This is a genomic window from Microlunatus sagamiharensis, assembly GCF_900105785.1.
GTDB lineage: Bacteria > Actinomycetota > Actinomycetes > Propionibacteriales > Propionibacteriaceae > Microlunatus > Microlunatus sagamiharensis.
In genome coordinates, this window is record NZ_LT629799.1 from 971,449 (window position 1) to 1,028,187 (window position 56,739).

53 protein-coding genes, 1 tRNA gene and 1 riboswitch (1 of these 55 only partly in view) are annotated in these 56,739 nt (G+C 74.1%); of the genes, 37 read left to right on the forward strand and 17 right to left on the reverse strand.

The genetic code is table 11. From position 1 onward, the window contains the following. Positions 1-108 precede the first annotated feature (108 nt). The 9 genes from BLU42_RS04420 (at position 109) to dprA (ending at position 8,757) form a co-directional block, all read left to right on the forward strand. A complete protein-coding gene (locus BLU42_RS04420) occupies positions 109-2,076 on the forward strand; it encodes a fumarate reductase/succinate dehydrogenase flavoprotein subunit (protein ID WP_456238008.1) in 1,968 nt (655 codons plus the stop codon). 93 nt (positions 2,077-2,169) lie between these two features. Next, positions 2,170-2,916: a succinate dehydrogenase/fumarate reductase iron-sulfur subunit gene (locus tag BLU42_RS04425; protein WP_091073428.1), complete on the forward strand. Its 747-nt coding sequence runs from the start codon at positions 2,170-2,172 to the stop codon at positions 2,914-2,916. Between the two features lie 363 nt (positions 2,917-3,279). Beyond that, positions 3,280-3,630 carry a 50S ribosomal protein L19 gene (rplS, locus tag BLU42_RS04430; RefSeq protein WP_091073429.1) on the forward strand — a complete coding sequence of 117 codons (351 nt, stop codon included), beginning with the start codon at positions 3,280-3,282 and terminating at the stop codon, positions 3,628-3,630. Positions 3,631-3,678: 48 nt separating this feature from the next. Next, a complete protein-coding gene (gene lepB, locus BLU42_RS04435; protein WP_091073430.1) occupies positions 3,679-4,455 on the forward strand; it encodes a signal peptidase I in 777 nt (258 codons plus the stop codon). Then, positions 4,452-5,195 carry a ribonuclease HII gene (locus BLU42_RS04440; RefSeq protein WP_231918434.1) on the forward strand — a complete coding sequence of 248 codons (744 nt, stop codon included), beginning with the start codon at positions 4,452-4,454 and terminating at the stop codon, positions 5,193-5,195. The genes lepB and BLU42_RS04440 overlap by 4 nt, the downstream gene beginning before the upstream one ends. Continuing rightward, on the forward strand, positions 5,192-5,512 hold the full coding sequence (locus BLU42_RS04445) for a DUF2469 domain-containing protein (RefSeq protein ID WP_091073432.1): 321 nt from the start codon (positions 5,192-5,194) through the stop codon (positions 5,510-5,512). Before BLU42_RS04440 ends, BLU42_RS04445 begins: the two co-directional genes overlap by 4 nt. Positions 5,513-5,702: 190 nt before the next feature. Then, entirely contained in the window at positions 5,703-6,077 is a 375-nt protein-coding gene (locus tag BLU42_RS04450; RefSeq protein ID WP_091073433.1) for a YraN family protein, read from the forward strand. Continuing rightward, the gene (locus BLU42_RS04455) at positions 6,074-7,624 is read left to right on the forward strand and encodes a YifB family Mg chelatase-like AAA ATPase (RefSeq protein WP_091073434.1); all 1,551 of its coding nucleotides are present in this window, start codon (positions 6,074-6,076) and stop codon (positions 7,622-7,624) included. The genes BLU42_RS04450 and BLU42_RS04455 overlap by 4 nt, the downstream gene beginning before the upstream one ends. Continuing rightward, positions 7,621-8,757 carry a DNA-processing protein DprA gene (gene dprA / locus BLU42_RS04460; RefSeq protein ID WP_231918435.1) on the forward strand — a complete coding sequence of 379 codons (1,137 nt, stop codon included), beginning with the start codon at positions 7,621-7,623 and terminating at the stop codon, positions 8,755-8,757. Before BLU42_RS04455 ends, dprA begins: the two co-directional genes overlap by 4 nt. Before the next feature lie 14 nt (positions 8,758-8,771). Here the strand turns inward: dprA and BLU42_RS04465 are convergent, their stop codons facing one another. Continuing rightward, on the reverse strand, positions 8,772-10,727 hold the full coding sequence (locus BLU42_RS04465; protein WP_197680613.1) for a penicillin-binding transpeptidase domain-containing protein: 1,956 nt from the start codon (positions 10,725-10,727) through the stop codon (positions 8,772-8,774). Between the two features lie 31 nt (positions 10,728-10,758). Here BLU42_RS04465 and BLU42_RS04470 point away from each other — a divergent pair, with 31 nt between their 5' ends. Next, positions 10,759-11,373 carry a hypothetical protein gene (locus BLU42_RS04470; protein ID WP_091073435.1) on the forward strand — a complete coding sequence of 205 codons (615 nt, stop codon included), beginning with the start codon at positions 10,759-10,761 and terminating at the stop codon, positions 11,371-11,373. Positions 11,374-11,430: 57 nt separating this feature from the next. Here BLU42_RS04470 and BLU42_RS04475 read toward each other — a convergent pair whose 3' ends face one another. From BLU42_RS04475 to BLU42_RS04485, 3 genes are read right to left on the reverse strand one after another with little or no spacing between them, the layout of a single operon-like run. Continuing rightward, on the reverse strand, positions 11,431-11,715 hold the full coding sequence (locus BLU42_RS04475) for a GNAT family N-acetyltransferase (RefSeq protein ID WP_091073436.1): 285 nt from the start codon (positions 11,713-11,715) through the stop codon (positions 11,431-11,433). Further along, entirely contained in the window at positions 11,712-12,344 is a 633-nt protein-coding gene (locus BLU42_RS04480) for a GNAT family N-acetyltransferase (protein ID WP_091073437.1), read from the reverse strand. Before BLU42_RS04480 ends, BLU42_RS04475 begins: the two co-directional genes overlap by 4 nt. Continuing rightward, positions 12,341-13,141, reverse strand: coding sequence for a methyltransferase domain-containing protein (locus tag BLU42_RS04485; RefSeq protein WP_091073438.1), 801 nt, complete (start codon positions 13,139-13,141; stop codon positions 12,341-12,343). Before BLU42_RS04485 ends, BLU42_RS04480 begins: the two co-directional genes overlap by 4 nt. 501 nt (positions 13,142-13,642) lie before the next feature. Here BLU42_RS04485 and BLU42_RS04490 point away from each other — a divergent pair. Then, entirely contained in the window at positions 13,643-14,536 is an 894-nt protein-coding gene (locus BLU42_RS04490) for a MurR/RpiR family transcriptional regulator (RefSeq protein WP_269458029.1), read from the forward strand. A 51-nt stretch (positions 14,537-14,587) separates the two neighbouring features. On the opposite strand, the gene BLU42_RS04495 is transcribed toward BLU42_RS04490, so the two are convergent. Continuing rightward, positions 14,588-15,037 (reverse strand): HNH endonuclease, encoded by a 450-nt coding sequence (locus BLU42_RS04495; RefSeq protein WP_091073440.1) that lies wholly within the window; start codon positions 15,035-15,037, stop codon positions 14,588-14,590. Between the two features lie 228 nt (positions 15,038-15,265). On the opposite strand from BLU42_RS04495, the gene BLU42_RS04500 reads away from it, so the two are divergent. Genes BLU42_RS04500 through BLU42_RS04510 form a run of 3 tightly spaced genes read left to right on the forward strand, consistent with a single transcriptional unit; the run spans position 15,266 to position 21,429 of the window. Then, positions 15,266-15,976: a hypothetical protein gene (locus BLU42_RS04500; protein ID WP_091073441.1), complete on the forward strand. Its 711-nt coding sequence runs from the start codon at positions 15,266-15,268 to the stop codon at positions 15,974-15,976. Further along, the gene (locus tag BLU42_RS04505; RefSeq protein WP_231918437.1) at positions 15,973-17,691 is read left to right on the forward strand and encodes a Y-family DNA polymerase; all 1,719 of its coding nucleotides are present in this window, start codon (positions 15,973-15,975) and stop codon (positions 17,689-17,691) included. Before BLU42_RS04500 ends, BLU42_RS04505 begins: the two co-directional genes overlap by 4 nt. A 54-nt stretch (positions 17,692-17,745) precedes the next feature. After that, complete coding sequence (locus BLU42_RS04510; RefSeq protein WP_091073442.1) at positions 17,746-21,429, forward strand: error-prone DNA polymerase; 3,684 nt, start codon at positions 17,746-17,748, stop codon at positions 21,427-21,429. 66 nt (positions 21,430-21,495) lie between these two features. Here the strand turns inward: BLU42_RS04510 and BLU42_RS04515 are convergent, their stop codons facing one another. Then, positions 21,496-22,560 carry a CPBP family intramembrane glutamic endopeptidase gene (locus BLU42_RS04515; protein WP_091073443.1) on the reverse strand — a complete coding sequence of 355 codons (1,065 nt, stop codon included), beginning with the start codon at positions 22,558-22,560 and terminating at the stop codon, positions 21,496-21,498. 381 nt (positions 22,561-22,941) lie between these two features. On the opposite strand from BLU42_RS04515, the gene BLU42_RS04520 reads away from it, so the two are divergent. Beyond that, entirely contained in the window at positions 22,942-24,024 is a 1,083-nt protein-coding gene (locus BLU42_RS04520) for an endonuclease/exonuclease/phosphatase family protein (RefSeq protein WP_157719765.1), read from the forward strand. A 35-nt stretch (positions 24,025-24,059) separates the two neighbouring features. Here BLU42_RS04520 and BLU42_RS04525 read toward each other — a convergent pair whose 3' ends face one another. Beyond that, positions 24,060-25,334: an MFS transporter gene (locus BLU42_RS04525; RefSeq protein ID WP_172825750.1), complete on the reverse strand. Its 1,275-nt coding sequence runs from the start codon at positions 25,332-25,334 to the stop codon at positions 24,060-24,062. A 212-nt stretch (positions 25,335-25,546) separates the two neighbouring features. On the opposite strand from BLU42_RS04525, the gene BLU42_RS04530 reads away from it, so the two are divergent. Further along, complete coding sequence (locus tag BLU42_RS04530; RefSeq protein ID WP_091073446.1) at positions 25,547-26,647, forward strand: LacI family DNA-binding transcriptional regulator; 1,101 nt, start codon at positions 25,547-25,549, stop codon at positions 26,645-26,647. Here the strand turns inward: BLU42_RS04530 and BLU42_RS04535 are convergent. The 4 genes from BLU42_RS04535 to BLU42_RS04550 all read right to left on the reverse strand — a co-directional run bounded on the left by BLU42_RS04535 (position 26,644) and on the right by BLU42_RS04550 (position 32,351). Beyond that, positions 26,644-27,633, reverse strand: a complete 990-nt coding sequence (locus BLU42_RS04535) for an ABC transporter ATP-binding protein (RefSeq protein WP_231918438.1) — start codon at positions 27,631-27,633, stop codon at positions 26,644-26,646. The genes BLU42_RS04530 and BLU42_RS04535 overlap by 4 nt on opposite strands. Then, positions 27,630-29,639, reverse strand: a complete 2,010-nt coding sequence (locus BLU42_RS04540; protein WP_091073447.1) for a dipeptide/oligopeptide/nickel ABC transporter permease/ATP-binding protein — start codon at positions 29,637-29,639, stop codon at positions 27,630-27,632. The genes BLU42_RS04535 and BLU42_RS04540 overlap by 4 nt, the downstream gene beginning before the upstream one ends. Continuing rightward, positions 29,636-30,658, reverse strand: a complete 1,023-nt coding sequence (locus BLU42_RS04545) for an ABC transporter permease (RefSeq protein WP_091073448.1) — start codon at positions 30,656-30,658, stop codon at positions 29,636-29,638. The genes BLU42_RS04540 and BLU42_RS04545 overlap by 4 nt, the downstream gene beginning before the upstream one ends. A gap of 94 nt (positions 30,659-30,752) precedes the next feature. Continuing rightward, positions 30,753-32,351, reverse strand: a complete 1,599-nt coding sequence (locus BLU42_RS04550) for an ABC transporter substrate-binding protein (protein ID WP_091073449.1) — start codon at positions 32,349-32,351, stop codon at positions 30,753-30,755. Between the two features lie 426 nt (positions 32,352-32,777). Between BLU42_RS04550 and BLU42_RS04555 the strand changes: the two genes are divergently transcribed. Together BLU42_RS04555 and BLU42_RS04560 are read left to right on the forward strand one after the other, a co-directional pair. Continuing rightward, complete coding sequence (locus BLU42_RS04555) at positions 32,778-33,557, forward strand: RraA family protein (protein ID WP_091073450.1); 780 nt, start codon at positions 32,778-32,780, stop codon at positions 33,555-33,557. Beyond that, positions 33,554-34,717: a mandelate racemase/muconate lactonizing enzyme family protein gene (locus tag BLU42_RS04560; RefSeq protein ID WP_091079368.1), complete on the forward strand. Its 1,164-nt coding sequence runs from the start codon at positions 33,554-33,556 to the stop codon at positions 34,715-34,717. The genes BLU42_RS04555 and BLU42_RS04560 overlap by 4 nt, the downstream gene beginning before the upstream one ends. Before the next feature lie 95 nt (positions 34,718-34,812). Here the strand turns inward: BLU42_RS04560 and BLU42_RS04565 are convergent. Next, positions 34,813-34,898 (reverse strand) — tRNA-Leu (locus tag BLU42_RS04565). 139 nt (positions 34,899-35,037) lie between these two features. Beyond that, positions 35,038-36,342, reverse strand: coding sequence for an MFS transporter (locus BLU42_RS04570; protein ID WP_197680614.1), 1,305 nt, complete (start codon positions 36,340-36,342; stop codon positions 35,038-35,040). A gap of 117 nt (positions 36,343-36,459) precedes the next feature. Between BLU42_RS04570 and BLU42_RS04575 the strand changes: the two genes are divergently transcribed. Further along, positions 36,460-37,818, forward strand: a complete 1,359-nt coding sequence (locus BLU42_RS04575; RefSeq protein ID WP_091073452.1) for a M20/M25/M40 family metallo-hydrolase — start codon at positions 36,460-36,462, stop codon at positions 37,816-37,818. Positions 37,819-37,874: 56 nt separating this feature from the next. Continuing rightward, positions 37,875-38,087 carry a DUF5703 family protein gene (locus tag BLU42_RS04580; protein ID WP_091073453.1) on the forward strand — a complete coding sequence of 71 codons (213 nt, stop codon included), beginning with the start codon at positions 37,875-37,877 and terminating at the stop codon, positions 38,085-38,087. 253 nt (positions 38,088-38,340) lie between these two features. On the opposite strand, the gene BLU42_RS04585 is transcribed toward BLU42_RS04580, so the two are convergent. Beyond that, positions 38,341-39,309: an aldo/keto reductase gene (locus tag BLU42_RS04585; RefSeq protein ID WP_091073454.1), complete on the reverse strand. Its 969-nt coding sequence runs from the start codon at positions 39,307-39,309 to the stop codon at positions 38,341-38,343. Positions 39,310-39,368: 59 nt separating this feature from the next. Here BLU42_RS04585 and BLU42_RS04590 point away from each other — a divergent pair, with 59 nt between their 5' ends. The 10 genes from BLU42_RS04590 (at position 39,369) to BLU42_RS04635 (ending at position 47,594) form a co-directional block, all read left to right on the forward strand. After that, a complete protein-coding gene (locus BLU42_RS04590) occupies positions 39,369-40,430 on the forward strand; it encodes an LLM class F420-dependent oxidoreductase (protein ID WP_091079371.1) in 1,062 nt (353 codons plus the stop codon). Further along, positions 40,427-40,972, forward strand: coding sequence for a flavin reductase (locus BLU42_RS04595; RefSeq protein WP_231918439.1), 546 nt, complete (start codon positions 40,427-40,429; stop codon positions 40,970-40,972). The genes BLU42_RS04590 and BLU42_RS04595 overlap by 4 nt, the downstream gene beginning before the upstream one ends. A gap of 9 nt (positions 40,973-40,981) precedes the next feature. After that, a complete protein-coding gene (locus BLU42_RS04600) occupies positions 40,982-41,752 on the forward strand; it encodes a histidine phosphatase family protein (RefSeq protein WP_091073455.1) in 771 nt (256 codons plus the stop codon). Between the two features lie 42 nt (positions 41,753-41,794). Beyond that, positions 41,795-42,400, forward strand: a complete 606-nt coding sequence (locus BLU42_RS04605) for a DUF3090 domain-containing protein (protein ID WP_091073456.1) — start codon at positions 41,795-41,797, stop codon at positions 42,398-42,400. Between the two features lie 34 nt (positions 42,401-42,434). Then, entirely contained in the window at positions 42,435-43,262 is an 828-nt protein-coding gene (locus BLU42_RS04610) for an SCO1664 family protein (protein WP_231918440.1), read from the forward strand. A 217-nt stretch (positions 43,263-43,479) separates the two neighbouring features. Further along, the gene (gene mshC, locus BLU42_RS04615) at positions 43,480-44,733 is read left to right on the forward strand and encodes a cysteine--1-D-myo-inosityl 2-amino-2-deoxy-alpha-D-glucopyranoside ligase (RefSeq protein WP_091073457.1); all 1,254 of its coding nucleotides are present in this window, start codon (positions 43,480-43,482) and stop codon (positions 44,731-44,733) included. 91 nt (positions 44,734-44,824) lie between these two features. Continuing rightward, a riboswitch (FMN riboswitch) is annotated at positions 44,825-44,965 on the forward strand. A gap of 92 nt (positions 44,966-45,057) precedes the next feature. Further along, on the forward strand, positions 45,058-45,765 hold the full coding sequence (gene pnuC, locus BLU42_RS04620) for a nicotinamide riboside transporter PnuC (protein WP_091073458.1): 708 nt from the start codon (positions 45,058-45,060) through the stop codon (positions 45,763-45,765). 40 nt (positions 45,766-45,805) lie between these two features. After that, positions 45,806-46,081, forward strand: coding sequence for a phosphoribosyl-ATP diphosphatase (locus BLU42_RS04625; protein WP_091073459.1), 276 nt, complete (start codon positions 45,806-45,808; stop codon positions 46,079-46,081). 107 nt (positions 46,082-46,188) lie between these two features. Beyond that, positions 46,189-47,034, forward strand: coding sequence for an ATP phosphoribosyltransferase (gene hisG, locus BLU42_RS04630; protein ID WP_091079378.1), 846 nt, complete (start codon positions 46,189-46,191; stop codon positions 47,032-47,034). A 44-nt stretch (positions 47,035-47,078) separates the two neighbouring features. Next, complete coding sequence (locus BLU42_RS04635; RefSeq protein ID WP_091073460.1) at positions 47,079-47,594, forward strand: PH domain-containing protein; 516 nt, start codon at positions 47,079-47,081, stop codon at positions 47,592-47,594. A gap of 19 nt (positions 47,595-47,613) precedes the next feature. On the opposite strand, the gene BLU42_RS04640 is transcribed toward BLU42_RS04635, so the two are convergent. After that, positions 47,614-48,114 (reverse strand): hypothetical protein, encoded by a 501-nt coding sequence (locus BLU42_RS04640; protein ID WP_091073461.1) that lies wholly within the window; start codon positions 48,112-48,114, stop codon positions 47,614-47,616. 104 nt (positions 48,115-48,218) lie between these two features. On the opposite strand from BLU42_RS04640, the gene BLU42_RS04645 reads away from it, so the two are divergent. The 5 genes from BLU42_RS04645 (at position 48,219) to BLU42_RS04665 (ending at position 51,451) form a co-directional block, all read left to right on the forward strand. Further along, positions 48,219-48,758 (forward strand): SseB family protein, encoded by a 540-nt coding sequence (locus BLU42_RS04645; RefSeq protein ID WP_091073462.1) that lies wholly within the window; start codon positions 48,219-48,221, stop codon positions 48,756-48,758. Between the two features lie 275 nt (positions 48,759-49,033). Next, positions 49,034-49,849: a translation initiation factor IF-3 gene (infC, locus tag BLU42_RS04650; RefSeq protein ID WP_331715256.1), complete on the forward strand. Its 816-nt coding sequence runs from the start codon at positions 49,034-49,036 to the stop codon at positions 49,847-49,849. Between the two features lie 131 nt (positions 49,850-49,980). Then, positions 49,981-50,181 carry a 50S ribosomal protein L35 gene (gene rpmI / locus BLU42_RS04655; protein WP_172825751.1) on the forward strand — a complete coding sequence of 67 codons (201 nt, stop codon included), beginning with the start codon at positions 49,981-49,983 and terminating at the stop codon, positions 50,179-50,181. 75 nt (positions 50,182-50,256) lie between these two features. Further along, on the forward strand, positions 50,257-50,646 hold the full coding sequence (gene rplT / locus BLU42_RS04660; RefSeq protein WP_091073464.1) for a 50S ribosomal protein L20: 390 nt from the start codon (positions 50,257-50,259) through the stop codon (positions 50,644-50,646). A gap of 7 nt (positions 50,647-50,653) precedes the next feature. Continuing rightward, a complete protein-coding gene (locus BLU42_RS04665) occupies positions 50,654-51,451 on the forward strand; it encodes a TrmH family RNA methyltransferase (protein WP_091073465.1) in 798 nt (265 codons plus the stop codon). 10 nt (positions 51,452-51,461) lie between these two features. Here BLU42_RS04665 and BLU42_RS04670 read toward each other — a convergent pair whose 3' ends face one another. After that, a complete protein-coding gene (locus BLU42_RS04670) occupies positions 51,462-54,188 on the reverse strand; it encodes a helix-turn-helix transcriptional regulator (RefSeq protein WP_091073466.1) in 2,727 nt (908 codons plus the stop codon). Positions 54,189-54,482: 294 nt separating this feature from the next. On the opposite strand from BLU42_RS04670, the gene aqpZ reads away from it, so the two are divergent. Continuing rightward, complete coding sequence (gene aqpZ, locus BLU42_RS04675; RefSeq protein ID WP_091073467.1) at positions 54,483-55,262, forward strand: aquaporin Z; 780 nt, start codon at positions 54,483-54,485, stop codon at positions 55,260-55,262. A 37-nt stretch (positions 55,263-55,299) separates the two neighbouring features. On the opposite strand, the gene BLU42_RS04680 is transcribed toward aqpZ, so the two are convergent. Next, positions 55,300-55,908, reverse strand: coding sequence for a dihydrofolate reductase family protein (locus tag BLU42_RS04680; protein WP_091073468.1), 609 nt, complete (start codon positions 55,906-55,908; stop codon positions 55,300-55,302). A 184-nt stretch (positions 55,909-56,092) separates the two neighbouring features. On the opposite strand from BLU42_RS04680, the gene pheS reads away from it, so the two are divergent. Next, positions 56,093-56,739, forward strand: partial view of a phenylalanine--tRNA ligase subunit alpha gene (gene pheS / locus BLU42_RS04685; RefSeq protein ID WP_091073469.1) — the 5' portion only. The gene runs 463 nt beyond the window's last position; the window shows 647 of its 1,110 coding nt (coding positions 1-647); the start codon lies at positions 56,093-56,095; its stop codon lies off the right edge, out of view.

Here is a 56,739-nt window from a genome sequence, read left to right on the forward strand (position 1 = left end):
CCCCGAAAGGACCCGGGTGACCCGATGACCGACGACAAGCAGCACGAGAGCCTGGGCGACAGGGTGCTCGACACCGTGCGCCACGCGGCCGACTCGGTGAAGGACTCGGTGGGCGACCTGGTCAACTCGGTCGACGCCGACTCCCTCTTCGACCAGGGCGAGGACATCGCCGACACCAAGGCACCGAAGGTCGACATCGCGGCCCGCTGGGACGAGCGCAAGTTCAGCGCCAAGCTGGTCAACCCGGCCAACCGGCGCAAGCTCAGCGTGATCATCGTCGGTACCGGTCTCGCGGGGGCCTCCGCCGCCGCGACGCTCGGCGAGGCCGGCTACAAGGTCACGAGCTTCTGCTACCAGGACAGCCCGCGCCGGGCGCACTCGATCGCCGCCCAGGGCGGCATCAACGCGGCCAAGAACTACCGCAACGACGGCGACTCGGTCTACCGGCTCTTCTACGACACCGTGAAGGGCGGCGACTTCCGGGCGCGGGAGTCGAACGTCTACCGCCTCGCCCAGGTCAGCACCAACATCATCGACCAGTGCGTCGCCCAGGGCGTGCCCTTCGCCCGCGAGTACGGCGGCCTGCTCGACAACCGCTCCTTCGGCGGCGTCCAGGTCTCGCGCACCTTCTACGCCCGCGGCCAGACGGGCCAGCAGCTGCTGCTCGGCGCCTACCAGGCCCTCGAGCGCCAGATCGCGGCCGGCACCGTCACCATGCACACCCGCCACGAGATGCTCGAGCTGGTCGTCGTCGACGGCAAGGCCCGCGGCGTGGTCGTGCGCGACATGGTCACCGGCGAGATCGAGAGCCACACCGCCGACGTGGTCGTGCTGGCCAGCGGCGGCTACGGCAACGTCTTCTACCTCTCGACCAACGCGATGGGCTGCAACGTCACGGCCACGTGGCGAGCGCACCGCAAGGGCGCCTACTTCGGCAACCCCTGCTACACCCAGATCCACCCGACCTGCATCCCCGTGAGCGGCGACTACCAGTCCAAGCTCACGCTGATGAGCGAGTCGCTCCGCAACGACGGCCGCATCTGGGTGCCCAAGTCGGGCGAGGACAAGCGCGACCCGCGCGAGATCCCCGAGGACGAGCGCGACTACTACCTGGAGCGCATCTACCCGGCGTTCGGCAACCTGGTGCCGCGCGACATCGCCTCGCGCGCGGCCAAGAACGTCTGCGACGAGGGTCGCGGCGTCGGTCCTGGCGGGCTCGGGGTCTACCTCGACTTCGCCGACGCGATCGAGCGGCTGGGCAAGAAGAGCGTCGAGGCCAAGTACGGCAACCTCTTCGACATGTACGCCCAGATCACGGGTGAGAACCCGTACGAGACGCCGATGCGGATCTACCCCGCGGTGCACTACACGATGGGCGGCCTCTGGGTCGACTACGACCTGCAGAGCTCGATCCCGGGCCTGTTCGTGACCGGCGAGGCGAACTTCTCCGACCACGGCGCCAACCGCCTGGGTGCGAGCGCACTCATGCAGGGCCTGGCCGACGGCTACTTCGTGCTGCCGAACACGATCAACGACTACCTGGCCGCGGGTCCCTTCGCCAAGGTCGAGGAGACCCACCCGGCGGTGGTCGAGGCGGTCGACGCGGTCAAGGGCCGCATCGAGAAGCTGCTGTCGATCAAGGGCAGCCGCACCGTCGACTCCTTCCACAAGGAGCTCGGCCACATCATGTGGGACTACTGCGGCATGGAGCGCAGCGAGGAGGGCCTGCGGAAGGCCATCTCGCGGATCCGTGAGCTCAAGGCGGAGTTCTGGTCCGACGTGCGCGTGCTCGGCAACGGCGAGGGCGTCAACCAGGCGCTCGAGCGGGCCGGTCGTGTGGCCGACTTCATCGAGCTCGGCGAGCTCATGTGCATCGACGCGCTGCACCGGCGCGAATCCTGTGGTGGGCACTTCCGTGCGGAGTCGCAGACCGAGGACGGCGAGGCCCTGCGCCACGACGACGAGTACGCCTACGTCGCGGCCTGGGAGTTCGGCGGCGACGACGGCAAGCCGGTCCTGCACAAGGAGCAGCTGGTCTACGAGTACGTCGAGATGAAGCAGCGGTCCTACAAGTAGGACTCCCGTGCCCCGCGGCAGCGCGAGGCATCACGCCCGGGGCGACCACCTCGGGCACGTTCGACGCGCACCAGGCGCGAAGGAGATGTGTCAGTGAAGATCACGGTTCGTGTGTGGCGTCAGGACGGCCCCGAGGCCGAGGGCAGGATGGTGCCCTACGAGGTCGACGAGGTCAGCGAGCACATGAGCTTCCTCGAGATGCTCGACGTGCTCAACGAGCGGCTCACCATGCAGGGCGAGGAGCCGATCACCTTCGACCACGACTGCCGCGAGGGCATCTGCGGCAGCTGCGACCTGGTGATCGACGGCGTGCCCCACGGCCCGCAGCAGACCACCACCTGCCAGCTGCACATGCGCAGCTTCTCCGACGGCGACACGATCGACGTCGAGCCCTTCCGGGCCGGCCCGTTCCCGGTCATCAAGGACCTCATGGTCGACCGGAGCGCCTTCGACCGGATCATCCAGGCCGGCGGCTTCATCTCCGCGCCGACCGGGACGGCTCCCGACGCCCACGCCGCACCGATCCCCAAGAACGACGCCGACCACGCCTTCGACGCCGCCACCTGCATCGGCTGCGGCGCGTGCGTGGCGATCTGCCCGAACGGCTCCTCGATGCTCTTCACGGCGGCCAAGGTCACCCACCTGGGCCTCCTGCCGCAGGGCCAGCCGGAGCGCCGCTCGCGGGTCGTCGACATGATCAACCAGCAGGACGCCGAGGGCTTCGGCGGCTGCACCAACATCGGCGACTGCACGGCCGTCTGCCCCAAGGGCATCCCGTTCGAGACCATCAGCCGCCTGAACCGCGACCTGCTCGGCTCGCTGGCCCGCGGGCGCGACTGAGTTGTCTGCCTCCGCTTCGCTGCGGCGCTCATGACGCTCTGATCCGCCGTCTTCCTCCCTCCCGACGAGGCCGCTCGTCCGCTTGCCCGTACAGGTCTTGCGGCGGGCGGCGTCGTCGTCCGGTCGTCCAGACGGCGGCGCGTCACTCGGCGAGGGCCGAGTTCGCGTCGATCTACGCTCGGCGGCGATCCGCCAGTACCGACACCTGCGAGGATTTCGGTCCGCCTCCCGCGCTGTGGCAGACTTGCTCGCTGTTGCCCACGTCCCGCCACCTGCCACAGGGGGAGAGCCGCGTGACGCCGGGCGGCCTGAATCCGAGCACGACACGAGCATGGTGACCTGTGGCACCGGCGAAGGAATGACATGAGCAAGCTGATCGACGAGCTCGACCGCGCCTCGCTGCGCACCGACGTCCCGGTCTTCCGCCCCGGCGACTCCGTCAAGGTGCACGTGAAGGTCGTCGAGGGCAACCGCTCCCGCGTGCAGGTCTTCGCCGGCGTCGTCATCTCCCGCTCCGGCGACGGGCTCCGCGAGTCCTTCACGGTCCGCAAGGTGAGCTTCGGCGTGGGTGTCGAGCGCACCTTCCCGGTGCACTCCCCGATCATCGACAAGGTCGAGATCGACCGCCGCGGCGACGTGCGACGCGCCAAGCTCTACTACCTCCGTGGTCTGCGCGGCAAGGCTGCCAAGATCAAGGAGAAGCGCGACGCCTGAGGCCCACCCGGGCTCGGGCAGGACCCACGGCGTGGCGGGACGGGATCGATGACGAGCACGGAGCCGAAGACCGGACGCGAGGTCCGGGCCCACCACGTCGCGGGCCTGGTGTTCCTCAAGGAGCTCGTGTTCGTCGTCGTCGGCGCGATCATCGTCAGCTCGCTGCTGCGGGCGTTCGTCGGGCAGATGTTCATCATCCCGTCGGACTCGATGCAGAACACCCTGCTGCAGGGTGACCGCGTCGTCGTGCAGAAGATCACCGACTTCCACCGCGGCAACGTGGTGGTGTTCAAGGACCCGGCGGACTGGCTGGGCGACGAGCCGACCGAGGACCCGACGGTCAAGGACCGCATCCTCGAGTTCATCGGCGTCCCGACGGCCAGCTCGCCCGGTCACCTGATCAAGCGGGTGATCGGCATGCCCGGCGACACCGTGGTGTGCTGCGACGACTCGGGCCGGGTGACGGTCAACGGTCAGGCGCTGGACGAGACGTCGTACCTCTACACGGCGCCGGACGGGGTGCAGGTCGCCCCGTCGGACGTGAAGTTCACGGTGGTGGTCCCGCGCGACCGCATCTTCGTCATGGGCGACCACCGCGACCTGAGCGCCGACTCGCGCTGCCACCTCTCCGACGTCTCGACCCAGGGACGCGGGCAGACGGCCTTCGTCCCGGTCTCCGACGTCGTCGGGCCGGCGTTCGCCATCGTGTCGCCGTTCGACCGGGCCACCCGGCTCCGCATCCCGGCGACGTTCGCCGACGTGCCCGCCCCCTCGGAGCCCGCACCCGAGCGGGGCGAGATCGAGCCTGCGGGCGTCAGCTGTTGAGCACGTCCACGGTGGGTCAGCTCGCCGGGGTCCCCGAGCCGGGCAGCATCAGGCTCCGGCGCGACAGCGGCCTGTACGGCTACGAGCGCGCGCTGCACCGGGCCGGGCTCGACCCGGTGGCCGGGGCCGACGAGGCCGGGCGCGGCGCCTGCGCCGGCCCACTCGTCGCCGGAGCGGTGATCCTCGGCGAGACCAAGGCCCGGCGCATCGAGGGGCTGCGGGACTCCAAGCTCCTCACCGTGGCCGCCCGGGAGCGGCTCTACGACGAGATCATCCGTAAGGCCGTCTCCTGGTCGGTCGTCGCCGTGCCCCCCGAGGAGTGCGACCGCCTCGGCATGCACGTCGCCAACCTCGCAGCCCTGCGGCGGGCGCTCGTCCGCCTCGACGTGGCGCCCACGTACGTCCTGACCGACGGCTTCAGCGTCGACGGTCTGGGCGTGCCCGGGCTCGCGGTGTGGAAGGGCGACCGCGTCGCGGCCTGCGTCGCCGCCGCCTCGATCGTCGCCAAGGTCACGCGCGACCGGATCATGGCCGAGCTGCACGGCACCTACCCCGACTACGCCTTCGACGTCCACAAGGGCTACTGCACGCCGCTGCACCAGGAGCGCCTCGACGCGTACGGGCCCTCGCCCACGCACCGGCGCCGGTTCGTCAACGTGCGGCGGGCGGCTAGGGTCGGTGAGGTCCTCGAGCAGGACGACGGGCAGGAGCAGGACGAGCAGGGAGCCAGGGCCTCATGAGCGCGGAAGACCTCGAGCAGTACGAGAGCGACCTGGAGCTCCAGCTCTACCGCGAGTACAAGGACGTCGTCGGCATCTTCACCTACGCCGTCGAGACCGAGCGCCGCTTCTACCTCTGCAACGCCGTCGACCTCAAGGTGCGCACCGAGGGCGGCGACGTCTACTACGAGGTCTCCATGGGCGACGCCTGGGTCTGGGACATGTACCGCCCCGCCCGGTTCGTCAAGAGCGCCAAGGTGCTCACCTTCCGCGACGTCTCCATCGAGGAGATCGCGCACTCCGACCTCCAGGTCCCCAAGAGCGTCACCGGCGGCTGACCCTGGCGCTGCGCCCGTCCCTGCTCCGCCTGACTCGCGCGCCTGAGCGCACCTGCTCGGGGGACTTGCGCCTGCAGCGCAGTGCCGCTCGTCCACAGGTTCTCCTGCCCGACGGCCCGGCCGTCCACAGCACCTCCTCGACACGACCCGTCACGGGCTCTGCCGACCATGCTCCCGCCGGAGGTGAGCCATGGAGCAGGGACGACAGGCGGTCGGGCGGCGCGGGGAGGACCTCGCGGTCGCCGAGCTGCAGCGGCAGGGCATGGAGGTGCTGGCGCGCAACTGGCGCTGCGGCCGGATCGGCGAGGTCGACGTGGTCGCGCTCGACCGCACGGGCGCGGTGCCCACGGTCGTGGTGTGCGAGGTCAAGTGCCGTACGGGGCTGGGGTTCGGGCACCCGCTGGAGGCGATCACGTGGGCCAAGCTGCGCACGCTGCGCCAGCTGGCGGCGGAGTGGGTGCGTGACCACCCGACCGGACCCGTCCGGGTGCGCATCGACGCCATCGGCGTGGTGCTGCGGCCCGGGCACGACGCGCAGCTGACGCACGCGCGCGGGGTGGGCTGATGCTCGCGAGCACGTGGTCGGTCGCCCTCGTCGGCGTGGAGGGCCGGATGGTCCAGGTCGAGGCCGACATCGGCGGCGGGCTGCCGCGCACGGTGCTGGTCGGTCTGCCCGACACCGCGCTGTACCAGTCGCGGGACCGGTGCAAGGCGGCCGTGACCAACTCCGGCCACACCTGGCCGGTCGCGCTGCTGACCATCAACCTGTCGCCGGCGACGCTGCCGAAGGCAGGCAGCCACTACGACCTGGCCATCGCGGCCGCGGTGCTCGCCGCCTCGGGCGTGATCCCCCTGGAGGCGCTCAGCCGGACGGCGCTGCTGGGAGAGCTCGGCCTCGACGGGCGCCTGCGTCCGGTTCCCGGCGTCCTGCCGGCGACGATCGCGGCGGCGAGGGCCGGCTTCACCCGGGTCGTCGTGCCGCTGCGCCAGGCCGCCGAGGCGAGCCTGGTCGACGGCGTCGACGTCCTCGGGCTGGCGTCGCTCAGCCAGCTCGTGGCCGAGCTGCGCGGTGAACCGGTGCCGCTCGTCGACCCGGTCGAGCTCAGCGTGGTCGCTGCGCCTGGCGACCGGCTCGGCGCCCTCGACCTGGCCGACGTCGTCGGCCAGGAGGAGGCCAAGTGGGCGCTGGAGGTCGCGGCCGCCGGGCGGCACCACATGTTCCTGCACGGACCTCCGGGCGCGGGCAAGACGATGCTCGCGTGCCGGCTGCCCGGCCTGCTGCCCGACCTCGAGCCGGTCGACGCGCTCGAGGTGTCGGCGGTGCACTCGCTCGCCGGCTTCGACCTGAGCGGCGGGCTGGTCGCCCGACCGCCGTACGTCGACCCGCACCACTCGGCCAGCGTTGCGAGCATCGTCGGGGGCGGTCCCCGGGTCGCCCGCCCGGGAGCCATCTCGTGCGCCCACCGTGGCGTGCTCTTCCTGGACGAGGCCCCGGAGTTCGCACCGCAGGTCCTCGACGCGCTGCGGACCCCGCTCGAGTCGGGGACGGTGAGCATCGCCCGCAGCGAGCTCAACGCCCGGTTCCCGGCGGCGTTCCAGCTCGTCCTCGCGGCCAACCCCTGCCCGTGCGGCATGGCGGCCACACCCGGCGCCGAGTGCACCTGCGCCCCGGCGTCCGTGCGGCGCTACGCGGAGAAGATCTCCGGGCCGGTGCGCGACCGGGTCGACATCGTCCAGACCTTCCTGCCGCTACGACGCTCGCACCTGAGGGCGGGCTCGGACGGCGAGCCGTCGCTACGGGTCGCCGAGCGGGTGCGGGAGGCGCGGGGGCGGCAGCGGGCCCGCCTGGCCGGGACGCCGTGGAGGACGAACGGCGAGGTCCCCGGTCCGCACCTGCGTCGCCACCTGCCGCCGCCGCACGGCGCGCAGCTGGCCTGGGACGCCCTCGACCGCGGTCGGCTCAGCGCCCGGGGTGTCGACAAGGTGTTCCGCCTGGCCTGGACGGTCGCGGACCTGGCTGGTCGGGACCGGCCGAGCCGGGACGACACCGCGCTCGCGGTGGCCATGCGCCGCGGCGAGCAGCCCGGGACTCTCGCCCGGGAGGTCGGGTGAGCACGGCGGCCGCCGCGCTGGGCGACCGGGACGCCCGCCTCGCTCTCGGGGCCGTCACCGATGCGGGGGAGCCCTCGGTGAGCGCCCTGGTCGCGGCCGTCGGTCCGGCCGCAGCCTGGGAGGCGGTGCTCGAGGGTGGGCTCGGCGAGCTGGTGGCCGCGCGCGCCCGGCACCTCGACCTCGACCAGGAGCGAGAGGCGTACGGCACCTCGGACGCCCGCTTCGTGGTCCCGGGCGACGAGGAGTGGCCCGACCGTCTCGACGACCTCGCCGAGGTCGACGCGGTGCAGCGCCGGGGCGGGGTGCCCTTGGGGCTCTGGCTCCGCGGACCCGGGCACCTGCGGACCCTGGTCGAGCGGTCGGTGGCGGTCGTCGGATCCCGGGCGGCGACCGCGTACGGCAACGGGGTCGCGGCAGACCTGGCGTCCGACCTCGCGGACGCGGGCGTGACCGTCGTCTCCGGCGGAGCCTTCGGTATCGATGCGGCCGCGCACCGCGGCGCCCTCGCCGTCGGTGGCCCGACCGTCGGCGTCGTGGCCAACGGGGTGGACGTGGCCTACCCGCCGGGCAACGCGCGGATCTTCGAGGGGCTCGCCGCGCGGCACCTCGTCGTGTCCGAGCTCCCGCCCGGCTCGCACCCGACCCGGGTCCGGTTCCTCGCGCGCAACCGGCTCATCGCGGCGCTCACGCTCGGCACCGTGGTGGTCGAGGCGGCGCTGCGCTCGGGGGCGCGGAACACCGCCGGCTGGGCCTCCTCGCTCGGGCGCACCCTCATGGCCGTGCCGGGCCCGGTGCACTCGGCGGCGTCGGTGGGCCCGCACCTGATGGTGCGTCAGGGCCAGGCCGTGCTCGTCACCCGCGCCGACGAGGTGCTCGAGCTCGTCTCGGCGGCCGGGGAGCACCTCCTGGGCCACGAGCAGGGGCCGGACCGGCGGACCGACGCCCTCGACGTCGCGCAGCTGGGCGTCTTCGAGGCACTGTCCGCGCGGCGGTGGCGCACGCCGGGCGAGATCGCGTCGACGGCCGGCGTGCGTGTCCCGGTCTGCCTGGCCGCGCTCACCGAGCTCGAGTCGCGCGGCCTGGCGGTCGGCGACGCGCGCGGCTGGCGGGCCACCCCCCGGGGGCCGGCGTGAGGGCCGGGCCCGAGCTACCGGGCGCCGCGCAGGAAGCTCTCGAGCAGCGGGCCGGCCGTGCCGGAGCCCGAGGAGCCGTCCTGGACGTAGACGGCGACGGCGAGGTCGCCCTGCGCCGCGATCATCCAGGCGTGCGTGCGGGGCGGGGTCCGGGCGCCGTACTCCGCGGTCCCGGTCTTGGCGATGACCGCGGGTCCGTCCAGGCGGGCCAGGCGGGCGCCGCTCCCCTCGGTGACGACGCCCCGCATCAGGGACTTCAGGGCGGCGGCCTCGGAGGCGCTGAGCGGCTTCGCGGTGGACGCCGGCTTCTGACCGGCGACGAGCGTGGGCAGCACCGTCCGTCCGCCCTCGACGCTCGCGGCCACGAGCGCCATGGCGAGCGGCGAGACCTGGTCCTTGCCCTGCCCGAAGATCGCCTCGGCGCGGACGTTCGCGTCCCCGCCGGTCGGGACGGAGCCGAAGTAGGCGGGGAAGCCGACGTCGTAGTCGGTGCCCACGCCGAGCGAGGCGGCCGCGCTGCGGAGATCGCTCTTCCCGAGCTCGTCGCGCTGACCGATGAACGCGGTGTTGCACGACTGGGCGAAGGCCGTGGCCAGGTCGATGCGGCCGAGCTTCGAGGCGGGGTAGTCGTCGTAGTTCTCGTACGTCCGCCCGTCGACCGTGACGGTCCTCGGGCAGGAGACCGGCGACGACGGCTTCAGCCCCGCGCGGAGGAGGGCGAGCGCCGACACCACCTTGAAGGTCGACCCGGGCTGGACCTGGCCGGCGTTCGCCACCGGCTGCCCGTCGGTCGCGGCGTTGTTCGCCACCGCCAGCACGGCCCCCGTCGAGGGCCGGACGGCGACGAGGGACGCGGCGCCGTCGTTCTTCGCCAGGGAGCGCTCGGCCAGCTCCTGGAGGCCGACGTTCAGCGTCGTCTCCAGAGGCTTGCCGGCGACCGGGTCGACCTCGAAGAGCGGGGCCTCGGCCGCGGGCGTCGGTTCGGCCGTGGGGTCGCCGCTGGGGTCCTCGCCGGGCTCGGGGCTCGGCGATGCGCTCGCCGCCGTGGCCGCGGCGTGCTCGACCCGGACACCGGGCGTCCCGCGCATCTGCTCGTCGTAGCGCTTCTGCAGACCGCTGAGGCCCACCTGGTCGCCGTCGGTGACGGCACCGTCGGACGCCTCGACGACCTCGGCCGTGGCGTCACCGACCTGCCCGAGCAGCGCCGAGGCGAAGCCGGACGTCGGCGCCAGCATCGCCTCGTCCTGCACGGGCAGGGCGCCGCGGATGGCGAAGACCTCCTTGTTCGTCGGTCGGCGGGAGTCCTTGGCACGGAAGGTGATCGCGGGGACGAAGGCCTGCGGGCCCGCGCGCTCGACGCGCTCGACGTAGGGGTCCGCCGAGATGTCGACGAGCTTGGCGAGGCGTCGCGCCGAGCGCTCCTGGTCCGCCGACGGGAGGTTCGCCTTGTCCAGGCCGATGCGGACGACAGGACGGCTCGTGACCACCGGGTCGCCGTCCTCGCCGAGGAGCTCGCCCCGGTCCGGCTGCAGGCGGCGCTGGGTGAGGCGGTTGCTGCCGTCGAGTCCCGGCTCCAGGAGCGTGGGGGACCAGACCGGCCGCCACGTCCCGTCCTGGCGTCGCAGGGTCACCGTGGTGTCGTAGGTCCAGGGCTGGGCGACCCCGGGGAAGGCCCAGCGGTAGGCGAGGGTGGCGCTCGCCTGGTCGGCGGAACCGTCGACGCCCGTGACCTCGACCTCGGGGTCGACGGTGCCCATCCCGCGGACGAGCGGCTGCAGCTTCGCGTCGGTCTCGGGTCCTGCGGCGTCGGCGAAGGCGACCGGCTTCAGGTCCTTCTTCTCCAGCGCCGCGGCGAGCTGGACGGCCACCTGGCGGGCGGCGTCGGTGCCCGGCGGGGGCGAGGGGGAGGGGCCGCCGCTGCACCCAGCAGCCAGCAGGGCGAGCACGACCAGCCCGACGCCTCTTCGCACCGCCCTTATCCTGCCACCCGGAGGAGGTCGGATGAGGATCTACGCGCAGCGGCGCGGCCAGCTGGCGGGGCAGCTCGTCGGGGACGTCGCGGTCGTCGCCTGGGCCGTGGCCTGGGCCGTGGTCGGGGTGCTCGTCGACGCGTCGGTGGCCGCGCTCGCCGGCCCGGCGAGGGACACGGCCCGCACCGCGCGCGACCTCGCGGGTCAGCTGGGCGAGGCGGCGTCGTCGGCCGGCCAGGTGCCGGGGGTGGGGGAGCAGCTGCGCCGACCCTTCGACGCGGCGTCGGGCAGCCTGGGCGACCTGGTGGCGACCGCGGACGCGCAGGCGGCGAGCATCGAGCGGCTGGCCGCGGTGCTGGGCTGGCTGGTGTTCTTGATCCCGGTCGCCACGGTGCTGCTGGTGTGGCTGCCCCGCCGGGTGCGCTTCGTGCGCCGTGCCCGCGCGGCGCAGCGGTTCATCGACGCGCAGCCCGACCTCGACCTGTTCGCGCTCCGGGCCATGGCCAACCAGCCGATGCACGTGCTCGCGGGCATCAGCGACGACCCCGTGCGTGCCTGGCGCCAGGGCGACCGGCGGGTGATCGACGCGCTCGCCGAGGTCGAGCTGCGCCAGGCCGGGCTCCTGCTGCCCGCACGCCGCTCGTAGCGCTCCCAGCAGGGGCTGCGGCGTCCCAGGCCGTGCCGCACCGGACGGCCGACGGCGTCACACGCGCAGGTCGGCGTACTCCGGGTGCGCGTCGAGGAAGTCCACGGCGAACGGGCAGGAGGGCCGGACCTTCTCGCCGCGACTGCGGACGTCGTCGAGGGCCGCGCCCGTCACGGTGCTCGCGAGACCGCGCCCGCGGAAGGCGGGTTCGGTGCCGGTGTGGGTGAGGGTGAGCACGTCGCCCTGGCGGACGAAGTCCAGCACGGTGACGACCTGGCCGTCGATGCGTCCCTCGTAGCGCGACCGCTCGTCGTCGCGGGTGGTCTGCACGTCGTCGCTCATGCGGCTCCTCCTGGATTCATGACGCCATCCTGCCGCCCGGCCAGGCGCTCGAGCAGCCGGTCGCGCGCCGACGGCCACTCCTCGGCGAGCATCGCGAACTGCACCGTGTCGCGCCAGCTGCCGTCGCGGCGGATCCGGTGGTGGCGAAGGACCCCCTCCCGCTGCGCGCCGAGGCGGGCGATCGCCTGCTGCGAGCGGACGTTGCGGATGTCGGTGTGCCAGACCACGCGCTCGGCCCCGAGGTCCTCGAAGGCCCGTGCGAGCAGGGCCAGCTTGGACTCGGTGTTGACGAACGTCCGCCACCACGGTCGTGCGACCCAGGTGTGGCCGATCGCCAGCGCGCGGACCGCCGGGGCGATCTCGTAGAACGAGGTCGTGCCCACGAAGGTGCCGTCCGCGAGGCGCTGGGCGTACGGCACCCGGTCGGGGTCGGTGAGCGCCGCCGCGACCACCGCGTACGCGGTGCGGAGGTCGACCACCGGTGGCAGCCGCAGGTGGGCGAGGACCTCGTCGCGCTCGGCCGACGTGCCCAGTGCCTCGAGCAGGGCGGGCGCGTCGGTCAGCCGCAGCGCCTCGAGCCGGAGGCGCGGGGTGCGCAGCGGCGGCGCGTCGAACCAGCCGGCGGTCACGAGCCCGCTCCCGCAGGGCCCGGGGAGCGCTGGGCGGCGACGAACAGACGGCGGAAGGGGAGCACGGTGCCGACGCCCGTCGGCGGGTACGCCTCGCGGAGCCGGGCACCGAGGGCCTCGGTGAAGGCGGGTCGCAGGTCCTCGGGCAGGGCGTCGAGGTACGGGCGGGCGCCGGTGCCCTGCAGCCAGCGCAGCACCGGGTCCGGGCCGGTGAGCACGTGCAGGTAGGTCGTCTCCCACGCGTCGACCCGGCAGCCGAGGCCGGCGAGGTCGGCGAGGTAGTCGGCCGGCTCGGCGACGGCCGTACGCGTCACGCCGGCGGGGTGCCCGGCGAACGGCTCCTCCGCCGCGACCGCGCGCAGCGCCCGGTGGCTGGGGGCGTCGTGGTTGCCGGGCACCTGGAAGGCGAGCCACCCGTCCTCGGCGAGGCAGCCGACCAGCCCGGGCAGCAGGCCGCGGTGCCCGGGCACCCACTGCAGCGCCGCGTTGCTCACGACCACGTCCACGGGGTGCGGCGGTCGCCACGCGGGGAGGTCGGCGAGGTCGGCCAGGACGAAGCCGACCCGCGGACCTCGGTGGGGTTCCGCCGCCTCGATCATCGCGCGCGAGGAGTCGACGCCCGTGACCTCGGCGTCCGGCCAGCGTCGGGCGAGGCCGGCGGTCAGCGGGCCGGGCCCGCAGCCCAGGTCCACGACCCGCTCGGGCGCCACGGCGCCCACCCGGGCGAGGAGGTCGGCGAAGGGCCGCGACCGCTCGTCGGCGAAGGCCGAGTAGACCTCGGCGTCCCAGCTCGGCATCCCGCGCCACCTCTCCGAGCCGGGGAGCGGCTCGCCGACCTCGGGCCACGCTACGGCGACCGGTCCGCCATCCGGACGTTACGTCGCCGATGTGTGCATTTCCTCACACGGGGGGCGGCTCCGTCGTACGATCGCGCTCAGGCACACAGTCAGGGGGGCGATGTGTCAACAACTGATTTCGGCATGCCCAGGAATCCGGTTCGTCCGGCACCTGGGGTGGGACGAGTCCCACGCGCGGACGGCACCAGGCCGTCACGCCCGGCCGCTCCGGCAGGCCCGCAGCCGACCGTCACGGTCCGGCCCGGCACCGACCAGGGCCGAGGCAGCCCGACGAGGACCGGTCCGGCCAGGCCGGACCCGACCAGGCCGGACCCGACCAGACCGGACCCGGCCAGACCGGGCGCGACCAGACCTGGTCCGAGCGGGAGACCGTCACGAGCGCCGGTCGCGCCGGTCCTGGAGCCCGCGGCGGCGGCCGGGCGGTCGTCCCTCTCGGTCCTGATCCGGGTCCGGAGCGCCCTGCCCAGCCTGCGGCCGGCGGAGCAGCGCGTGGCCGAGGCGGTGCTCGCCGACCCGGCCGGGGTGAGCGAGCGCTCGATCACCTCGGTCGCCCGGCTCTGCCGGACCTCCGAGACGACGGTGCTGCGTTTCTGCCGGGCGCTCGGCCTGGCCGGCTACCCGGAGCTGCGGATCGCCCTGGCGCGCGCGGCCCAGGGCGAGGAGGACGGCCGGGCGCAGAGCGCGCTGCACGACAGCGCCATCAGCGCGACCGACACACTCGCCGACGTGGTGTCCAAGATCAGCTACGCCGACCAGCGGGCGGTCGCCGACACCGGGGCCGCGGTCGACGTCCTCGCCCTCGGTGTGGCGGTCGAGGCGGTCGCCGGAGCCCGTCGGGTGGACGTCTACGGCGTCGGGGCCAGCGGGCTCGTGGGCCAGGAGCTGCACCTGCGGCTGCAGGGGCTGGGGATCGCGAGCCACGCCTGGGCCGACCCGCACGCGGCGCTGATGTCGGCCTCCGGCCTGGCGCCCGGGGACGTCGCGGTCGGGGTGTCGCACACGGGCACCACGACCGACACGCTCGACGCGCTGCGGCTGGCGCGCTCGCGCGGGGCGACCACGGTGGCGATCACCAACTACGACCGGTCGCCGATCGTCGGGGTCAGCGACGTGGTGCTGACGACGGCCGCGCGTGAGACGACCTTCCGCACGGGGGCGATGTCGAGCCGGGTGTCGCAGCTCGTGCTCGTCGACTGCCTCTTCACCGGGGTGGCGCTGCGGTCCTACGACCGCTCGCTCTCGGCGCTCGAGGCGTCCCGTGCGGTGCTGCGCAGCCGCCACGGCGAGCGCGGGGCCGCCCTCGCGCGTCAGGTCCTGGACGGTCTGGGCGCCTGAGCGTCCGGTCCGACGTGCCACCCGGACGCCCTCGTCGGAGGGCGTCCGGGCTCACGTGCGCCGGTGGTAGGCCTCGCGCCAGGTCGGGACGCTCGGCGCCCGGCGCAGCGGCATCGACGCCTCGGCCGGGGTGCGGTCGGCCTTGACGTTGTTGCAGCGCGTGCAGGCGGCCACCGTGTTCAGCCAGGTGTTCGCCCCGCCGCGCGACTGCGGGACCAGGTGGTCGACGGTGTCGGCGGCGGTGCCGCAGAAGGCGCAGCGGTGCTGGTCGCGCCGCAGGACGCCCCGCTTGGACCAGGTGGGTGCCGCGGCGTAGAGGAACGTCGTCTTGACGTAGCGGATCAGCCGCAGCACCACCGGCCAGGGGTAGGGCCCGATCGAGGCGCCGACCCGGGACTCCTCGACCACCGCGACCTCGCGCACGAGCATCTTGATCGCGTGCTTCACGGAGACGGTGTGCAGCGCGGTGTTGTCGGTGTTCAGCACGATCACCGCGGACACGACCCACCTCCCTCCGCCCCGTGCGCCTCGAAGGGGTCGAGGGCTGCCCTGCTGCGAGCTGGTCACGCGCCCGATCAGGGTGCACGAGGGACGACTTGGCTGTCAGCAGGATTATGAGGCTCGACGCGCCCGGCGGGAAGGAGGCCCGGTGTCGTCCGGACCGCGGACGCTGTCGTCCGGCGGCGAGACGGGCTTGACGATCTCGAACACGTGTTCGAATATAGCCAGGTGTCCGCCGCAGTCGTCGATCCCGTCCCGGACCAGCACCGTACGTCCCGTGCGGCTGGTCCGGCGGCGGCCGGCACCCTGGCGGAGCTGCGGCAGCGCGTGCACCGGATGCAGGGCGGGGCGAGCAGCCGCCGGCTGCCGGGGCTGACGCCCGAGCTCGACCTGGCGACCGGGTCGGCGTACGCCACCGACAGCGCGAGCCTGGCGCTGGCCCTGCTCGCCGGGCCCTCCTCGGCCGGGGAGTGGGTGGGCGTGGTGGGGGCGCCCGACCTGGGCTACGAGGCGGCGGCCGGGCTGGGCGTCGACCTCGAGCGCACGATCGTCGTCCCGCACCCCGGCGAGCACTGGCTGAGCGTCGTCGCCGCGCTGGTCGACGTCGCGTCGGTGGTCCTCGTCCGCCCCGCCGGCCCGGTCGCCGAGCACCCGGCCGAGCGCCTGCGGGCGAGGCTCCGCACCAAGGACGCGGCACTGGTCTGCTGGGGCGAGTGGCCGCGCTGCGCGGCCCGGTTCTCCGTGCGCGAGTCGGCCTGGTCCGGGCTCGGGCGCGGGCACGGCCACCTGTCGGGGCGCCGGATGGTCGTCGAGGTCGGCCGTGCCGGGTCGACCCGGCAGTCGTTCGGTCTGCACCTGCCCGGCCGGGGCGGGGTCGAGCCGGTGGCGGCACCCGCGCCGGTCGCGCGGCGGCCGGTGGCCGTGGGAGCGGCCTGGTGAGCACGCTGCTGACCCTGGACGAGCCCGGCACCCCGGACGTCCCGGGTGGCCCGGCTGTCCCTGACGAGAGCCCGGACGAGAGCCCGGTCGGTGGTGCGCGGCCCGTCCGGACGAGCCAGTCGACGGGGAAGGCGGCCGCGCCCCGGGTGATGGTGGTCTGGTGCCCCGACTGGCCCGTCGTGGCCGCGTCGGCCGAGCTCGGGCTGGCGGTCACCGACCCGGTCGCGGTGATCGAGGCGGGCGAGGTCCACGCGTGCTCGGAGGAGGCGCGCCGCGACGGGGTCCGGCGCGGGATGCGGCGCCGCGACGCCGTCGCGCACTGCCCCGACCTGGTCTGCGTCGACCACAGCCCCGAGCGCGACGTGCGGGCGTTCGAGGCCGTGCTGGCCGCGGTCGAGCAGGTCAGCGCGACGGTCACGCTGATCCGGCCGGGGCTGTGCGCCCTGGGGGTGCCGCGGCGCTTCTACGGCGGCGAGAAGGAGGCCGCGGCGGTCGTGGCCGAGCACCTGGTCGCCGCCGGGGTCTGGGACTGCCGCGCGGGGATCGCCGACGGGATGTTCACCGCCGAGCAGGCCGCCAAGCAGGCCGCGCCGCAGGAGAGCGTCGTGGTGCCCGCCGGCGGGTCGCGCCGCTTCCTGTCCCGGCTCCCGGTCGCGGTCCTCGACGACCTCGAGCAGGTGAGCCTCTTCCGCCGGCTCGGGCTGCGGACGCTGGGCGACCTGGCGGCGCTGCCGGTGCGCGACGTCGCGACGCGCTTCGGCGCCCCCGGCGCCTGGCTCCACCGGTTGGCGCGCGGGGCGGACGGGCGTCCGGCGGTGCCCCGCCAGCCGCCGCGCGAGCTCGACGCCCACGTGGACTTCGCCCCCGGGCTGGAAACGATCGAGCCGATCGCCTTCAGCACCCGACGCACCGCCGAGGCCTTCGTGGCCCGGCTGTCGGAGCACGGGCTGGTGTGCAGCGAGGTGCGCATCGAGGTGAGCGGCGAGCGGGGCTGGCTCGGCTCGCGGGTGTGGGCGCACCCGCGCTGGTTCAACGCCGCCGACCTCGTCGACCGGCTCTACTGGCAGCTGCAGGGCGACCCGGCGCCGGAGCCGGTCGAGACCGTGCGCATCGTCCCCGAGTCGGTGGAGTCGCTGGCCGACCACGGCGAGGGGCTGTGGGGGAGCGCGCCCGACGAGCGGATCGTGCGTGGCGTCGCCCGGCTGCAGGGGATGCTCGGTCCCGAGCAGGTGCTCGTCCCGTCGCTGCAGGGCGGCCGCAGCCCGCGCGACCGCCAGGCCCTGACCCCGTGGGGCGAGCGGGCCGCCGACCACCGGCCCGCCGGGCTGCCCTGGCCGGGCAGCCTCCCGCCGCCGGCGCCGACCCGCGTCCTGCCCGAGCCGCTGCCCGCGGTGGTGCTGTCGGCCGAGGGGATGCCGGTGCGCCTGACCGGGCGGGGTGCCGTCTCCAGCGAGCCCGTGCACGTCCGGGTCGGCCGGCCCGACCGGCCTGCCGGCCGGCGCGCGGCGACGGCTCCGGCGGGTCAGGCCTCCGGCACCGGCACCACCGACCTGCTGGTGGACGCCTGGGCCGGGCCCTGGCCGATCGACGAGCTCTGGTGGGACCCGCAGGCCGCCCGGCAGGTCGCACGCTTCCAGGTCGTCGCGGTCGACGGCACGGCGTGGCTGCTGCTCGTCGAGGACGGCCAGTGGTGGGTGGAGGCGCGCTATGAGTGAGCCCACGCCCGGGCCCACGTCCCCGTCCTGCGACCAGGCGGGCAGGGCCGCCTGATGGGGTGGAGCAACCCGCCGCAGAGCTGGTCCGACCTCGAGCGCGCCCTGTCGGGTCGGCGTCCCAAGCCGTCGACGGCACCACGGCCCGACCCCCGGCGGACGCAGCCGGGCGAGGACCTGCCCTTCGACCCGCCCGACGACGCACCCCACGGCACACCTGACGGCCGGCCGGTCGACCTGGTCCGCCCCAGCGAACCGGCACCGCCGCAGCGCCGTCCGAGCCTCGACCACCCCGGTGACGACAGCGCGCCCGGCTACTCCCACAAGCGGCCTGCGTACAGCGTCCCCGAGGCGCGGCCGGACTCGCCCGACGAGCCGTACGTGCCCTACGCCGAGCTGCACGCGCACAGCGACTTCAGCTTCCTCGACGGGGCGAGCGACCCGGAGTCGCTGATCGAGGAGGCGGCCCGGCTGCGGCTGGACGGGCTGGCGCTCACCGACCACGACGGCTTCTACGCCGCGGCGCGCTTCGCCGAGGCGGCCAAGGCGTACGCGCTCTCCACCGTCTACGGCGCCGAGCTCTCGCTGGGCCTGACCGTGCCCCAGAACGGGGTCGCCGACCCCGAGGGGGAGCACCTGCTGGTGCTGGCGCGCGGGGTCGAGGGCTACCACCGGCTGTCGTCGGCCATCACCGCCGCCCAGCTGCGCGGCGACGAGAAGGGTCGCCCGCTCTACGACCTCGACGAGCTGGCCGAGCGGGCCGACGGACACTGGCTCGTCCTGTCGGGCTGCCGCAAGGGCCCGCTGCGCTCGGCGCTCCACCGCCACGCCGAGGCCGGGCTGCCGACCCGCACCGGGATCGACGCGGCGGGGCGGGCGCTGGACGACCTCGTGCGGAGGTTCGGCCGCGACAACGTAGCGGTGGAGATCAGCGACGCCGGGCTGCCCACCGACTCGACCACCCACGACGTGCTGGCCGGGCTCGCCGCCGAGCGGCGGATGGCGCTGGTGGCGACGCAGAACGTGCACTTCGCGACCCCCGACGAGCGCCGCCTGGCCGCGGCGATGGCCGCGGTCCGGGCGCGGCGCAGCCTGACCGAGATGGACGGCTGGCTGCCGCCGCCGGGGGCGCACCTGCGCTCGGGCCACGAGATGGCGCAGCGCTTCGCCCGCTTCCCCGGCGCGGTGGCGACCTCGGTGCGGCTGGCCGGCGAGTGCGCCTTCGACCTGCAGCAGGCCAAGCCCCGTCTGCCCAAGCAGCGGGTCCCGCCCGGCCACACGCCGGCGACGTGGCTGCGCGAGCTGTGCCGGCGTGGCCTGGAGGAGCGCTACCCGCCCGAGCGCCACGCGGTGGCGCGCGACCGGCTCGAGCGCGAGCTCGCCGTCATCGAGGAGAAGGACTTCCCCGGCTACTTCCTGATCGTCCGCGACATGGTCGCCTTCGCCCGCGAGCAAGGGATCCTCTGCCAGGGCCGCGGCTCGGCGGCCAACTCGGTCGTCTGCTACGTCCTCATGGTCACCGCGGTCGACCCGATCCTCTACGACCTGCCGTTCGAGCGGTTCCTCTCGGTCAACCGCGACGAGGAGCCCGACATCGACGTCGACTTCGACTCCGACCGCCGTGAGGAGGTGATCCAGGAGGTCTACCGCCGCTACGGCCGGCACAACGCGGCGCAGGTCGCCAACGTCATCAGCTACCGCCCCAAGTCGGCGGTGCGCGACATGGCCAAGGCCCTCGGCCACTCGACCGGGCAGCAGGACGCCTGGTCCAAGCAGATCGACTCGTGGGGCACCGTGAACGTCAACGGCCACGCCGAGCAGCACGACCACGACATCCCGACGGCGGTCGTCGACCTGGCCGAGCAGCTGCTCCGCGCTCCGCGCCACCTGGGCATCCACTCCGGGGGCATGGTCCTGACCGAGCGCCCGGTCGGGGAGGTCGTGCCCATCGAGCGCGGTCGCATGGACCAGCGCACGGTGCTGCAGTGGGACAAGGACTCCTGCGCCTGGATGGGCCTGGTCAAGTTCGACTTCCTCGGGCTCGGCATCCTCGCCGCGATCCAGTACACCCTCGACCTCGCCGCCGACCGGGTCGGGGAGCGCTGGGACCTCGACTCGATCCCCAAGGAGGAGCAGGGGGTCTACGACATGCTCTGCCGGGCCGACTCGATCGGGGTGTTCCAGGTCGAGAGCCGGGCCCAGATCGGCACGCTGCCCCGTCTGCAGCCGCGGCGCTTCTACGACCTCGTCGTCGAGATCGGGCTGATCAGGCCGGGCCCGATCCAGGGCGGCGCCGTGCACCCCTACATCCGGCGGGCGACGGGCAAGGAGGAGATCACCTACCTGCACCCGGCGCTCAAGCCGGTGCTCGAGCGCACCAAGGGCATCCCACTCTTCCAGGAGCAGCTGATGCAGATCGCCATGACCGTGGGCGGCTGCACCGGCGACGACGCCGACCTCCTGCGGCGGGCGATGGGCTCCAAGCGCGGGGTGGAGAAGATCGAGCGGCTGCGCACGACGCTGTACGAGGGGATGGCCTTGCACGGCATCGTCGGCGACCTGGCCGACGACATCTACGCGCGGATCCAGGCCTTCGCGAACTTCGGCTTCGCCGAGAGCCACTCGATCAGCTTCGGGCTGCTGGTCTACGCCTCGTCCTGGCTCAAGCTGCACTACCCGGGCGCGTTCCTGGCCGGGCTGCTGCGGGCGCAGCCGATGGGCTTCTACTCCTCGCAGTCGCTGGTCGCCGACGCCCGGCGCCACGGGGTGCAGGTGCGCCGGCCCGACATCGTCCGCTCCGACGTCGACGCCGACCTCGAGGTGCTCGAGGACGGCGGGACCCCGCCCCATGGCGCCCAGGGCGACCCCGGAGAGGGACCGTGGGCCGGACCGCCGACGGGACGGGTGACGGCCATGGCCACGGGGATGGCCTCGTGCACGCTGCGCGACCAGCCACCGGTCGGGCCGTGGGTGCCCGGCAGCCCGGACCGGACGCACGAGCACCGGCGCGACGGGAGGTTCGCGGTGCGCCTCGGGCTGAGCGAGGTGCAGGGCATCGGGCGGGCCCAGGCCCAGCGCATCGTCGACGCCCGTGCCGACGGCCCGTTCACGAGCATCAACGACGTCGTCCGCCGCACGGGGCTCAGCGTCGCCCAGACCGAGGCGCTGGCCACGGCGGGTGCGTTCGACTCCTTCGGGCTGTCGCGGCGCCAGGCCCTGTGGAACGCCGGGTACGCCGACAGCGCCGACACCCTGCCCGGCACGGCGGTCGACGCGGCGCCGCCCGAGCTGCCGGGGATGAGCGCCGCGGAGCTGACCCTGGCCGACCTGTGGGCCACCCAGATCAGCCCCGACGACCACCCGGTCTCGCACCTGCGGCCGGTGCTGGACGAGCACGGGGTCCTCGCGGTGAGCACGCTCGGCAAGGGCCACGACCGCACCCGCGTCCGGGTGGCCGGGCTGGTCACCCACCGGCAGCGGCCCTCGACCGCGGGCGGGGTGACGTTCCTCAACCTGGAGGACGAGACGGGCATGCTGAACATCGTCTGCTCGCGCCCGATGTGGCAGCGCTTCGTGCGGGTCGGGCGGCGGACGAACGCCCTGCTGGTCCGCGGCACCGTCGAGCACGTCGACGGCGTGACCAACCTGGTCGCGGACCGCCTGGAGCCGCTCAGCGCGCTGTTCCCCAAGGAGACGACGGCCGCGATCCCGCAGAGCTACCGGTCGCGGGACTTCCGGTGAGGCAGGTACGCGTACGCCGGATCGCGCCCGACCGGCGCACCGCCCGCGGCTCCGGAGGCCGCCCCGTCAGTGCCCGGACTGCGACCAGGGCCCGACGTAGGTCGAGCCGGGGTCGAGCGGGGGCGGCGGGCCGAAGCCCGACCCGGGCATCGGGTGGAAGCCCGCGCCGAGGGCCGGGTCCGGGGCGGTGGGTGCGTACGCGCGCTGCAGCCCGGCGCGCGAGGCCCAGAACCACAGGGCAGCGGCGCTGAGCAGCAGGATGACGCCCGGCAGGAGCACCGAAGGGCCGGCGCTGCCCGCGCCGCGGTCGAAGACCGTCGAGGTGTCCTGCTGCAGCAGGACGAGGCTGCCGAAGGCCACGAGGTTGTTGAAGGTGTGCAGCAGCACCGCGAGCTCCAGCCCGCCCGTGCGCCAGGTGACGAGCGACAGCACCACGGCGAAGGCGAAGTAGAAGGCGATCAGCCACGGGTCGCCGGCGCCGTGGGCGAGGGTGAAGACCGCGCCGGAGAGCAGCGTGCCGACCAGCAGCGCGAGCCGCGGTGAGGCGAACCACGACCCTGCCCCACGCGTGATGAGCCCGCGCGCGCCGTACTCCTCACCGGCGGCCTGCAGCGGGGTGGTGAGCAGGACGATCAGCCCGAGGGCGATGTAGGTCCCGCTCGGCACCTGGACGTCCTCGGGCGCGAAGACCAGGGTGGTGACGAGGTAGAGGACCCAGAAGGGGAGCGCGACCAACGCGCCACGGCCGAGGACGCGCCAGCGGAAGCGGCCGGTCACCGAGTGCAGCCACCGCCCGCGCTGCCCGAAGAACGCGCGCTGCAGCAGCATGCTGAGCGGGATGCACGCGGCGTTGGTCAGGTTCACCGCGATGAGCAGCGTCGGCGTCAGGGCCAGCTTCATGGCCAGCAGGTCCTCGACCGAGGTGGCCCCGCGGGCGACGTCGACCGCCAGCGCGCCGCCCTGCAGCACCGCGCTGATCAGCAGGTAGGCCGCCACGAAGCAGACGATCATCAGCACCCCGCGACCCCGGGTCGCGCGGGGCGTGCGCAGCATCTGCGGGTAGGAGACGGGCTCCAGCGGCATCGGGTCGGGCTGCGGTCGCAGCGGGGCGGGCACGGGCAGCGCCGTCATGGTCGTCCTCCAGGTGGTGCCGGTCGTCGCCGGGCACCCAGTCTGCCCGCCGCCCAGGACGGCGAGGCCCGCGCGACGCTCCGCGCGTGCCCGGACCGAGATCCTGAGACGCCTGCCGGGAAAACTCAGTAACAGAGAGGTCACGGCGGACGAGATCGCGTACGGACGGCGCGGTCGTCCGGTGCGCGGGGGCACACGAGCCACTCTCTCCGGCTGCTGAAGCGGCCTCTCACCGAGGAGTCACCCATGGCCCAGGCCCGTTTCTCGCCCCTTCCCGGGCGTGTGCTGCGACGTCAGGGGCTCGTGGTGCTCCAGTCGCATCACGAGAATGTCTCGGCGAACCCCTGGACCTCTCAGGCAGATCACGGCAGGATCACGGCCGTGACTCGTGGAAGCGTCAACCACCGCCGGCTGCGGGCCTCGCTGGTCAGCGCCTCGCTGCTCGCCTCCGTCGCCCTGGCCGGCGCCCTGCCGCTCGGCACGACGACGCAGGCGCAGGCCGCGCCGGTGGCGGCGAGCGCCGAGGTGGCCTCGGCCCCGCTGCGCGTCGCCAGCTACAACATCCGCAACGCGAACACGTACCAGAAGCACAAGAACGAGAAGCGGTGGGTCGACCGCCGCGCGGCCGTCGTGGCCGGCATCAAGGGCCAGGACCTGGACGTCCTCGGGGTCCAGGAGGCCAGCCAGGGCCTGCTGTCCGACGCCACGTCGCAGCGCAACCGGACCAGCCAGTTCGACGACCTCGTCGCCCGTCTCGGCGGCGGCTGGAAGGTCACCAACGACCGCCACTACAACTGCGTGAACACCGACTCGCCGAACCGCTGCACCAAGGTCGACCAGGGCGCCTCGGGCGGCACGCGCATCCTCTACGACAGCACCCGCGTCGAGCTCCTCGCGCAGGGCTCGGAGCTCCTGCCGCTGCCCAAGGGCGAGCCGGAGAAGTACACCGCGTGGGCCCAGCTGCGCCAGCGCAGCACCGGCAAGCGCTTCATGGTCGCGAACCTGCACACCGTGGGCACCGACGCCCAGTACGCCTACCGCACCAAGCAGGCCAAGGTCGCCCTGGCCGCGCTGAAGGAGCACAACCCGGGCGGGCTGCCGATGATCGCGCTCGGCGACTGGAACTCCAGCCGCTTCGAGAAGCCGAGCAACGGCCCGTACGACGTCTTCGTCAAGGCCGGCTTCGTCGACCCGCTGGGGCAGAAGTACCGCTCGACCTCGGCCGTGAAGCCGACGGCGGAGAAGCGGGTCCGCGCCTGGATCAACAGCTCGAACCCCAGCTGGAGCCGCACGGCGCCGAACCACAAGAGCTGGGGCCAGGGCAGCTACATCGACTACATCCTGACCACCAAGATGCGGGTCAGCGAGTGGGAGACGGTCGCCCGCCTGGACAAGAAGGGCAAGTTCGTCGGGGTGATCCCGTCCGACCACAACATGGTCCGCGCGACCGTCTGGCTTCCCTGACCCCAGCTTGACCTGGCCCGCGTCGCGGGCCGGCCTCAGCGCCGACGGTGGCCAACGAGCGCGACGACCGCGGCGGCCAGCATCCCGATCGCGGCCCCCCCGTAGGACCAGGCGGGGCCGGCGGCGTCGATGACCACCCCGGCCACGGCGGTGCCGAGGGCCGCGCCGGTCGTGTTCGAGGCGGACAGGAAGGCCTGGGCCTCGTTGAGCCGTCCCGGCGGTACGAGCTGGTCGAGCAGGGCCTGCTGCATGATCAGGGTGGGGGCGATGGTGAGGCCGGTGAGGAAGAGCACCGGCAGCAGCACCACCAGCGTCGTCACCCCCGAGGACAGCAGCAGCGCGAGGGTGGTGAGCAGGACCCCGAAGAGGGCGAGCAGCGCCGGCACCGCACGTCGCTCGCTGACCCCCCAGTGGCGGGCGCCGTACGCGAGCCCGCCGATGGTGCTGCCGCCGGCGATCGCGGCGAAGAGGATGCCGACGCGGTCGGTGCTGCCGAGCGCGAGGTCGGCGGTCGCGGCCATCGAGGTGTCGAGCTGGCCGAAGCCGATGCTGAGGACGAGCATCACCAGCAGCACGGCGGGGACGCCGGCGGCGGTCAGGGCGGTCCGCGGACCTGCCTGGTCCGTGTCGGGGTCGTGGCCGGCCGCGAGCCGCTGCGTCCGCGCGTCCGCCCGGCGGGCCACCCCGGTCAGGCAGTAGCCGACCCCGCCGGCCACGAGCAGGCCGGCGGTGACCAGGAGCGGGAGCGGCCCGATGCCGGGCAGCAGCAGGCTCGACAGGAACAGCGGCCCGAGCACGAAGGTCAGCTCGACCGACACCCCGTCGAGCGCGAAGGCGACCCGGCGTGACCCGGCGTCGGGCAGCGCGATGCGAAAGCTCGAGCGCAGCGCCGGCCCGATCGCCGGGTAGGCGAGCCCGACCCCGGCCGCGAGCAGCATGAGGACGTGCTCACCGGCGCCGCGCGTCGTGGCGAGGGTGAGCGCGACGAGCAGCCCGGCGCTGGCGAGGCTGGTGGGCAGCAGCACCCGCAGCTGCCCGAGGCGGTCCATGAGCCGGCCCCACAGCGGCGTGCCGAGCGCGGCGCCGACCGCGTACGCGCCGCTGACCAGCCCGGCGAGGGCGTACGTGTGGCGCTCGGCCTCGACGAGGATCAGGATCCCGAGCGGGATCATCGACAGCGTCAGACGGGCGAGCGTGGCGAAGAGGAAGGGCCCGGCGGCCGGACCGTGGCGCAGCAGCCGCCCGTAGGCCTTGAGCCCGGTGCCCAGCCGGACCTCGGCGGCGGGCTGCGGGGCCACGGGCGTGCGCACGGTTCTCCAGAGAAGGTCGAGGGCGGTCCGGGCAGCGTGCCCGGTCCCGCGCGACGCCGCACCGACCCGTGACCGGTCCGAGCCGGTCGGCCTGGGTTCGGGGTCGGTCATCACTCTATCGGCCGGCGCCCGGGCGGCCGACGGGGCGCGAGCGCCGAACCTCCCGACCGCGAGTTTCGAGGAGTTTCGCCCGTGGCGCGTGCCGTGCCAGGATGACGCCGTCGTCCAAGGAGGGGGTGCTCGTGGCGCTCGACGGTCAGGGCCCGGCCGGCTCGCCCACCCGGGTCACGGTCGCCGACATCGCCCGGGACGCCGGCGTCTCCATCGCGACGGTCTCCAAGGTGCTCAACCGCCGTCCGGACGTGGCGGCGGAGACCCGGGCGCGGGTGAACGCGCTGCTGGCCGAGCGCGGCTACGTGCCGTCCACGCGGACCCGGAACAAGGCCCGGGCCGACCGTCCGGCGCGCGGCGGGCTCGTCGACCTCGTCTTCAACGACCCCGGCTCCCCCTGGGCCACCGAGGTCATCCGGGGCGCGGAGGTGGCGGCCCGCGCGGTGCGCGCCTCGGTCGTGGTGAGCGCGCTCGACCCCGCACCGCGGGCGCGCCGGCGCTGGCTGGACGACCTGGCCGAGCGGGGCTCGCTCGGGCTCGTCCTCGCCGTGTCCAGCCTGTCGCCCGACGAGCAGGCCGCCGTGCGCCGGCTGGGCCTGCCGGTCGTGCTCATGGACCCGGTGGGTGACTTCGAGTCGACGCTGCCGGCCATGGGCTCCGGCAACTTCGGCGGCGGGCTCGCCGCCACCCAGCACCTCCTCGACCTCGGCCACCGCCGCGTCGCGACGATCACCGGCCCGATGCGCTACCTCTCGAGCCAGGCGCGCCTGGCGGGCTACCGCGCCGCCCTGGAGCGGGCGGGGCTGCCGGTGGTCCCGGAGCTGGTCCGCGAGGGCGACTTCCACCACGCGTCCGCGCGGGCGGCGAGCGAGGTGCTGCTCTCCCTCGCCGACCCGCCGACCGCGGTCTTCGCGGCCAACGACGAGCAGGCGCTCGGCGTGTACGCGACGGCGCAGGCCCGCGGGCTGCGGGTGCCCGAGGACCTGAGCGTCGTCGGCTTCGACGACGTGCCGATGTCGCAGTGGGTGCTGCCGCCGCTGACCACGGTGCAGCAGCCCATCCGCGAGCTCGCCGCGATCGCGACCCGGTCGCTCCTCGGGCCGGCCGAGGGCGAGGGCCTCCCGCTGCGCGGGCGCGTCGAGCTGCCGACCACGCTCGTGGTCCGGGGGAGCACGGCGCCGGCGCGCGCCGCCGGCACCTAGCCGGCGGAACCGCCCGCGCCCACCGCGGCGGCGGGTTCGTCGCGGCGCTCGCGCGCGAAGTGGCAGACCGCGAGGTGGACCCGGCCCTCGGCGCCGAGCGCGGGGTCGGTCGTGGCGCACACCTCGCGCCCGGGCTCGACCGCCGGGCCGACCGGGCAGCGCAGCCGGTAGTCGCAGCCGGGCCCGGGGGCGGGGCTGGACGCGGCCGACGCCTCGATCGCGGTGTCGGACAGCAGCCGGTGCTGGCCGACCTCCGGCACCGCGGCGAGCAGCGAGCGGGTGTACGGGTGCTGCGCGCGGCCGAGGATGTCGTCCACGCCGCCCTGCTCGACGATCCGGCCGTTGAACATGACGGCCACGTCGTCGCACATGTAGCGCACGACGGCGAGGTTGTGGCTGATGAAGAGCATGGACAGCCCGAGGTCGGCCTGGAGCCGGCGCAGCAGGTTCAGCACCACGGCCTGCACCGACACGTCGAGGGACGCGGTGACCTCGTCCGCGACGAGCACGTCCGGACGGGCCGCGAGGGCGCGGGCGATGGCCACCCGCTGACGCTGGCCGCCCGACAGCTGCCCGGGCCGGCTGCGCACCAGGCCCTCGTCGAGGCTCACCAGGTCGAGCAGCTCCCGGATCCGTCGGCCCGCGTCTCTACGCTCGCCGGCCGGCAGCCCCTCGGCGACGCACTGGCCCACAGTGAAGCGCGGGTCGAGCGAGCTGCGCGAGTCCTGGAAGACCATCTGCACCCGGCGGCGGGCGTCCCGCGCGGCCCGGCTCCGCGGCGAGGACGCGTCGGCGTCCCCGACGCGGATGGTCCCGCTGAAGGGCGCCAGCCCGACCACGGCCCGCGCGGTCGTGCTCTTGCCCGAGCCCGACTCGCCGACCAGGCCCAGCACGGAGCCGGGGCGGAGGTCGAAGGAGACGGAGCGGACGGCGGTGACCGGGCCGTAGCGCACGGTGAGGTCCTGCACGGACAGCGCGGGGGTCACGAAGCCGCCCTCTCGTCGACGAGGCCCGCGGCCCCGGGGTATGTGGTGGAGGACCCGTCGGCCAGCGGGTGCCAGCAGGCGGCCCGGTGGCCGGGTGCCCCGATCTGCAGCAGCGGCGGCCGGGCGTCACGGCAGTCCTGCTCGGCCCGCGGGCAGCGCTCGGCGAAGTAGCACCCGGGCAGGTCCACCCCCGGACCGGGCATCCGGCCGTCGAGCATGGGGAGCGGCTGCGTACGGTCGGCGTCCATGTCGGGGCTCGCGGCGAGCAGCAGCCCGGTGTACGGGTGCGCCGGCCGCGCCAGCAGCTCGTCGGTCGTCGCCTCCTCGACGACGAATCCCGCGTACATGACGAGGATCCGGTCGCTGATCTCGGACACGACCGCGATGTCGTGGGAGATGAAGAGCACGCTCGCGCCCGTGTCGGCCCGCACCTCGGCGACCAGCCGCAGGATCTGGCGCTGCACGGTCACGTCGAGCGCCGTCGTCGGCTCGTCGGCGACCAGCAGCCGGGGCTCGCCCATCAGGCCGATGGCGATGCAGACGCGCTGCTTGGTGCCGCCCGACAGCTCGTGCTGGTGCTGGTCAAAGCGCCGCTCCGGGTCGTTCACCGCGACTGCCCTCAGGGCGTCCAACGCGCGGCGCCGGGCCAGCGCCTTGTCCTGGTGCAGGTGCACGACCGCCGGCTCGACCAGGTGGGTGCCCACCTTCACCGCCGGGTTCAGCGCCTCGCCCGGGTCCTGGAAGATCATCGCCATCGAGCGGCCGAGGACCCGCTCGTCCTCGGCGGTGCGCCTGGTCAGGTCGACGTCGTCGAAGCGGAGCACCTCCGCGTGCACCGCGCCGGGCGCCTCGACGAGCTGGGCGACCGCGGAGGTCGCCATGCTCTTGCCCGAGCCGGACTCGCCGACGATGCCGACGGTCTCACCCGGCGCGATGCTGAACGACACGTCGCGCACCGGCGTGACGACGCCACCGTCGGGTCCCGGGTAGACGACCCGGAGGTGGCGCACCTCGAGCAGGGCCTCCCCGGCGGCGTCCGTCTCCGGCGCCACGGCGGCGACGGCGGGACCGGCGGCGTCGGCATTCGCGGACGGATCGACGTCGTCGCCGGTCGAGGGCCGCTGCGCCTCGGCGGCGACGGCGGTGCGCGGCGCCGTGCGCCGGCCGCCGACGAGGTCGGCGAGGTGCTCGCCCGCCATGTTGAACGTCAGCCCGGCCAGCACGATGGCCACCGCCGGGCCGACCGCCGCCGTGGGGGTGATGTAGACGCGGGTCAGGCCGTCGCTGAGCAGGCGTCCCCAGTCGTACGCGGGCGGCTGCACGCCGAGGCCGAGGAAGCTCAGCCCGGAGAGGGCGAGGATCGCCGTGCCGATGTGGATGGTCGTGTAGAGGATGACCGGCTCGGCGATGTTCGGCAGCACGTGGCGCAGGACCACGGTGACCGGGCCCTTGCCGAGGACCCGGGCTGCCTCGACGTAGTCGCGGCTGACCGCCGACGCGGTGAGCGTCTGGGTGATGCGCGCGAAGCCGGGGGCGAAGGACGCCCCGACCGCGAGCACGGAGCCGACCGAGCCGATGCCGAAGAGCACCGCGAAGAAGATCGACAGCAGCAGCGCCGGGAAGGCCATCAGCAGGTTGATCACGGCGCCGAGGACCTTGCCCAGCCGGTGCGACGCGCCGGACAGCAGGCCGAGGGCGACGCCGACCACGCCGCCGACCACGGTGGCCAGCACGGCGAGGACGAGCGAGCTGCGGGTCGCGTACAGCGTGCGCGCGAACAGGTCGCGGCCGAGGTCGTCGGTGCCGAGCCAGTGCTCGGCGCTCGCCGCCTGGTTGGCGTCGACGACGTTGGTGTCGCCCGCGGCGTGGCCCCAGATCCACGGGCCGGCGACGCTGAGGAAGACGAAGACGAGCAGCAGGGCGAGCGCGACGCCGCCGGGCAGCCGGACGCGCCGCCGTCGGGCGGTGGACCGGGTCGGGACGACCGTGGCGACGGTGGTGCTCACTCGAGGCCCCCGATCCGCGAGCGCGGGTCGAGGACGCCCAGCATCACGTCCACGAGCATGTTGAGCAGCAGGACGGCGGCACCGAGGACGAGCAGGACGCCCTGCACGAGCGGGAAGTCCTTCTGGACCACCGCCTGGGAGATGACGGTCCCGACGCCGGGCCAGCCGAAGACGTTCTCGACGAGCACGGTCCCGGCCACGAGCCCGGACAGGATCATGGCGCCGAAGGTGAGCGACGCGGTCATCATGTTCGGCAGCACGTGGCGCAGGTAGAGCAGCCGGCGCGGCAGGCGCCGCGACTTGGCCGCGCGGACGTACTCGGTGTCGAGCACCTTGAGCGCCTCGACGCGCACGATGCGCGAGAGCGAGGCCGCGGGCCCCACCACGAGCGCCGCGACCGGGAGCACGTACGACCGCGGTCCCGACAGCCCCGCCGCGGGGAAGAGCTTGAGGCCCACGACGAAGATCACGCTGAGCACCGTGGCCATGACGTAGTCCGGCACGGAGTTGAAGAAGCCGGTGACGTTGACGAAGACCCCGCGGGTGACGCGGCCCCGGCCGCCCCGCGTGCGCACGGCCGTCAGCAGCCCGACCGGCAGCGCGATGAGGATGACGAGCACGAACGCGGGCAGCGCCAGCCGCAGCGTGTTCGGGAAGCGGGTGCCCAGCAGGTCGGCGACGGGCGCCTCGGTGACGATCGAGCTCCCCAGGTCGCCGGTGACGACCCCGCGCAGGTAGTGCACGTACTGCAGGGGGAGCGGCTGGTCGAGGCCGAGCTCGTGGCGCCGCAGCTCGACCAGCTGCGGCGTCGCCTGCTCGCCGAGCGCGGCCTGGACCGGGTCGCCCGGGATCAGGTGCACCATGACGAACGTCGCGGTGACCAGCACCAGCAGCGACACGACGAGCCGCAGCAGCCGGCTCGCGACGAAGCGCAGCCAGGGGTGGCCCGTCCTCCTCGCCGCCCGGTCGGCGGCAGGCGCGGGCAGCGGCCCGGCCGGTTCCAGCGTGGTGGCGCTCATCGGCGTCCCCGTCCTCTCGTCCGACGTCCGGCTCTGGTAGTCAGCCCGGCCGTGCGCCGCGTCGGGTCGACGCGGCGCACGGCCGGCGCGGTCGCTACTGGCTCAGCCGGATGCTCGTCGGCACCGCGAACAGGCCGACGGTCTGCAGGGTCGCCTTGGAGGTGTAGAAGGGCCGGTCGCCGTTCGACACGGGGATCACGTCGGCCCGCTTGAACAGCTCCTGGTGGGCCTTGGTCCACAGCGGGCAGGCCTCCTCGGCCGGCGCGGCGGCCGCCTGGGCCGACAGCTCCTCGAACTGCGGGTTGCGGATGTCGCCGGAGTTGCGCCCGCCGTCGGCCGGGGTCGCCCCGCCGAAGAAGGTGGTCGCCATGTAGGGGAACTCGACGTTGATCGCGCTGTAGAAGATGTCGAAGTCCGCGGTGGTGTAGAGCGACTCGAGGAAGGCGGCGTTGGTGAGGCCGACGAGGTCGCTGCCGATGCCGGCGGCCTTGAGCTGCTGGCCCAGCAGCTCCACCGCGGAGGCGGTCTGCGGAGCGCCGGTCTGGTAGATGACCTTGACCGTGAGCGGCTTGCCGTCCTTGGTCCGGGTGCCGTCGGCGCCCTTCGTCCAGCCCGCGGCGTCGAGGACCGAGTTCGCCTTGGCGACGTCGAAGGTCGGCAGCGCGCCGGTCGTCTCGTCACCGGGGCAGGCCACGGGGGCCTCGGCGATGAGGTTGGTCGCCAGCGTGCCCTGGTTGGCGGTGCTGACCGGGGCGAGGTCGTCGCGGTTGACCGCGGAGGCCGCGGCCTGGCGCAGCTGCTCGTCGTTGAAGAGCCGGCCGGCGGCCTCGTTGAAGTTGATCTCGCCGACGATCACCGGGACGTCGAAGCGCTGCACGCCGGGCGTCTTGTCCAGCCGCGCCCGGTCGGGACCGGTGATCTGCGCGGCGTTGATCTGGCCGGAGACGAGCTGGTTGGCCATGGTCGACTCGTTGGCGACGAAGGCGATGGTGACCTTCTTCGGCACGCCGGGCGTGCTCGTCGCGGCGCCGGCCGGACCCCAGGTGTAGCCGTCGCGGCGCTCGAAGTCGTAGTGGTCGCCGGAGACGTAGTTGGTGATCTTGAACGGTCCGGTGCCCGCCGAGGCGTGCTCGATGGAGTCGGGGTCCTTGAGCCCCGCGGGGCACACGATCGGCACGGCGCCCGCGCCCTGCAGCAGCGAGCCGAAGGGCTTCTTCGAGGTGATCGTGAACGTCCCGGCCGCGTCGTCGGAGGAGACCGTGTACGCGACCGGCACCGACAGCGCCACCCAGGGCGAGAGCGTCTTCGGGTCCTTGATGTAGTTGAAGTCGGCCTCGATGTCGCTCGGCTTGAGCTTCTGGCCGTCGTCGCAGGTCGCGGCCTGGCCGAGGGTGTAGGTGACCGAGTCGCCCTTGACCTCCCAGCTGGTGGCGAGCTGGGGGACCGGCTTGCCGTCCGCGCCGCGCCCGACCAGCGTGTCGTAGGCGAAGGCGTACACCTGGCGGTTGAAGCCGCCGGTGCTCTTGTAGGGGTTCACGCTGCCCGGGTCGCTGCCGAGGTTCATCGTGAACGTGCCGTCGACCTGCGGCGCACCCTGGCTCGTGGTCCCGCCGGCGTCACCCCCTCCGCCGCAGGCCGCGAGGAGGGTCAGGAGTGAGGCTGCGGCCACCGCGGGCAGCGTCGTGCGCTTCATGAATGCACCTTTGCTTCAGGAACGTTCGCTTGGGAGGCGTTGCTCGCGGGCGCCGCGTCGGAGGACGGACGGCCGGGGCAAGAGGCGTCGGAGAGGGCACGTGCTCCGAAAGAACGGCTTCTCTTTCGACGTTGCGTGCACCGTACGTTCAGCCTTGGTCGACCGTCAAGGGTCGCGTGGCGCGTTTCCGAAACCGGTTTCGACAGCCGCGGCGGATCGGCGTGCTGGTGCTGACAGCGAGCGCGAACACGCGTACGGTGACGACACGAAACCGTCCTCCCGCCCTGCGGGGCGGTCCACGGTTCCGCGAAGGGCCGGCTGTCCTCGAGCCTCGAAACTCCTCGAAACTCACGACGTGCTGCCGGACCCGCCCGTCCCTCCCGTCGCGCACGGCGCGCCGGGCGCACCCGCAGGAGAGAGCCCCTCATGGTCGAGACCTCCGACATCCAACGCCCCGACCCCGCGGTGGTGCGCGGGCTGGAGGCGATCGGCAGCGCCACCGCCAGCAGCGAGCTGAACAAGCTCGGGGTGCGCAGCGCGCACATCCGCGGCCCGGTGGCCCGGACGCCCGGGGCGCGCATCGCCGGCCCGGCGCTCACGCTGCAGTTCCTGCCCAAGCGCGAGGACCTCTACCAGGTCGACGAGTACGCCGAGCCGGAGAAGCAGCTGCACCGCCACGTCATGTACCACACCCAGCCCGGCGACGTGATCGTCGTCGACGCCCGCGGCGACATGGCCAGCGGCGTCTTCGGGGAGATGATGCTGACCTACTTCGCCGGTCGCGGCGGCGTCGGCGTCGTCGTCGACGGGTGCATCCGGGACTTCGGCGAGGCCAAGGACCTCGGGGTCGGCCTGTGGCTGAACGGCACCACCCCGAACTTCCACTCCCAGACCGACATCTTCCCGCACGCGGTGAACGTCCCCGTGGCCTGCGGCGGCACGGTCGTGGTGCCCGGCGACATCATCGTGGCCGACGACGACGGCGCGGTGGTCGTGCCGATCGCGCTCGCGCCGCGCTTGCTCGAGGAGGCGAGCCAGCACGCGGAGTGGGAGGACTTCTCGCGGCTGCGGCTCTCCCAGGGCGGTGACCTGCGCCTGTACTACCCGCTGTCGGAGGCCGCCCGCCCCGAGTACGAGGCGTGGCGCGCGGCGCAGGCCGACGAATCCGGCGCCTCCACCGCGACCGCCGCGGGGGGCTCGCGGTGAAGGTCACGGCCGTGGTGCCCTGGCTCGTCTCGTCCGCGGCGTCCTTCTGGGGCGAGTTCCTCTTCGTCGAGGTCCGCACCGACGAGGGCGTCACCGGCTGGGGCGAGGTCACGAGCACCACGCGCACGGCCAACCGGTCGGTCGCGCGGATGGTCCGCGAGGTCGAGGAGCTCGTGGTGGGGGAGGACCCCGCCGCGATCGAGCTGGTCTGGCACAAGCTGTTCCGCGCCTTCACCTACGCCGGGAGCCGGGGGGCGGCCTGCCTGGTCGCGAGCGCGGTCGACATCGCGCTCTGGGACGTCCGCGGCAAGGTGCTCGGGCTGCCGGTCGCCGAGCTGCTCGGCGGACCCGTACGGCGTGACCTGCTGCTCTACACCCACCCCGACCAGAGCCGGTTCGGCACGCCCGAGGGCGTGGCCGAGGAGATCGGCCGCATCGTCGGCGCGGGCTACACCGCGATCAAGTTCGACCCGTTCCCGCACGCCGAGGACGTGCCCGAGGCGAACGACCGCTACCTCGACGGCCGCCTGTCGCGGCGCGACGAGAACCGGGCGATCGAGCTGTCGCGCCAGATCCGGGAGGCGGCCGGTCCCGACGTCGAGCTGCTCGTCGACGCCCACGGCCGCTTCGACGTCCCGACCGCCATCCGGCTCGCCAACCACCTCCACGAGGCGGTCGACCTGCACTGGTTCGAGGAGCCGGTGCCGCCGGAGAGCCAGCACGCGCTGCGCCAGGTGCGGGAGCGGACCGAGGTGCCGCTGTCGGTGGGCGAGCGGCTGCACACCCGCTGGGACTTCGTCACCGTCCTCGAGCAGGAGCTCGCCGACTTCGTGATGCCCGACGTGACCTGGACCGGCGGGATCAGCGAGCTCAAGAAGATCGCCACGCTGGCCGAGGCCCACTACGTGCCGGTCTCGCCGCACGACGCGGCCGGTCCGGTGAACCTCCTCGCCGGGGCGCACGTCATGGCCACGACGCCGAACTTCTACCGCATCGAGTCGAGCAGCTTCGACCTCGCGGTCTACAACGAGCTGCTCGAGGAGCCGCTGGCCGCGGTCGACGGCCGGCTGCCGCTGCCGACCGCGCCGGGGCTGGGCGTGGCCTTCGACCTGGACCACCTGCGCGCCCACGCCGTCGACGGGTTCGGCGGCACCGACTGAGGGGGGGACCCCGCGTACGCGAAAGGCCCGTCGGCAGCTGCCGGCGGGCCTTCGTCGTCTCGTGCGCCCCGCCCTTGGGGCGGATCCTTCACCTGTGTCCGAGGGGGGACTTGAACCCCCATTCCCCGTAAAGGGAACTAGCACCTCAAGCTAGCGCGTCTACCTATTCCGCCACCCGGACGAGTGGTTCGACCCGTTCCCGGGCCGGTGGATGACTATAGCCGGAACTCGCCCGTGACTTCGAACCCGATCCACCTCCTGGGCGCGAGAGCCCGGTCACTCCCCGTCGGGAGGCATGCGCAGGGCGTGCGGCCCGTGGATCAGCGCTGGCCGCGGTCGTGCCAGTGCCGGGCGATGGCCCGGGGGAGCGGGTCGATCACCGACCCCTGCGCGGCCAGCCCGGCGCGGGTGAGCCGACGGCTGCGGACGAGGCTCCAGAAGCCGAACGCCCACGGCAGGTACTGGAAGCAGAAGGCGAGCTTGAAGTCGCCGAGGTCGTACGCCCCGGACGGCGAGCGCAGGTCGAGCACCAGCCCCACCACGAGGATGGTGAGCAGCGACGCGGTGAACCCGCCCACGTTGACGATGCCCGAGGCCACGCCGAGGCGCGGCGTGGGGTTGAACGACCGGGCGAAGTCGAAGCCCACGGCGGAGGCGGGCCCGTTGGCCGAGAGCACGAGCAGCAGCAGGACGACCACCGGCAGCGGGGCGGCGCCGGGCCACAGCAGGACGACGGTCCAGGCCACGACGGTGGCGATGCTGACGGTCAGGACGAGGTTGGAGCGACGGAACGGGTACGCCGCGGTCAGCTGCCCGAGGACCGGCGCGACCACGAGCCCGGACAGCACCATCATCGTGAGCAGCGTCCCGGCCAGCGCCGGGCTGTAGCCGAGCCCGACGGTGAGGAACGGGAAGCCCCAGAGCAGCACGAAGACCATCTGGGAGAACTGCGACGTGAAGTGCGACCACAGCCCCAGCCGGGTGCCCGGCTCCGCAAAGGACAGCCGCAGCTGCGTCGCCGCCTCGCGGAAGGAGACCGGCGGGACCGCGCTGCGCCCGAGCGGCGAGTCGCGCACCGTGAGGACGACCGCGACCGCGACCACGACACCCACGCCGGCCGCGCCGAGGTAGGCCGGGGTCCAGCCGTACGCCCCCAGCACCAGGACGAGCGGGATGGTGCTCGCGACCTGGCCCAGCTGGCCGAGCAGGCCCGTCACCTGCGTGAGGACGGGCACACGGCGGGCCGGGAACCAGGACGGCACCAGCCGCAGCACGCTGACGAAGGTCATCGCGTCGCCGGTGCCGACGAGCATGCGGGCCACGACCGCGCCGGAGGTCTCGGTGCTGGTCGCCATCAGCACCTGGCCGCCGGCCATCACCAGCGCGCCGATGGTCACCAGCACGCGGGGGCCGTAGCGGTCGACGAGCACGCCGACGGGCACCTGCATGGCCGCGTACATGACCAGCTGGAGCACGACGAAGGTGGAGAACGCCGACGCGCCGATGCCGAAGCGTTCGGTGGCGTACGTCGCGGCGACCCCGAGCGAGCTGCGCTGGAGGACCGCGACCGCGTACGCGAGGACCCCCACGCCCCAGACGAGCCAGGCACGCCGGGGGAAGTCCACGTGCCTCATTCTCGCCCTCGCGGCGCTGTTCGATTCTGGGAGCGCCACCGAGTGGAATCCCGCGGGGGGTGTGGGGGGTCGCCCCCCCCTCACGACAGGGGTGGACACAATGAGGCGGTGACCTCCTCCAGCACCGACCGTCCGCAGACCGACTCCGGCGACGCTCCCGCCGGGCGCCCCGACGGCGAGGTCGTGGAGCTGTGCCGCGACCTGATCCGCATCGACACGACGAACTTCGGGTCCGAGCCCGGCCCGGGGGAGCGCGACGCCGCCGAGCGGGTGGCGGGCTGGCTCGACGAGGTCGGGATCGAGAGCGAGCTGTACGAGGCGGCGCCGCGGCGTACGTCCCTCGTCGCGCACTGGTCGCCGGAGGGGACCGACGAGAGCCTGCCGCCGCTGCTCGTGCACGGCCACCTCGACGTGGTGCCGGCCAACGCCGACGACTGGAGCGTCGACCCCTTCTCCGGCGAGGTGAAGGACGGCTGCGTGTGGGGCCGCGGCGCGGTCGACATGAAGGACTTCGATGCGATGGTGCTCAGCGTCGTGCGCGACCGGGTCCGCACCGGCCGCGCGCCGCGCCGGCCGATCCGGCTGGTCTTCACCGCCGACGAGGAGGCCGGCAGCGGGCTCGGCGGCCGCTTCCTCGTCGACAAGCACCCTGAGGTGGTCGAGGGCTGCACGGAGGCGATCGGCGAGGTCGGCGGCTTCTCGCTCACCGTCCGCGACGACCTGCGCCTCTACCTGGTGCAGACGGCCGAGAAGGGCCTGGCCTGGCTGAACCTCATCGCCGACGGCCGCGCCGGGCACGGCTCGTTCCGCAACGACGACAACGCGGTGACCGAGCTGGCCGCGGCGGTCGGGCGCATCGGCACCTACGCGTGGCCCAACCGCATCACCGACTCCCAGCAGGCCTTCCTCGAGGCCGTCTCCGAGGCGCTGCAGGTCGAGCTCGACCCCCACGACGTCGAGCCCACGCTGGCCAAGCTCGGCAGCATCGCGCGGATGGTCGGCGCGACCATGGGCAACACGGCCAACCCGACCATGCTGAAGGCCGGCTACAAGCACAACGTGATCCCCGGCCGCGCCACGGCCTCGGTCGACGGCCGCTTCGTGCCCGGCGGGCGCGAGGAGTTCTTCGACACGATCACCGAGCTGCTCGGCGACAAGGTCCGCTACGAGATCGAGAACGTGCAGCCCGCCGTGGAGACCGAGTTCTCCGGGGCGCTGGTCGAGGCGATGCAGGCCTGCCTGTCGGCGGAGGACCCGGCGGCGAAGGCCGTGCCCTTCCTGATGAGCGGCGGCACCGACGCCAAGTGCTGGGACGCCCTCGGGGTGCGCTGCTTCGGCTTCGCGCCGCTGCGGCTGCCCGCCGACCTCGACTTCGTGGGCATGTTCCACGGCGTCGACGAGCGCGTGCCGACCGAGTCGCTGGAGTTCGGCGCGCGGGTCCTCGACCGCTTCCTCGACGCCGCCTGAGACAGGCGGGGTCGATCGCCGTCACGGGCTGGGGTGGCGGATTACCCTCGATCTCGATGATCACGAGCTACGACGACGTCAGGTCGGTCGACTACGAGGTCCAGAAGGTCCGCCTGTCCCGCGACCTGTCGCGCGGTGCGGTCCGCCAGCTGCTCAGCGAGCGCTGCGAGCACGGTGGGTGGGAGCTCACCCGCCTGCGGCGCTACCGCGACGGCACCCGCGACGTCTGGGTCCGCCGCAAGATCATCCGCGCCCGCCTGACCGTCTGACGTCGGACGCTCCCTGATCCGGGCGAGGGGGCTGAGCACGGTCCCTGAGCTTGTCGGAGGGGGCCTCGAAGAGGTCGGGGTCGAGGGCAGGGAAGACGCCAACCGCTTCGGGGCCCTTCGACAAGCTCAGGGAGCGTCTCTCGCCTCACCGACCGGCCTTGAGAACGCTTCCTGAGCCTGTCGACGGGGCCGAGGGACGCTCCCTGAGCCTGTCGAAGGGCCTCGAAGAGGTCGGCGTCCCTCCGGGAACCGGTCAGCCGTGCGCCCGCAGGGCGTTCGGCCCGCCCGAGACGTCGTCGAGCGCCGAGGCGATCTCGGGTGGCAGTGTCAGCTCCTCGGTCGCGAGCGCGGGCGCGAGCTGACCCGCGGTCCGCGCGCCGAGCAGGGGAGCGGTCACCCCCGGCGCGTCGCGGACCCAGAGCAGCGCGACCTGCAGCGGCGTCAGGTCGAGCCCGTCGGCCGCCTTGCAGACGGCCTCGACGACCCCGCGGCTGCGCGGCTCCAGGTAGGGCTCGACGAACCAGGCGAAGTGCTCCGTCGCCGCGCGCGACCCGCGGGGTACGCCGGTGCGGTACTGCCCGGTCAGCACCCCGCGCCCGAGCGGCGACCAGGGGAAGCAGCCCATCCCGAAGGCGTGCAGGGCCGGCAGCACCTCGACCTCGGCCCGGCGGGCCAGCAGCGAGTACTCGACCTGCGCGCTGGCCAGCGCGGTCCGCGCGGGGTCCGCCCGCTGCCAGGTCGCGGCCTGGGCCGTCTGCCAGCCGACGAAGTTCGACACCCCGGCGTAGCGGACCCGCCCGCTGGCCACGGCGTGGTCGATAGCGCTGAGCGACTCCTCCAGCGGCGCCTCGCCCCAGGCGTGGACCTGCCACAGGTCGAGGTGGTCGGTCCCGAGCCGGGCCAGGGAGGCGTCGAGGTCGCGCAGCAGCGCCCGCCGCGAGGTGTCGACGACGCGCTCGCCCCGACGCACGACGAACCCGGCCTTGCTGGCGATGACCACGTCGTCGCGGCCGGCCACCTGCTCGACGAGCCGGCCGACCAGGCGCTCCGCGTCGCCGGCCCCGTACGCGGCCGCGGTGTCGATCAGCGTCCCGCCGGCCTCGACGAACGTCTCGAGCAGCCCGCGGGCGGCGTCCTCGCCGGTGTCGCGGCCCCAGGTCAGCGTCCCCAGCCCGAGCCGGGAGACGACGAGACCGCTGTCCCCGACGCGCCGCTGCTCCACGACGCCAGACCCTAGTGGGGCGCGGGGACACCGGGACGCGGCGCCCGTACCGTCGGGGCGTGCGGCTCGCTCTCAACCTCGGCTACCTCACCGGGCGCCCCGACCCGGCCGAGACCCTCGCGCTCGTCCGGCACGCCGAGCGACTCGGCTTCGCCGCGGTGTGGGCCGCGGAGGCGTACGGGTCGGACAGCCCGAGCGTGCTCGCCTGGCTCGCGGGGCAGACCTCGACCATCGACGTCGGCTCGGCGGTCATGCAGGTCCCCGGGCGGTCGCCGGCGATGACGGCGATGACCGCGGCGACCATCGACCTGCTGAGCGGCGGGCGCTTCCGGCTCGGGCTGGGGGTCTCGGGGCCGCAGGTCTCCGAGGGCTGGCACGGCGTGCGGTTCGCCGAGCCGCTCGCCCGCACCCGCGCCTACGTCGAGGTCGTCCGTGCCGCGCTGGCCCGCGAGACCGTGCGCCACGGCGGGCGCCACTTCCCGCTCCCGCTGCCCGACGGACCCGGCAAGGCGCTGCGGCTGTCCTTCCAGCCGGTCCGCGAGCACGTCCCGCTCTACCTCGCCGCCGTGGGCCCGAAGAACCTCGCCCTCGCTGGGGAGGTCGCCGACGGCTGGCTGGCCGTCTTCTTCGACCCGCAGACCGCCGGCGACCAGCTCGACCGGCTGCGTGAGGGGCGCGTCCGCGTCGGGCTCGACCTCGACGGCTTCGACGTCGTGCCCACCGTGCCGCTGTCGGTCGGCGCGGACCCGGAGGCGTGCGCCGAGCCGGTGCGGGCGTACGCCGCGCTCTACGTCGGCGGGATGGGCAGCCGCGAGCAGAACTTCTACTTCTCCCTGGCCGTGCGGACGGGGTTCGGCGAGGCGGCCGCCGAGGTCCAGGACCTCTACCTCGCCGGGCGCCAGCGCGACGCCGCCGCCGCCGTGCCCTACGCGCTCCTCGAGCGGACCTCGCTGCTCGGCGACCGCGACCGCGTCGCCGCCGGGCTCGCCCGGCTCCGCGACGCCGGGGTCACGACCTGCGCGCTCGCCCCCCACGGCCGCACCCTCGACGACCGGCTCGCCGCGCTCACCACCGCCGCCGAGGCGCTGGAGCAGGTGCAGGGAGCGACACTGGGGCCGTGACCATCCACAGCGAGCACCCCTTCGCCACGCCGGTGGGGGACCGGGACCCGCTGCGCCGGCTCCGCGGCCGCACGACGTCGCCGGTGAGCCTCTGGACGGCCGGCACCGGGCGCGACCGGGCCGGTTGGACGGTCTCGTCCTTCCTGCTCGCCGACGGCGACCCCGGCGAGGTGGTCGGCCTGCTCGACGAGGACAGCGACCTCGCCACGCTCCTGACCACGGGCGACGGCGCGGCCCAGCCGGGGGCGACCCTCGTGGTGACGCTGCTGGGCTGGGAGCAGCGCGCGCTGGCCGACGCGTTCGCCGGGCTCGCCCCGCGCCCGGCGGGGTCTTCCGGCTGGGCACGTGGACGGACTCGGACTGGGGCCCCGTGCTGGACGGCTCCGCGGGCTGGGCCGGCGTACGGCTCCGCCCGGGCAGGGTCGACCACGCGGGGTGGGGGCTGCTCGTGCGGGGCACGGTCGAGCACGTCGAGCTGCCCGACCCGCCGGACGGAGGGCTGCTCGTCCACGCCCACGGGCGCTACCGCGCCGCAGAACTAGCCTGAGGCGGTGACCACCGTCCTCCTCGTCCGCCACGGGCGCACCTCCGCCAACACCGCCGGCATCCTCGCCGGCCGCTCCGAGGGCGTCCGGCTCGACGAGACGGGGGAGAAGCAGGTCTCGGCCCTCGCCGGCCGGCTCGCCAAGGTCCCTCTCGTCGCGGTGGTCAGCTCGCCGCTCGAGCGCTGCCGGCAGACCAGCCAGGCGCTGCTGGACGCCCGCGAGGACGGCCTCGGCCTCGCCCTCGAGGACGGGGTGACCGAGTGCGGCTACGGCGACTGGACCGGGAAGGCGCTCAAGGACCTCGCCAAGGAGGACCTCTGGAAGACGGTCCAGACCCACCCCTCGCACGTCCGCTTCCCGGGCGGGGAGTCGATGAGCGAGATGTCGGCCCGAGCCGTGCAGGCGGTCCGGCGCCGCGACGCCCAGATCGCCGCCGAGCACGGCGACGACGCGGTCTGGGCGCTCGTGTCGCACGGCGACCCGATCAAGGCGATCCTGGCCGACGCGCTCGGCCTGCACCTCGACAGCTTCCAGCGGATCATGGTCGACCCCGCCTCGCTGTCGATCATCCGCTACACCGCCACCCGCCCGTACGTGGTCACGAGCAACTCGACCGACGTCGACCTGGTGGCCCTGCTGAGCCCGCCGAAGAAGGACGCGCCCCGCAGCGAGGACGCCGCGGTGGGTGGAGGGCTCGGTGCCGCGGGCGATGCGGCGTCGGAGCAGCCTGCGGCGTCCCCGACGCCCGACCCGACGAGCGCGGCGACGCCCGCCTGATCAGCGCCGGGGCTGTCGGCCGCCTGACCTAGGCTGGAGAGTATGGCGATTCTCGTGCACCGCTACGACGCGCCGGACCGGTTCGTCGCCGGCACCGTCGGCCAGCCGGGCGAACGCACCTTCTTCCTCCAGGCCCGCGAGGGCAACCGCATCACCAGCGTCGCCTGCGAGAAGCAGCAGGTCTCCGTGCTCGCCGAGCACCTCGACCGCGTCCTCGACGAGGTCGTGCGCCGCGGCGTCGCCGGCAGCGGCACCTCCGTGGGGACCGGCCGGGCCAAGGACGTCGACCCGCTCGACGCGCCGATCTCGGAGGAGTTCCGCGTCGGCACCATGACGATCGCCTGGGACCCGAGCATCGACCGCATCGTCATCGAGCTCTTCTCCAACGTCGACCGCGACGCCGACGAGGGCGACGAGCCCGAGGCCGGCGCGAGCGCGGGCACGGGCGCCGACCTGGAGGACGAGGTCGAGGCCGACGAGGTCTTCGTCGTCAAGATCACCGCCTCGTACGCGCGCGAGTTCGTGACGCGCGCCCAGGCCCTCGTCGCCGCCGGGCGGCCACCGTGCCCGTTCTGCCTGCAGCCGATCGAACCGACCGGCCACATCTGCCCGCGCGCCAACGGCTACCGCCGCGCCCTCTTCTCCTGAGCGGGCGCACCACGACCACGCGACCGGCCACGCCGTGAACGCCGTCGTGCCCGCCGAGGGCACCCCGCACCCCGCGCTGACGACGCCGCTGCGCAGCGGCCGGCTCAGCCGCGAGGAGCTCGAGCTGACCGGGCGGCTGCTGTCCGCCTCGAACGCCACCTTCGTCGGCCAGCTGCGCACCGACGCCCTCGACGTCACCTGCGTCTACAAGCCGACGCAGGGCGAGCGGCCGCTGTGGGACTTCCCGACCGACACGCTCGGCCGGCGTGAGGTCGCCGCCTTCGAGGTCTCGCGGGCGGCCGGCTTCGACTGCGTCCCCGTCACCGTCTTCATCGACGGGCCGCTGGGTCCGGGTTCGCTGCAGGTGTGGGTCGACTCCGAGGAGGACGCGGTCGCCCGCCTGGTCGACCTCGTGCCGAGCCGCAAGGTCCCCAAGCACGGCTGGTTCCGCTGCGTCGAGGGGCTCGACGCCGACGACTCGGCGGTCGCGGTCATCCACGCCGACGACCCGGCGCTGCGGCGCCTGGCCGTGTTCGACGTGCTGGTCAACAACGCCGACCGCAAGGGCGGGCACATCCTCTCCAGCGAGGGACACCTCTTCGGCATCGACCACGGCGTCACCTTCAACGTCGAGAACAAGCTGCGCACCCTCCTCTGGGGCTGGGGCGGCACCGAGCTGACCGAGACCGAGCGCGAGCTCGTCCGGCGCGCCCGCGACGAGGCGCCCGCAGTGCTGGTCGGCCTGCTCGACGACGAGGAGGTCGACGTGTTCGCCCGGCGCGCCGACCGGCTGCTCGACCGGGGCCACCTGCCCCGGCCGCCGCGCGGCCAGTGGCCGTCGATCCCGTGGCCGCCGTTCTGAGTTGTTTGTCGCTCTGGGCGGGTTCGCTGATCGCGGGCACCTGACTCCCTGGCGGTGAAGCAGCGCTTTGCGGTCGTCGCCTCGGTCGTGCTTCACCGCCAGGGACTCAGGTGCCCGCGGCGAACCCGCCCGTAGCTCCGGCGGCCGTGGTCCTGTTCTCGTAGTTCCGTCGGCGGGACCGGGCGGTCGGTCGGGCTGGCGCGGCTAGGGTGCTGCGGTGCAGGCCTGGCGTTCGCGAACCGTCCCCGACCTCCCCGCGACCGGCGAGCAGCCGCGCGTGCGGGCGTACGACTCGAAGGCGCAGGGCCTCGCCGAGGTGGGGCCGGACGGCGGGACCGCGCGGATGTACGTCTGCGGGATCACGCCGTACGACGCGACGCACCTCGGGCACGCGAACACCTACGTCGGCTTCGACCTGCTCAACCGCGTGTGGCGCGACAGCGGGCTCCTCGTGAACTACGTGCAGAACGTCACCGACGTCGACGACCCGCTGATCGAGCGGGCCGACCGGGACGGGGTCGACTGGCGCGAGCTCGCCGAGGAGCAGATCGCGCTGTTCCGCGAGGACATGGAGGCGCTGAACGTCCTCGCCCCGGCCAGCTACGTCGGCGCGGTCGAGGCGATCCCGATGATCGTCGAGCTGATCGAGCGCCACCGGCGCGAGGGGCTCGTGTACGCCGTCGAGGACCCGACCGACCCCGAGCACCCCGACCTCTACTTCGCGCAGGCGTCGGACCCGACGTTCCTGTCGCTGTCGCACCTCAGCCCTGAGGAGGCGCGCCCGGTCTTCGCCGAGCGGGGCGGCGACCCCGACCGGCCCGGCAAGCGCGACCCGCTGGACGCCCTGGTGTGGCGCCTCGAGCGCCCGGGCGAGCCGGCCTGGGACTCGCCCTTCGGCCGCGGCCGTCCGGGCTGGCACGTCGAGTGCACCGCGATCGCGCTCGACCGGCTCGGCGCCGCCTTCGACGTGCAGGCCGGCGGCAGCGACCTCGTCTTCCCCCACCACGAGATGTCGGCGGTGGAGGGGCAGGTGACGACCGGCGAGGTGTTCGCGCGGGCGTACCTGCACAGCGGCATGGTCGGGCTCGACGGCGAGAAGATGAGCAAGTCGCGCGGCAACCTCGTCTTCGTCTCGGCGCTGCGCCGCTCCGGCGTCGACCCGATGGCGATCCGGCTCGCGCTGCTCGCGCACCACTACCGCTCCGACTGGATGTACTCCGACGCCGACCTCGCCGCCGCGGCTGAGCGGCTGGCGACCTGGCGCGAGGCGGTCCGGCTGGACAGCGCCCTCAACGCCGAGGCGACGCTGGCCGAGGTGCGTGCCGCGCTGGCCGACGACCTGGACGCCCCGCGCGCCCTCGCCGCGGTGGATGCCTGGGCGGGTGCGTCGCTCGCGATGGACGGCGACGACACCGAGGCCCCCGGCCTCGTCGCGCGGCTCGCGGACGGGCTGCTGGGCGTCGTGCTCTGACCATCCCGGAGCCGATCGACGTCGAGGTGGTCGTGCTGCGGAATAACCGCGCGATCTCGTACGCTGGGCGGACAACGAGTTGAACTAGCTCGCGCGTGTTCCGGGGTCGGTGAAAGTCCGAGCCGGCGGTGACAGTCCGCGACCCGTACGCCGCTCCGTCAGGAGCAGCGTCCGGTTGATGTGGTGAAACTCCACGACCGACGGTGAGAGTCCGGATGGGAGGACCACGCCGCAGCCTGTCCACGCGCCCGCTCGGAGCCGAGCGTGCTCGTGGGCGTGCCTGTGCACCCCGGACGCCGCGGCGTACGGAGCGGAGCACAGGACATGGAACTTCTCACCCGGCTGCTGGAGGCCAAGCTCGACTGGGGCCCGGGCGTCTACTGGCGCGAGATCGTCGGCAACGTCTTCGGGCTGGCGAGCGCGCTGCTCGGCATGCGGCGCCGCGTCGCCGCCTGGCCGGTGGGCATCGTCGGCAACGTCCTGCTGTTCACCGTCTTCGTCGGCGGCGCGCTCGGCGGGCCCTTCGACGAGGCCGGCAAGGCCGACCTCTGGGGCCAGGCCGGCCGGCAGGTCTTCTTCGTCATCGTCAGCGTGTACGGCTGGGTGCGCTGGGCGCAGTTCCGTCGGCAGGGCGCTTCCGGCGGCGCCGGGGTCAAGGTCCGCTGGGCCGGCACTCGCGGTCGCCTCGAGCTGCTGGTCGGCGCCGTGGTGCTGTGGGTCGCCTTCTACTTCATCCTCGGCGCGCTGCACTCCTACAACGCCCCGGCCGACGCCTGGATCCTCACCGGTTCGATCCTCGCGACCTACGGCATGGCGCGCGGCTGGGTCGAGTTCTGGCTCGTCTGGGTGGCCGTCGACGTCGTCGGCGTGCCGCTGCTGCTGGTCGCGGGCTACTACCCGAGCGCGATCATGTACATCGTCTACGGCGCCTTCTGCATCGTCGGCTTCGTCTCCTGGCTGCGCCTCGAGCGGGCCGGTCGTCGAGCCGAGGAGGCCGGCGTCGCCGACCCCGTGATCGAGACCGTCGGCTGAGTCGGAGCGGTCGCGGTCGGCCCGGCTAAGGTGACCGACCGTGACCAGCACGCCCAAGACCTTCGAGACCCTGTTCGCCGAGCTCAAGGCCAAGGCGGCGGCCCGCGAGCCCGGCTCCTCGACCGTCGCCCGGCTCGACGCCGGTGTGCACGAGATCGGCAAGAAGGTCGTCGAGGAGGCCGCCGAGGTCTGGATGGCCGCCGAGCACCAGTCCCGCGACGAGGCGGCCACGGAGATCAGCCAGCTGCTGTACCACCTGCAGGTCATGATGATCGCCCTCGACCTGAGCCTCGAGGACGTCTACGAGCACCTGTGAGCGGCGCCGCGGCGTCACCGGGCGGCTGAGAAGGACAGGGTGGCCGCGACGGCCCCACCTAGGATGACGCCGTGACCAGCCCGGGCAGCCCAGACGACGGACGCCGCCTGATCCGGGTCGCCGTGCCCAACAAGGGCGCCCTCTCCGAGGCGGCCTCGAGCATGCTGCGCGAGGCGGGCTACCGCCAGCGCACCGACTCCAAGGAGCTCGTCCTCCTCGACGAGGAGAACGGCGTCGAGTTCTTCTACCTGCGTCCCCGCGACATCGCCGTCTACGTGGGGGAGGGCACCCTCGACGTCGGCATCACCGGCCGCGACATGCTCCTCGACTCCGGCGCCCCGGTCACCGAGGTCCTGCCGCTGGGCTTCGGCCGCAGCCGGTTCCGGTTCGCCGCACCCGCGGGGAGCGCGTACGACGTGCGCGCGCTCGACGGCCTGCGGGTGGCGACGTCCTACCCGGGGCTGGTGGAGGCGCACCTGGCCGAGCACGGCGTGACCGCCCGGCTGATCACCCTGGACGGCGCGGTCGAGACCGCCATCCGCCTCGGCGTCGCCGACGTGATCGCCGACGTGGTCGAGACCGGGACGACCCTGCGCCAGGCGGGCCTGGAGCTCTTCGGCGACCCGCTGCTGGTCAGCGAGGCCGTGCTCGTCCGCCGTCGCGACGCGGCCGTGCCCGCCGGTCTCGACCAGCTCGAGCGGCGCCTCAACGGCGTCCTCATCGCGCAGAACTACGTGATCATGGACTACGACGTGGCCGACGAGGTGCTCGCCGACGCCTGTGCGGTGACCCCTGGGCTGGAGGGGCCGACCGTGTCGCCCCTGGCCCGTGACGGCTGGAAAGCGGTCCGCGTCATGGTGCTGCGGCGCGAGGCGCAGCGGGTGATGGACGACCTCTGGAGCGTCGGCGCCCGGGCGATCCTCGTCACCGACATCGCCGCCTGCCGGCTCTGAGCGCGGCCGTGCCCGCCGAGCCCGCTCAGTCCTCCAGATCCCCGGTGCCGCCGACGCCCGGGAAGGACGCGGTCGTCTTCGCCCCGAAGCGGCTGCGGGGCGTCGCCGGCCTCATCGCCGCCGCCCTGGTCGCGCTGACCTTCTACGGGTGGTTCGCGCTGCCGCGCGAGATCCGCGTGCTCTTCACCGTCTTCCAGCTGCTCACGCTGCTCGCCGTCCTGGCCGCCCTGGTGCTGGTGGTCGTCGGGGTGGCGGCGAGCTCGGTGCGCGCCGACGCCGAGGGGATGCGGGTGCGCAACGGCCTGCGCGTCCACCACGTGCCCTGGGACCGGGTGCACCGCGTGATGATGCGCCCGGGGGACGCCTGGGCCTTCGCCCTGCTGCGACCCGAGGGCGACGACGGCCAGACGCCCTTCACCCCGGACCTCGACACCCAGAAGCGCCACCTCGTGGGCATCCAGTCCCACGACGGCGCGTACGCGGAGCAGGCCGTGGCCGAGCTCCGGAGGCTCCGGCAGGAGTCGCTCCGGCGCTCCGGACGAGGGCTTCCGCCCTCCTGACCCGGGTCCCGGGAGTCGGCTACTGGATCCCGCGGGACTTGAGCAGGGCCTCGATCTCGGCCATGTCGTCGTCCTGCAGCGGAGCCTGCTTTGTCCCAGCTCGCTTGGCCGGGGCGCGCCCGGCGGGAGCCGCCTGACCACGACCCGCTTCGACGGGCGCGGGGGTCCTGCCGGCGGCCTTGGCCGCGCGGGCGGCGCGGGCCTCCTTGGCGCTCGGGCTGCGCCGGGCCACGATCCCGCCGACGACCCAGAGGACCACGCACAGGCCGAGGACCCCGAAGCCGACCCAGGCGGCGAGGTCGAAGACGTTCGAGCCCGCCCATCGCACGACCGCGACGACCGCGTCCCACACGAGCCGCAGCAGCCCGGTGAGGTAGAGCGCGGCGGGCAGGAGGGCGAGCGCGAGGCCCTGCAACGCCCGACCTCGGCGTGCTCGCCGGAAGGACACGACGACCGCGACCAGCCCGACGAGGGTCAGACCGATGGCCAGGGGCAGGAGGACGGCGTCCGCGGCGGGCATCGTCCAAGCCTGCCACCGCCGTCGTGCCCGAGCATCGGGGAGACGCCCGGGCGCGCCCCTGAGAGCGGGGCGCCCGGCTCGCCCGGCCACGTACGGTGGCCCGCATGGTCCACGAGCGCACCCTCGCCCCGTCGCCCTTCCCGGGTGACGACGGCCTCGCCGACCCCGCCGCCCGCCGCGCCCTCGCCGCCGCCGTGCGCGAGCCCGGGACGACCCCCTACCTGCGCGCCGTCGCCGCGCTCTGCGCCACCAGGGTCCTGGTGCCCGTCGTGGCGACGGCCACGCGGACGGCGACCACGACCGAGGGGCTGTCGTCGGACAAGGAGGCCGACATGTCGGTCGTGATGCTCCAGTCGGCCGACGGCCGTCGTGCGCTGCTGGGGTTCACCGGGCTCGACGCGCTCACGACCTGGCGCGCCGACGCCCGTCCCGTGCCCGTGACCATCGACCTCGCCGCGCGCACCGCCCGCGCGGAGGGCGTGGACACCGTCCTGGTCGACGTCTCCGGTCCCTTTCCGCTGGCCATCGACGGAGAGGTCCTCGACGCGCTGGCGCAGGGCCACCGGTTGGTCGAGCTCGACGAGGGCGGCTTCGGCTGGGCCGTCCCCGTCGACGAGGCCGGGGAGCCCGGCGCGGCCGGCTGAACCGCGACCGCGCCTCGCGCGGGAACAGCGGGGCGCGCACCGGCGTTGACAGCCCTGTCGGGCTTCCGCCCGGGACCTGCTCGGGCTTGGCCCGAGGTGTCCCACCGGTGGTAGCATCTGTTCCGACCGGTCTGGCGCACGCGCCGGACCCGCAAGCGGAGACCTGATCTCCCACCCGTACGACCCCTCCGCCAGCCGGAGCGTGGTGGTCGGGTCGGTCCATCGCCGCCGGCGCACGCGCCGGCGGTCGTTGGTGCTCAGGGTCTTCGCACGCGGTGCGAGGACCCTTTCTCGTTCCCGCGGCGGGTCTGCGCGACGTCGAGCCGGCCGAGCGACCGGGACGGAACGCCGCGGCAGCACGAGCACCACAACCACCTGGAGGACATATCAGCACCGAACCGCGAATCAACGACCGCATTCGCGTCCCCGAGGTCCGCCTCGTCGGACCCGCGGGGGAGCAGGTCGGGATCGTCAAGATCGAGACCGCCCTGCAGCTGGCCCACGACTCCGAGCTCGACCTGGTCGAGGTCGCGCCGATGGCCCGCCCGCCGGTCGCCAAGCTCATGGACTACGGCAAGTTCAAGTACGAGAACGCGCAGAAGGCGCGGGACAGCCGCCGTAACCAGACGAACACGATCATCAAAGAGATGAAGCTCCGCCCCAAGATCGACAGCCACGACTACGAGACCAAGAAGGGTCACGTCGTGCGCTTCCTCAAGGGCGGGGACAAGGTCAAGATCACGATCATGTTCCGCGGTCGCGAGCAGTCGCGTCCCGAGCTGGGCTACAACCTGCTCAAGAAGCTCTCCGCCGACGTCGACGAGTTCGGCTTCGTGGAGTCCTCGCCCAAGCAGGACGGGCGCAACATGATCATGGTTCTCGGCCCGCACAAGAAGAAGACCGAGGCCAAGGTCGACGCCGCCGTCGAGCGTGAGCGCCGCATGGCCGACCGCCAGGCCGGTCTCGACGCCGAGGCCGCCGCGGCCGCCGAGCAGCGTGCGGCGCACGCGGCCCAGGTCGCCGCCCAGGCGGAGCCGAAGCAGCGTCGTCGCGGCCCCGCCGACAACATGGACCCCGACATCGACCTCTGAGGTCGGGGACCCCGGACCGCGAGGTCCGGACCCAGCAGCACGAACGACGAAGGACCCGCCGGGGCAGCCCCCGGCGGGACGTGACAGGCCCGCGCGACGAGCGCGGGTGTGGGACAGAAGTGGAGCGGCAGATGCCGAAGATGAAGACGCACTCCGGTGCGAAGAAGCGGTTCCGGTTCACCGGCACCGGCAAGGTCATGCACCGCAAGGCCGGCAAGATGCACCTGAACGAGCACAAGCCGACCTCGCAGACCCGCCGGCTCACCGGCGACGCGGTCCTCGCTCCGGGCGACGCGGCCAAGGTGCGCCGCATGCTCGGCAAGCGCGGCTGAGCGACCTCCTCCACCACCTCCCTCCCGCCGGGCGCTGACGAGCGCGCCCGGCCCCCAGACCAGTAAGGAACACCGATGGCACGCGTCAAGCGCGCAGTCAACGCGCAGAAGAAGCGTCGTGAGGTCCTCGAGCAGGCGTCCGGCTACCGCGGGCAGCGCTCGCGTCTCTACCGCAAGGCGAAGGAGCAGGTCACCCACTCCCTCGTCTACGCCTACCGCGACCGCCGCGCCCGCAAGGGCGACTTCCGCAAGCTGTGGATCCAGCGGATCAACGCCGCGGCCCGCGCGGAGGGCATGACCTACAACCGCTTCATCGCCGGTCTCAAGACCGCCGGCGTCGAGGTGGACCGCAAGATCCTCGCCGAGCTGGCCGTCTCCGACGCGCCGGCCTTCGCCGCGCTCGTCGCGGTGGCCAAGGCGGCGGCCCCGGCGGAGACCGCCGAGACCGCGCCCAGCGCGGCCTGAGGTCGTCCTGCACGCCGATCCGTCGAGGGATCGTCCCGGGCCCGGCCGGCTCACGCGCCGCAAGGAGCGTGAGGCGGCCGGGCTCTTCCTCGCCGAGGGACCCCAGGCCGTCCGCGAGGCGCTGCGGGCCGGGGCCGTCACCGACCTCTACGTCGAGCCCGCCGCCTCGGCCCGGCTCGCCGACCTGCGCACGCTGGCCCTCGAGGCGGGCGTCCGGGTCTCGCCGCTGGCCGGCCGCGACCTCGCGGCCCTGACCGACACGGTGACGCCGCAGGGGGTCGTGGCCGTCTGCCGCCGCGTCGACGTCGGCCTCGGGCAGGCCGTACGCCCCGGTGCGCAGCTCGTCGTCTGCTGCGCGCAGGTCCGCGACCCGGGCAACGCCGGCACCGTCGTGCGCTGCGCGGACGCCTTCGGCGCCGACGGGGTCGTGCTGAGCACCGGCTCGGTCGAGCTCACCAACCCCAAGACTGTGCGCGCGAGCGTCGGCAGCCTCTTCCATCTCCCGGTGAGCGTGGGGGCCGACCTGGCCGAGGTCGTCGCGACCGCCCGCGCCGCGGGCCTGCAGGTCCTCGCCGCCGACGGCAGCGGCGAGGACGACCTCGCCTCCCTGTCGAGCTCCGGCGTGCTCGCCGCGCCGACGCTGTGGGTGTTCGGCAACGAGGCGTGGGGGATGCCCGAGCAGGACCGCGCCCTGGCCGACCGCGTGGTCCGGGTCCCGCTGTACGGGGCCGCCGAGAGCCTGAACCTCGCCACCGCCGCCGCGGTGTGCCTGTGGACGAGCGCGTCGGCGCAGCGCGCCGCCTGACCGGGTCCCGTCAGCCGACGGCCGAGCGCGGGCCCGTCGGCCGTCCGGCGCCGTCCTCGGCGCGGACGAGGGCCAGCAGCTGCGCCTTGGACGCGACGCCGGTCTTGGCGTAGATCCGGGTGAGCGACTTCTCCAGGCTGCGCAGCGAGACGTAGAGCCGGGCGGCGACCTCCTTGTTCTTCTGGCCCAGGAGCAGCAGCCGCACGATGCCTGCCTCGTGGTCGTCGAGCCGGGTGTCCAGCAACCGGTCCTGGGCGCCCGGGTCCTGCGGCGGCGGCTCGGCCTCGCGCGCGTGCCGCGCCCAGCCCTCGGCGCCCAGGTGGGCGAAGACCAGCGCGGCCTCCTCGCGCAGGCCCGCGGCCTCGTCCTCGGCCCCGACCGCCCCCAGGCGTCGGGAGAGGGCGAGCAGCGTCCGCGCCCGGCCCAGAAGACCGTCCTCGGCCTCAGCCGCCGCCAGGGCCCGCGCGAAGGCGCCGCGCGTCTCGAAGGGTGACGCGACGAGCGCCGCGGCCCGGGTCGTCGCCGCGTCCGTCGCCGGGCCACCGGTCCCGGACGTGGAGCGGACGAAGGACTGCTGGGCCCCCGCGAGGTCCCCGGCCGCGACCTGGGCCTCCACGAGGTCGGCCAGCACGGCCCGACGCGCCTCCTCGGGCAGCGGCGGCTCGGCCCGCAGGAGCGCCGTCAGCGCCACGGCCGCCTCCCGGTGCCGGCCCCGGACCAGCGCCCGTTCGGCCTCGGCCCGGGCGAGCGCCGCCGGCTCCGACGCGGAGCCGTCGTGACCGTCGACCAGGGTGCCGGCGGGCAGGTCGGCGAGCGTCTCCAGACGGACCAGGGCCGGTGCGAGACCCCGGACGTGCACCGGCCCGGCCACCTCGTGCCCCGCCAGCTCCTCGACCGTGGCCAGCGCCGCGGCGACCTGCGACCCGGCGACCTCGAGCTCCAGCCGCGCGGCGAGCAGGAAGTACCGGCCCAGGCGGCCGGCGTGCCGGTGCGCGCTGCCGGCGACGAAGAGGTGCTGCCGGGCGTCGGCCAGCGCGTGGGCCTCGACGAGCGTCGTGACCAGCAGGAAGTCGTCGTACCAGGGTCGGGCGCCGGTGCAGTCGCGCCAGCGCAGGGCGGCCTCGCGCAGCGCCTCGTCCGTCCCCGTGCCCGAGGCCGCCCGTTGCCAGCCCGTGTCGACCAGGCGCCAGAGCGCCCGGTCCTCCGGGCGGGCCGCCCGGCTCGCCTGACGGGCGCGGTCGAGGTACAGGCGCGCCTGGTCGGGCGCACCGGCCAGCAGGCTGTTCCAGGCCGTGCGTGTCATCGTCTCGAAGACGACGGCCGGGTGCACGAGCTCGAGGGAGGAGAGCAGCGTCGTCGACGGGACGACGAGCGTCCGGTCGTCCGTGACCTGGCTCAGGAACCCTCGCGTCCGGGTCAGCAGCGGAAGGTCCTCCTCGTCGATGGCCGAGGCGTGCACGGCGTGCTCGAAGGCGTCCCGGGCGTCGGCGAGGTGCCCGGCGCGCTCGGCGCATCCGGCCAGGACCAGCCAGTCGTTCGTGGTCGGGGGCTCCGCCCGGGCGACCACGGCCCACGCCAGGGCCTCGGCCAGCCGGTCGTCGGCCGCTGAGCTCGCTCCCGCAGTCGTGGCGAGCGCCCGGCGGCCGCGCTCGAGCACCTCCTCGCTCGGGAGCCCCTCGTCGACCGCGTGCAGCGCGGCTCGGACGGGGTCGAGCACCGACCACGCCGACGCCAGGGCGCCCGCCAGCGCGTGGCGCGTCGCGGCGTCGAGCCGCGCCTCCGCCGTACGTCCGAGCAGGGCGCTGGTGCAGCGGTAGCCCTCGGGCACCGCCTCGAGGAGGTTCGCGTCGACCAGGGCGTCGACGGGACCGAGCCCGACCGCGCGCTCCAGCACGACGACGGGCACCGGCAGCCCGAGGGAGAAGCAGGCGAGCGTCCGCAGCGCGTCGACGTCCAGGTCCTGCAGCGGCCCGGACGCGACGGCGGCGCTGGTCGGGGTGAGGGGGAGGCGCAGGGGCAGGGTCCGGCGGCCCTCGAGCTGCTCGGGACCGACCTGGCCGGCGATCTCACGCAGCAGGCGGGGGTTGCCGTCGGTGAGCCGGGCGAGCTCCGCCGCCACATCGGTGCCGACCGGTCGACCGGTCCACGCGTGCAGGGCCTCGCGCGTCGCGCCGGCGTCCAGGGGCCCGAGCTGCACGCGGTCGAGGTCCAGCGCGTCCTCGGGCAGCGCACGCGTGGGGCAGGTGAGCACGTACGACATGTCGAAGGTGTGGTTGACGTGGGCGAGGAGGAGGAGCACGGCGCGCGACTGCGGGTCGAAGCGGTGCACGTCCTCGGCCACGAGGACCACGGCGCCGGGCCGGGGCGGGAGCGACTGGTAGTGGCGGGCGAAGGCGCGGGCGACCTCGACCGTCGAGGACTCGCCGGCGAGGGCCCGGGCGACGACCTCGTCGCCGCCGCTGCCGAGGAAGCCGGGCACGGAGCGGAAGGTCCCGCGGGCGCTGCGGAGGGTGGACCACGGCTCGTCGTCGACCGTCGCGCTGCCGGCGAACCAGACGACCTCGCCGTCGAGGTCGGCGAGCGCGGTCGCCACCAGCGACGTCCGCCCCGAGCCGGGGGGACCGGTCACCAGGAGGCTCCGGCCGGTCGGTCCGCGGTTCTCGGCCACGCGGCGCACCCGCTCCAGCACCCGGTCGCGCCCGACCAGGGGTCCGGCACCCGCCGGGATGTCCGCCACGTCCCTCCCCGGTCCGCCGTCGTCGTGCGTACGCCGCCCGGCGTCCCACGAGTGTTCCTCTCCTCGTGGTCCGGCCGGATGCGCCCCGACGCGGCCCGGTGCGGGGCCGCCTCGGCGGGCGGCCCTGGCGCGGCGGACGGCCGGCGGCGCGGCTCAGCGGTCGTGGTCTCCGCGACGCCGAGCGTTCCGGGCACAGACTGCGGGGCGTCGAAGCCCCGCCCACCGAGATCCGTGACTCATCGGGCCGTGGTGGCGTCCTCCTCTCTGACACACCGCCGCCCCACAGGAGCTCTCATGGCAGCACGTCTTCGCGCCCGGCTCGGCGCGGAGTTCCTCGGAACCTTCGGCCTCGTCTTCGGCGGCTGCGGCAGCGCGGTGCTCGCCGCGACGTTCCTCGGCGACGACGGCGTCCAGCTCGGCATCGGCTTCGTCGGCGTGGCCCTCGCCTTCGGGCTCACGGTGCTGACCGGGGCGTACGCCTTCGGCCACGTCTCCGGCGGTCACTTCAACCCGGCCGTCACCATCGGGCTGGCCGTCGCGAAGCGCTTCGCGTGGAAGAGCGTGCTGCCCTACGTGGTCACGCAGGTCGTCGCCGGCACGCTCGCGGCCACCGTGCTCTTCGTCATCGCCAGCGGGAGGGCCGGCTTCAGCGCGTCCGAGAGCGGCTTCGCCGCGAACGGCTACGGCGCGCACTCACCGGGTGGGTACGGCCTGGGGGCGGCGCTGCTGACCGAGATCGTGCTGACCGCGGCCTTCCTCTACGTGATCCTCGGCGTCACCGACGACCGGGCACCCAAGGGCTTCGCCCCGGTCGCGATCGGCCTCGCGCTGACCCTGATCCACCTGATCAGCATCCCGGTCACCAACACCTCGGTGAACCCGGCCCGCTCGATCGCCGTGGCCTGGTTCGCGGGCCCCGCCGCGCTGTCGCAGCTGTGGCTGTTCATCATCGCGCCGATCATCGGCGCGGTCATCGCGGGCGCCAGCTACGCCGCCATCACCGGCGCGGCGAAGAGCACGCTGGACGAGGGCGTCGCGAACAACCCGGAGCGCACCCGCGCGCACCGGGCCTGAGCACCGGTGGCCGCTGACGGGACCCGCGTGCCGTCCGTCAGCGGCCGACCCGGTAGCGCAGGTGCGTGGCGAGCGGCGAGGAGCTGACCGACAGCAGCTCCAGGCCCGGGTCGGCGACGCCGTCGAGGAGCCGCTCGCCGGAGCCGAGGAGCACCGGGGCCACGTCGAGGGTGATCTCGTCCAGCACCCCGGCAGCGAAGGCCTGCCGCACGGTCGAGGCCCCGCCCGTCACGCGGACGTCCCGGCCGTCCGCCACCTGCAGCGCCCGTGCGTACGCGGCCTCGAAGCCGTCGGTGACGAAGCGGAACGTCGTCGCGCCGACCACGACGTCGTCGTGCGGGTGGTGCGTGAGCACGAAGACCGGCGCGCGGTACGGCGGCTCGTCGCCCCACCAACCGCGCCAGTCGCGGCCGAAGGACTCCCACGGCCCGCGCACCGGGCCGTACATGTTGCGGCCCATGACGTACGCGCCGCGCGGGCGCTGCAGGTCGGCCGACGCGTCGGCGTCGGCGTCGTTGGCGAAGTCCGCGGTCAGGTGCCAGGCGTGCACCCGGTGCCCGCCCACCCCCAACGGGTGCTCGAGGCTCTGGTCGGGCCCGGCGAGGTAGCCGTCGAGGGAGATCGAGACGTGGCAGTCGGTGGTCATGGCGCTCCGACCTCCGCACGACGTCGGACTCATCGGGTCGGCGCCGGGTCGTCGCCTCGCCGGGGCGCACCCGCTCGACGCCCCCGCCCGCGCCGGACGCGGAGCGGAACCCGGTAGGCCGTCGCCTCCGCGCTTCCTAGACTGTCGGGGCCCGTACGCCGAGAGAGAGTCGAGCGCCCCACCCATGTCCGGCCCCAACAAGACCTACGACCCGGTCCAGGTCACCCCGTTGAACGCCGACGAGGTGGAGGCGATGGTCGCGGCGGCGCAGGCGGCGTTCGCGGAGGCGACCAGCACCGCCGACCTCAAGGCCGCCCGCCTGGCGCACGCCGGGGACCGCTCGCCGATCGCGCTCGCCAACCGCGAGATCGGCGCGCTGCCGCCCCAGGCGCGCAAGGACGCCGGGGCCCGCATCGGTCGTGCGCGCGGGGCCATCAACGCCGCGCTCAAGGCCCGCGAGGCCGAGGTCGTCGCCGCCGAGCTCGAGCGCACGCTGCGCGAGGAGCGGGTCGACGTGACCCTGCCCGTCGCCCTGGGTCCCGTCGGCGCCGTGCACCCCATCACCGGCCTGATGCACCTCGTCGAGGACGTCTTCGTCGCCATGGGCTGGGAGGTCGCCGAGGGCCCCGAGCTCGAGGCCGAGTGGCTGAACTTCGACGCCCTGAACTTCGTGCCCGACCACCCCGCCCGCACGATGCAGGACACGCTGTTCGTCGGCCCCGAGGGCACCAACCGCGTCCTGCGCACCCACACCTCGCCGGTGCAGGCGCGCACCATGCTGACCCGCGAGCCCCCGATCTACGTGGTCTGCCCGGGCAAGGTCTACCGCGC

Bases quoted from the DNA above. Each gene is read 5' to 3' on its own strand.
- rplS (WP_091073429.1), top strand. From the start codon at position 3,280: ATGAGCAAGCTGATCGACGAGCTCGACCGCGCCTCGCTGCGCACCGAC.
- lepB (WP_091073430.1), top strand. From the start codon at position 3,679: ATGACGAGCACGGAGCCGAAGACCGGACGCGAGGTCCGGGCCCACCAC.
- BLU42_RS04445 (WP_091073432.1), top strand. From the start codon at position 5,192: ATGAGCGCGGAAGACCTCGAGCAGTACGAGAGCGACCTGGAGCTCCAG.
- BLU42_RS04450 (WP_091073433.1), top strand. From the start codon at position 5,703: ATGGAGCAGGGACGACAGGCGGTCGGGCGGCGCGGGGAGGACCTCGCG.
- BLU42_RS04470 (WP_091073435.1), top strand. From the start codon at position 10,759: ATGAGGATCTACGCGCAGCGGCGCGGCCAGCTGGCGGGGCAGCTCGTC.
- BLU42_RS04475 (WP_091073436.1), bottom strand. From the start codon at position 11,715: ATGAGCGACGACGTGCAGACCACCCGCGACGACGAGCGGTCGCGCTAC.
- BLU42_RS04485 (WP_091073438.1), bottom strand. From the start codon at position 13,141: ATGCCGAGCTGGGACGCCGAGGTCTACTCGGCCTTCGCCGACGAGCGG.
- BLU42_RS04510 (WP_091073442.1), top strand. From the start codon at position 17,746: ATGGGGTGGAGCAACCCGCCGCAGAGCTGGTCCGACCTCGAGCGCGCC.
- BLU42_RS04515 (WP_091073443.1), bottom strand. From the start codon at position 22,560: ATGACGGCGCTGCCCGTGCCCGCCCCGCTGCGACCGCAGCCCGACCCG.
- BLU42_RS04530 (WP_091073446.1), top strand. From the start codon at position 25,547: ATGACGCCGTCGTCCAAGGAGGGGGTGCTCGTGGCGCTCGACGGTCAG.
- BLU42_RS04545 (WP_091073448.1), bottom strand. From the start codon at position 30,658: ATGAGCGCCACCACGCTGGAACCGGCCGGGCCGCTGCCCGCGCCTGCC.
- BLU42_RS04550 (WP_091073449.1), bottom strand. From the start codon at position 32,351: ATGAAGCGCACGACGCTGCCCGCGGTGGCCGCAGCCTCACTCCTGACC.
- BLU42_RS04555 (WP_091073450.1), top strand. From the start codon at position 32,778: ATGGTCGAGACCTCCGACATCCAACGCCCCGACCCCGCGGTGGTGCGC.
- BLU42_RS04580 (WP_091073453.1), top strand. From the start codon at position 37,875: ATGATCACGAGCTACGACGACGTCAGGTCGGTCGACTACGAGGTCCAG.
- BLU42_RS04605 (WP_091073456.1), top strand. From the start codon at position 41,795: ATGGCGATTCTCGTGCACCGCTACGACGCGCCGGACCGGTTCGTCGCC.
- pnuC (WP_091073458.1), top strand. From the start codon at position 45,058: ATGGAACTTCTCACCCGGCTGCTGGAGGCCAAGCTCGACTGGGGCCCG.
- BLU42_RS04640 (WP_091073461.1), bottom strand. From the start codon at position 48,114: ATGCCCGCCGCGGACGCCGTCCTCCTGCCCCTGGCCATCGGTCTGACC.
- BLU42_RS04645 (WP_091073462.1), top strand. From the start codon at position 48,219: ATGGTCCACGAGCGCACCCTCGCCCCGTCGCCCTTCCCGGGTGACGAC.
- rpmI (WP_172825751.1), top strand. From the start codon at position 49,981: ATGCCGAAGATGAAGACGCACTCCGGTGCGAAGAAGCGGTTCCGGTTC.
- rplT (WP_091073464.1), top strand. From the start codon at position 50,257: ATGGCACGCGTCAAGCGCGCAGTCAACGCGCAGAAGAAGCGTCGTGAG.
- aqpZ (WP_091073467.1), top strand. From the start codon at position 54,483: ATGGCAGCACGTCTTCGCGCCCGGCTCGGCGCGGAGTTCCTCGGAACC.
- BLU42_RS04680 (WP_091073468.1), bottom strand. From the start codon at position 55,908: ATGACCACCGACTGCCACGTCTCGATCTCCCTCGACGGCTACCTCGCC.